At 52.8% G+C, this 53,714-nt stretch carries 51 protein-coding genes and 1 pseudogene; 21 read left to right on the forward strand and 31 right to left on the reverse strand.

Annotated features, from left to right (window positions below; translation table 11 throughout):
• The 5 genes and pseudogenes from DI44_RS01150 to DI44_RS01130 all read right to left on the reverse strand — a co-directional run.
• Window positions 1–426: pseudogene (locus DI44_RS01150) on the reverse strand (EAL domain-containing protein); the annotation flags it as partial.
• A 381-nt stretch (window positions 427–807) separates the two neighbouring features.
• Window positions 808–3,714, reverse strand: a complete 2,907-nt coding sequence (locus DI44_RS01145) for an Ig-like domain-containing protein (RefSeq protein WP_033026394.1) — start codon at window positions 3,712–3,714, stop codon at window positions 808–810.
• A gap of 372 nt (window positions 3,715–4,086) precedes the next feature.
• Window positions 4,087–4,866: a hypothetical protein gene (locus DI44_RS01140; protein WP_015375897.1), complete on the reverse strand. Its 780-nt coding sequence runs from the start codon at window positions 4,864–4,866 to the stop codon at window positions 4,087–4,089.
• A 284-nt stretch (window positions 4,867–5,150) separates the two neighbouring features.
• On the reverse strand, window positions 5,151–6,506 hold the full coding sequence (locus tag DI44_RS01135) for a peptidoglycan-binding protein (protein ID WP_033026397.1): 1,356 nt from the start codon (window positions 6,504–6,506) through the stop codon (window positions 5,151–5,153).
• Between the two features lie 182 nt (window positions 6,507–6,688).
• Complete coding sequence (locus DI44_RS01130; protein WP_011232659.1) at window positions 6,689–7,198, reverse strand: hypothetical protein; 510 nt, start codon at window positions 7,196–7,198, stop codon at window positions 6,689–6,691.
• Window positions 7,199–7,406: 208 nt separating this feature from the next.
• Here DI44_RS01130 and DI44_RS01125 point away from each other — a divergent pair, with 208 nt between their 5' ends.
• Window positions 7,407–7,814 (forward strand): helix-turn-helix transcriptional regulator, encoded by a 408-nt coding sequence (locus DI44_RS01125; RefSeq protein WP_033026399.1) that lies wholly within the window; start codon window positions 7,407–7,409, stop codon window positions 7,812–7,814.
• Window positions 7,815–7,931: 117 nt separating this feature from the next.
• Here DI44_RS01125 and ssb read toward each other — a convergent pair whose 3' ends face one another.
• Window positions 7,932–8,291 (reverse strand): single-stranded DNA-binding protein, encoded by a 360-nt coding sequence (gene ssb / locus DI44_RS01120; protein ID WP_011232661.1) that lies wholly within the window; start codon window positions 8,289–8,291, stop codon window positions 7,932–7,934.
• A gap of 269 nt (window positions 8,292–8,560) precedes the next feature.
• Between ssb and DI44_RS01115 the strand changes: the two genes are divergently transcribed.
• On the forward strand, window positions 8,561–9,001 hold the full coding sequence (locus tag DI44_RS01115) for a YwpF-like family protein (RefSeq protein WP_013146485.1): 441 nt from the start codon (window positions 8,561–8,563) through the stop codon (window positions 8,999–9,001).
• A gap of 56 nt (window positions 9,002–9,057) precedes the next feature.
• On the opposite strand, the gene DI44_RS01110 is transcribed toward DI44_RS01115, so the two are convergent.
• The 5 genes from DI44_RS01110 to DI44_RS01095 all read right to left on the reverse strand — a co-directional run bounded on the left by DI44_RS01110 (window position 9,058) and on the right by DI44_RS01095 (window position 13,063).
• On the reverse strand, window positions 9,058–9,687 hold the full coding sequence (locus DI44_RS01110; RefSeq protein ID WP_033026402.1) for a class D sortase: 630 nt from the start codon (window positions 9,685–9,687) through the stop codon (window positions 9,058–9,060).
• Window positions 9,688–9,693: 6 nt separating this feature from the next.
• Window positions 9,694–10,593, reverse strand: a complete 900-nt coding sequence (locus tag DI44_RS01105) for a processed acidic surface protein (protein WP_033026405.1) — start codon at window positions 10,591–10,593, stop codon at window positions 9,694–9,696.
• A 380-nt stretch (window positions 10,594–10,973) separates the two neighbouring features.
• Window positions 10,974–12,350, reverse strand: a complete 1,377-nt coding sequence (locus DI44_RS01100) for an aspartate kinase (protein ID WP_033026408.1) — start codon at window positions 12,348–12,350, stop codon at window positions 10,974–10,976.
• A gap of 133 nt (window positions 12,351–12,483) precedes the next feature.
• Entirely contained in the window at window positions 12,484–12,645 is a 162-nt protein-coding gene (locus DI44_RS19035) for a hypothetical protein (RefSeq protein WP_157832563.1), read from the reverse strand.
• Window positions 12,629–13,063 carry a DUF1284 domain-containing protein gene (locus DI44_RS01095; RefSeq protein WP_033026410.1) on the reverse strand — a complete coding sequence of 145 codons (435 nt, stop codon included), beginning with the start codon at window positions 13,061–13,063 and terminating at the stop codon, window positions 12,629–12,631. Before DI44_RS01095 ends, DI44_RS19035 begins: the two co-directional genes overlap by 17 nt.
• A 431-nt stretch (window positions 13,064–13,494) precedes the next feature.
• Here DI44_RS01095 and DI44_RS01090 point away from each other — a divergent pair, with 431 nt between their 5' ends.
• From DI44_RS01090 to DI44_RS01080, 3 genes are all read left to right on the forward strand, one after another.
• A complete protein-coding gene (locus tag DI44_RS01090) occupies window positions 13,495–14,082 on the forward strand; it encodes a hypothetical protein (RefSeq protein ID WP_033026411.1) in 588 nt (195 codons plus the stop codon).
• A gap of 214 nt (window positions 14,083–14,296) precedes the next feature.
• Window positions 14,297–15,817 (forward strand): aldehyde dehydrogenase, encoded by a 1,521-nt coding sequence (gene adh, locus DI44_RS01085; protein WP_033026413.1) that lies wholly within the window; start codon window positions 14,297–14,299, stop codon window positions 15,815–15,817.
• Window positions 15,818–15,888: 71 nt separating this feature from the next.
• Window positions 15,889–16,248, forward strand: a complete 360-nt coding sequence (locus tag DI44_RS01080; RefSeq protein ID WP_033026416.1) for a DUF779 domain-containing protein — start codon at window positions 15,889–15,891, stop codon at window positions 16,246–16,248.
• A 202-nt stretch (window positions 16,249–16,450) separates the two neighbouring features.
• Here DI44_RS01080 and DI44_RS01075 read toward each other — a convergent pair whose 3' ends face one another.
• The 4 genes from DI44_RS01075 to DI44_RS01060 all read right to left on the reverse strand — a co-directional run bounded on the left by DI44_RS01075 (window position 16,451) and on the right by DI44_RS01060 (window position 20,183).
• Complete coding sequence (locus tag DI44_RS01075) at window positions 16,451–18,067, reverse strand: MDR family MFS transporter (RefSeq protein WP_033026418.1); 1,617 nt, start codon at window positions 18,065–18,067, stop codon at window positions 16,451–16,453.
• On the reverse strand, window positions 18,052–18,975 hold the full coding sequence (locus DI44_RS01070; RefSeq protein ID WP_033026420.1) for a TetR/AcrR family transcriptional regulator: 924 nt from the start codon (window positions 18,973–18,975) through the stop codon (window positions 18,052–18,054). Before DI44_RS01070 ends, DI44_RS01075 begins: the two co-directional genes overlap by 16 nt.
• Complete coding sequence (locus DI44_RS19255; protein ID WP_013146496.1) at window positions 18,968–19,108, reverse strand: hypothetical protein; 141 nt, start codon at window positions 19,106–19,108, stop codon at window positions 18,968–18,970. Before DI44_RS19255 ends, DI44_RS01070 begins: the two co-directional genes overlap by 8 nt.
• Before the next feature lie 205 nt (window positions 19,109–19,313).
• Window positions 19,314–20,183: an ROK family protein gene (locus tag DI44_RS01060; protein ID WP_033026423.1), complete on the reverse strand. Its 870-nt coding sequence runs from the start codon at window positions 20,181–20,183 to the stop codon at window positions 19,314–19,316.
• Between the two features lie 263 nt (window positions 20,184–20,446).
• Between DI44_RS01060 and ssuE the strand changes: the two genes are divergently transcribed.
• The 12 genes from ssuE (at window position 20,447) to DI44_RS01010 (ending at window position 31,383) form a co-directional block, all read left to right on the forward strand.
• Entirely contained in the window at window positions 20,447–20,995 is a 549-nt protein-coding gene (gene ssuE, locus DI44_RS01055; RefSeq protein ID WP_015375912.1) for an NADPH-dependent FMN reductase, read from the forward strand.
• A gap of 105 nt (window positions 20,996–21,100) precedes the next feature.
• Complete coding sequence (locus DI44_RS01050) at window positions 21,101–22,009, forward strand: LysR family transcriptional regulator (RefSeq protein WP_015375913.1); 909 nt, start codon at window positions 21,101–21,103, stop codon at window positions 22,007–22,009.
• 100 nt (window positions 22,010–22,109) lie between these two features.
• A complete protein-coding gene (locus DI44_RS01045; protein ID WP_015375914.1) occupies window positions 22,110–22,469 on the forward strand; it encodes a hypothetical protein in 360 nt (119 codons plus the stop codon).
• Between the two features lie 78 nt (window positions 22,470–22,547).
• A complete protein-coding gene (locus DI44_RS01040; protein ID WP_015375915.1) occupies window positions 22,548–23,669 on the forward strand; it encodes an LLM class flavin-dependent oxidoreductase in 1,122 nt (373 codons plus the stop codon).
• 15 nt (window positions 23,670–23,684) lie between these two features.
• Complete coding sequence (locus DI44_RS18415; RefSeq protein WP_033026462.1) at window positions 23,685–24,302, forward strand: ABC transporter substrate-binding protein; 618 nt, start codon at window positions 23,685–23,687, stop codon at window positions 24,300–24,302.
• Window positions 24,303–24,476: 174 nt separating this feature from the next.
• Window positions 24,477–24,767: a hypothetical protein gene (locus tag DI44_RS18420; protein WP_033026426.1), complete on the forward strand. Its 291-nt coding sequence runs from the start codon at window positions 24,477–24,479 to the stop codon at window positions 24,765–24,767.
• A 14-nt stretch (window positions 24,768–24,781) separates the two neighbouring features.
• On the forward strand, window positions 24,782–26,095 hold the full coding sequence (locus DI44_RS01035) for an LLM class flavin-dependent oxidoreductase (protein ID WP_015375917.1): 1,314 nt from the start codon (window positions 24,782–24,784) through the stop codon (window positions 26,093–26,095).
• A 12-nt stretch (window positions 26,096–26,107) separates the two neighbouring features.
• Window positions 26,108–27,355, forward strand: coding sequence for an acyl-CoA dehydrogenase family protein (locus tag DI44_RS01030; RefSeq protein WP_015375918.1), 1,248 nt, complete (start codon window positions 26,108–26,110; stop codon window positions 27,353–27,355).
• 13 nt (window positions 27,356–27,368) lie between these two features.
• Complete coding sequence (locus DI44_RS01025; RefSeq protein WP_015375919.1) at window positions 27,369–28,382, forward strand: methionine ABC transporter ATP-binding protein; 1,014 nt, start codon at window positions 27,369–27,371, stop codon at window positions 28,380–28,382.
• On the forward strand, window positions 28,372–29,028 hold the full coding sequence (locus DI44_RS01020; protein ID WP_033026428.1) for a methionine ABC transporter permease: 657 nt from the start codon (window positions 28,372–28,374) through the stop codon (window positions 29,026–29,028). The genes DI44_RS01025 and DI44_RS01020 overlap by 11 nt, the downstream gene beginning before the upstream one ends.
• Window positions 29,029–29,094: 66 nt before the next feature.
• The gene (locus DI44_RS01015; RefSeq protein WP_033026430.1) at window positions 29,095–29,928 is read left to right on the forward strand and encodes a MetQ/NlpA family ABC transporter substrate-binding protein; all 834 of its coding nucleotides are present in this window, start codon (window positions 29,095–29,097) and stop codon (window positions 29,926–29,928) included.
• Window positions 29,929–29,988: 60 nt separating this feature from the next.
• Window positions 29,989–31,383: an LLM class flavin-dependent oxidoreductase gene (locus DI44_RS01010; protein WP_033026434.1), complete on the forward strand. Its 1,395-nt coding sequence runs from the start codon at window positions 29,989–29,991 to the stop codon at window positions 31,381–31,383.
• Between the two features lie 78 nt (window positions 31,384–31,461).
• Here DI44_RS01010 and DI44_RS01005 read toward each other — a convergent pair whose 3' ends face one another.
• From DI44_RS01005 to DI44_RS00975, 7 genes are all read right to left on the reverse strand, one after another.
• Window positions 31,462–32,313, reverse strand: a complete 852-nt coding sequence (locus DI44_RS01005) for an alpha/beta fold hydrolase (protein ID WP_015375923.1) — start codon at window positions 32,311–32,313, stop codon at window positions 31,462–31,464.
• A 287-nt stretch (window positions 32,314–32,600) separates the two neighbouring features.
• Entirely contained in the window at window positions 32,601–33,422 is an 822-nt protein-coding gene (locus DI44_RS01000; RefSeq protein ID WP_015375924.1) for a carbohydrate ABC transporter permease, read from the reverse strand.
• On the reverse strand, window positions 33,422–34,393 hold the full coding sequence (locus tag DI44_RS00995; RefSeq protein WP_033026436.1) for a sugar ABC transporter permease: 972 nt from the start codon (window positions 34,391–34,393) through the stop codon (window positions 33,422–33,424). The genes DI44_RS01000 and DI44_RS00995 overlap by 1 nt, the downstream gene beginning before the upstream one ends.
• Window positions 34,394–34,454: 61 nt before the next feature.
• Window positions 34,455–35,753 carry an ABC transporter substrate-binding protein gene (locus DI44_RS00990; protein WP_033026441.1) on the reverse strand — a complete coding sequence of 433 codons (1,299 nt, stop codon included), beginning with the start codon at window positions 35,751–35,753 and terminating at the stop codon, window positions 34,455–34,457.
• Between the two features lie 312 nt (window positions 35,754–36,065).
• Window positions 36,066–37,607: a response regulator transcription factor gene (locus tag DI44_RS00985; protein WP_033026442.1), complete on the reverse strand. Its 1,542-nt coding sequence runs from the start codon at window positions 37,605–37,607 to the stop codon at window positions 36,066–36,068.
• Window positions 37,585–39,054, reverse strand: a complete 1,470-nt coding sequence (locus DI44_RS00980) for a sensor histidine kinase (RefSeq protein WP_011232679.1) — start codon at window positions 39,052–39,054, stop codon at window positions 37,585–37,587. The genes DI44_RS00985 and DI44_RS00980 overlap by 23 nt, the downstream gene beginning before the upstream one ends.
• Window positions 39,055–39,216: 162 nt before the next feature.
• Window positions 39,217–40,230 (reverse strand): sugar-binding protein, encoded by a 1,014-nt coding sequence (locus DI44_RS00975; protein WP_033026444.1) that lies wholly within the window; start codon window positions 40,228–40,230, stop codon window positions 39,217–39,219.
• A gap of 455 nt (window positions 40,231–40,685) precedes the next feature.
• On the opposite strand from DI44_RS00975, the gene DI44_RS00970 reads away from it, so the two are divergent.
• Window positions 40,686–41,087 carry a hypothetical protein gene (locus tag DI44_RS00970; RefSeq protein WP_033026446.1) on the forward strand — a complete coding sequence of 134 codons (402 nt, stop codon included), beginning with the start codon at window positions 40,686–40,688 and terminating at the stop codon, window positions 41,085–41,087.
• A gap of 289 nt (window positions 41,088–41,376) precedes the next feature.
• Here DI44_RS00970 and DI44_RS00965 read toward each other — a convergent pair whose 3' ends face one another.
• Window positions 41,377–42,720: a 6-phospho-beta-glucosidase gene (locus DI44_RS00965; protein ID WP_033006173.1), complete on the reverse strand. Its 1,344-nt coding sequence runs from the start codon at window positions 42,718–42,720 to the stop codon at window positions 41,377–41,379.
• Window positions 42,721–42,844: 124 nt separating this feature from the next.
• On the opposite strand from DI44_RS00965, the gene DI44_RS00960 reads away from it, so the two are divergent.
• Entirely contained in the window at window positions 42,845–43,612 is a 768-nt protein-coding gene (locus DI44_RS00960; RefSeq protein WP_015375932.1) for a MurR/RpiR family transcriptional regulator, read from the forward strand.
• Window positions 43,613–44,078: 466 nt separating this feature from the next.
• Here the strand turns inward: DI44_RS00960 and DI44_RS00955 are convergent, their stop codons facing one another.
• The 4 genes from DI44_RS00955 to DI44_RS00940 all read right to left on the reverse strand — a co-directional run bounded on the left by DI44_RS00955 (window position 44,079) and on the right by DI44_RS00940 (window position 48,936).
• Window positions 44,079–45,440 carry an FAD-linked oxidase C-terminal domain-containing protein gene (locus DI44_RS00955; RefSeq protein ID WP_033026448.1) on the reverse strand — a complete coding sequence of 454 codons (1,362 nt, stop codon included), beginning with the start codon at window positions 45,438–45,440 and terminating at the stop codon, window positions 44,079–44,081.
• 50 nt (window positions 45,441–45,490) lie between these two features.
• Window positions 45,491–46,468, reverse strand: a complete 978-nt coding sequence (locus tag DI44_RS00950; RefSeq protein ID WP_033026450.1) for an alpha-ketoacid dehydrogenase subunit beta — start codon at window positions 46,466–46,468, stop codon at window positions 45,491–45,493.
• Window positions 46,469–47,548 (reverse strand): pyruvate dehydrogenase (acetyl-transferring) E1 component subunit alpha, encoded by a 1,080-nt coding sequence (gene pdhA, locus DI44_RS00945; RefSeq protein ID WP_033026453.1) that lies wholly within the window; start codon window positions 47,546–47,548, stop codon window positions 46,469–46,471.
• Between the two features lie 86 nt (window positions 47,549–47,634).
• A complete protein-coding gene (locus tag DI44_RS00940; RefSeq protein WP_033026454.1) occupies window positions 47,635–48,936 on the reverse strand; it encodes a dihydrolipoamide acetyltransferase family protein in 1,302 nt (433 codons plus the stop codon).
• A 516-nt stretch (window positions 48,937–49,452) separates the two neighbouring features.
• Here DI44_RS00940 and DI44_RS00935 point away from each other — a divergent pair.
• Both DI44_RS00935 and DI44_RS00930 read left to right on the forward strand, forming a co-directional pair.
• Window positions 49,453–49,839: a VOC family protein gene (locus tag DI44_RS00935; RefSeq protein ID WP_011232689.1), complete on the forward strand. Its 387-nt coding sequence runs from the start codon at window positions 49,453–49,455 to the stop codon at window positions 49,837–49,839.
• Window positions 49,840–49,937: 98 nt separating this feature from the next.
• Entirely contained in the window at window positions 49,938–50,924 is a 987-nt protein-coding gene (locus DI44_RS00930; RefSeq protein ID WP_020755923.1) for a Gfo/Idh/MocA family oxidoreductase, read from the forward strand.
• A 95-nt stretch (window positions 50,925–51,019) separates the two neighbouring features.
• Here DI44_RS00930 and DI44_RS00925 read toward each other — a convergent pair whose 3' ends face one another.
• The 4 genes from DI44_RS00925 to DI44_RS00910 all read right to left on the reverse strand — a co-directional run bounded on the left by DI44_RS00925 (window position 51,020) and on the right by DI44_RS00910 (window position 53,122).
• A complete protein-coding gene (locus tag DI44_RS00925; RefSeq protein WP_014196879.1) occupies window positions 51,020–51,457 on the reverse strand; it encodes a DUF4275 family protein in 438 nt (145 codons plus the stop codon).
• 228 nt (window positions 51,458–51,685) lie between these two features.
• Window positions 51,686–52,105 (reverse strand): arsenate reductase (thioredoxin), encoded by a 420-nt coding sequence (arsC, locus tag DI44_RS00920; protein WP_011232692.1) that lies wholly within the window; start codon window positions 52,103–52,105, stop codon window positions 51,686–51,688.
• Window positions 52,106–52,193: 88 nt separating this feature from the next.
• Window positions 52,194–52,541: a metalloregulator ArsR/SmtB family transcription factor gene (locus DI44_RS00915; protein WP_033026457.1), complete on the reverse strand. Its 348-nt coding sequence runs from the start codon at window positions 52,539–52,541 to the stop codon at window positions 52,194–52,196.
• A 197-nt stretch (window positions 52,542–52,738) separates the two neighbouring features.
• Window positions 52,739–53,122, reverse strand: coding sequence for a DUF1360 domain-containing protein (locus DI44_RS00910; RefSeq protein ID WP_033026459.1), 384 nt, complete (start codon window positions 53,120–53,122; stop codon window positions 52,739–52,741).
• Window positions 53,123–53,714 lie beyond the last annotated feature (592 nt).

Genomic DNA, 53,714 nt, shown 5'->3' on the forward strand with positions numbered 1-53,714 from the left:
TGGATAATCAACACGCCTGACTTTGACGAGATCTATGTATGGAAACAGTGGAAGATAAGAGCCATCTAACACAAAATCATCGAGCGCGATCGTGTATCCACGGGACTTCAACTTACGGCACACAGACAAAAGCCAGTTTGACATCGAGATCGTCTCCAAAATTTCCACCACGATCGCAGCAGGCGGAAACTGCAAGGGCACTTCATATTTCAACAAATTCTCTGTAAAATTAACAAAACATGGCTTTCCATTGGTCAACTTCTCAATCCCAATGTTCATAAAACTGTTAATCAGCACTTCCAAGGTAGCTTGGTCCTCATTCAACCCATCATAAAAATTGCCCTTACCGCTTCGGTAAAACAGCTCGTACCCCACCACATTCCGTTCAACATCGAATATCGGCTGCCTCGCCACGTATATCTCCATAGCTGCCCATCCCTCTCCCTACCGCAATTGATGGAGACGAAACTATTCGTTCCCTTAGTTCCACCATTAAAGCCAGCGCGGACTTGTCTCTCTTTTTATTGTACCATTTTTCCCTTTTTTCGGAATTAGGAGGACAGTACTAATTCAAACCAAAATCAGATTGTCTCGATTTTTAACGTCCTTAAAACAATGAGGCTCCTTGATGTTTTTCTGACAGTTAAGGAGGAGAGTATGATGATCGCTTTTATTCATCAATCTGCCCTCCGACTTTCACATTGCAACTCATCAAGGTGACCATCATATCCTCAGCCGATCAGCAAGGGGAAAACACATTCGGAATGCAAAAAAGAGGGTCCAGGGTGGACCCTCTTTCCGCCAACATCACTTAACTGTAATTGTCGTTCCAACTTGAATCGGATTTTGAAGGGTGCTTTGATCTTTAACAGCAGCGTTGTTCACGACTTTTACTTTCAAAGCAGACAGCAAGTTAACATCAAGCGTTGCATCACCAACCGCTCTGGTCGTTCCCGTTTGAACGAGAATATCTCCGGAATCAAACGCATTATTTCCGTTTACATCCAAGTACAAGCGGTTATCTGCAGTAGTTGCTTCATTATTGTCAGCACCTTTATCTACTTTTGCTTTAAAGGTGACGACATATTTGCCAGCGTCAGTTCCAGTACCATTGTCAAATTGAACGATGTTAGCGTTGTACGTAGTTGCGACTTCTACACCATTGATGACAAACTGGAAGTCAGAAGGCGTACTAGCTCCCACTTGATTTACAGATTCCGAGAATCCAAGGACGAGTAATCCATTGCTGGAAATAGTTGCTGTTTTCAATTCAGGCGAAACATCGTCTTTCAAACGCACGTTTGCCACTTTCGGATCAGCGATGTTTCCAGCCTTGTCTTTAATGTTATTAATATTCAATGCATACGTGTCGTCTTTCGTGATCGATTTCGCCGGAATATTGAGCGTAACAGTAATGTTTGTTGCTGCACTGCTTGAGCTTCCGCCGTTATGCGCAATCGTTACATAACTTCCAGACGGCAACGGCTTGCCGTTTAACAAGTAGTTGTTGACATCTTGAACTGTGGCCAAATCCAAGCCGACGTTGTCCGTCATCGTCAGCGAGATTGTCGTGCCGGACGTTTGGTTTGTTGCAGCTACAGCCGATACAGATGTTTCATTCACCACTGGCTTGGAGCTGTCCGACGAAGCGCCGACCGTAAAGGTTGTAACAGCTGCTGCGTTCCGGTTTTCCTGCGTGGACAAGTCTTTTACTACATCATTGCCGACACGCAATGTATACGTCCCAGCGCTCAAAGAGCTGTTAAGCGGAATAATGACTTCTGTGTTATCACCATTGTTTACTGCAGCACCGCCAGCATTCAAACGGCTCGTGAAATCTTCGCCTCCAGCTGTGATCAATCTGAAGTCGGAGCCAATTTTCGCTACGTCCTCATTGAATTTCAAAACAATGGCACCGTTCGTATACGTATTGCCTGCATATTGGCCGCCAGCAGCAACATAAGAAGCACCAGCCACTGTTGGACGAGCAGTATCTTTTGTCAAGGTGATGCTGTGCGTTGTAGCGGATTTCGCGTTACCGTTAACATCTTTGATACCGTTCCCAAGCACGAGAGTACCAGAGAACACCCCGCTGTCGTTAAACGGAACTGCGCTTCCCAACGCTAAGCGAACCGTTTTGCCTGCCGTGCCCGATTTAATAGTCGCCGTGATCACTCCACCTTGTGGATTGCCGTTCAAATCGAGCACCCGTGTATAACCTGCGAATGTCGATGCGTCCATCGCTTTGTCGAATGTCACTTCAATGAGGTTGTCACGGACAACTTTGACATCCTGCACAGTCGGCGCCACTGCATCACTGGATACAGTAAACGATTTCGTCGTCGGATTCGGCTGTAAGAAATTGTTTGCGTAATCTTTAAAATTGAGCAATGTCAAGTCATATGTTTTTCCAGCTTCAAGCGCCTGAGCTGTTGTCAAAATCACTTCGTTTACATTTGAACCTGGTTGAACTGAAGCAGCTTGGCCGCCCACATAGGCAATTGCCCCGTTAGTTTGAACCGGCTCGCTAAATACAAGCGTCACTCTTGTCGTTGTAGATTTCGCAGTAGCTTTCACATCTTTCAATGTCGGCGCCACTGTATCTTTCACAACTAAATTAGTCGAGTATGAATCTAACGTTTTGCCATATTTATCTTTCAAATTCTCGACGATAAACTTGAACGGAGCATCATTGGCAACGCTGAACTGTGAAATGATTCCATTAGTTGTTGTAATCGTTACAGTTTTACCATCATCAGATATCGAAATGTCAGCAGAGCCATCCAACGTTGCAAGTGCTGTAGCGCTGCTATCAGAGCTTTTTTGAACTTTATAGTTGTTTTTATTGCTTGCTGTTGAAGTGTCGACTGCTTTATTCAGTTTAATTTCAATTTGTTTAGCATTTACGACGGCCACGCTCTCAACTTTGAAAGGAAGCGCCGCTTCATACGCCGCATTGGCGTCTTGTGCTGCTTTTTGCAGTTCAGCTTTGAACGCATCGGTTACTTTCGATACATATTGGTTGACTTGGTCAAGCGCGGCTTTCGCTTTGTCCAAGTTGCCGGCTTTGACGGCGTCTTGCGCTTCACGCGCTTTCATGGCAACAGTGATGTCGTAGATCAAGCTGTCGCGCAGTTTTTGCGCTTCGGCTTTGAATTGCGAGCGAAGCAGTTCGCGCGTCGTTTGGCCGTAGACGCGATCCAGGATGACCGTGCGCGTTCTGAGCTCGTACGAAATTTTGTGGTAGAGCTCTTCTGCCTTTTTCAAGTCTTTTGCTTCGACAGCTTTCGCCAGATCTTGACGCAGACCGTCAAGCTTGACTGCGTAGTTGTAAGCGTCGATGTACGTAGCCACGCGCGCTTCGCCCGATTTCGGGTTGGCTTTGAATACATACGTTTCGTATGTAGCTTGCAAATCAGCCAAATACGCGTCTTTTTTCGCGCCGCCGGCTTTGTTCACGACAGCAACCGCGTTTGCATACGCTTGTTTCGCTTTGTTGTAGGCGGCATATACGTCGCTGATGTTCGGGAGTTTGCCCGTTTCCGTTACCGTGTGGCTGTACGTATAGTACGCTTGCTTCATTTGCGCTTTCGCTTGGCTGACGACCGTCGCAACGTCCGTGGCTGCTTGGGAAGCATGCGGGTTGGCTGCGACGAAAGCGCTCGCTGCTACAGCGCTGGCTGTGGCGAGTTTGACTGCTTTCTTTTTGTCCATAAAGCCCAAAATCCCCCTTCGTTTTTATGAAACTTTAAGACAATGATCCTAAACGGCTGCCGTTTAGTAGATTCATTGCCTAAAAGGTGCTAACATCAACCAATATCATCCTTGACGGCTAGATGCTGGGCTGATTAGAAAGCCTAGCATCTGTTGCTAGCACTTGAGCATAATTCCTCAATGCTCCACGTCTCCTATAATAATACATTTTTCTTCTAAATTCTAGTCCTAAATACAAATTTTTTAGAGAATATGCCTTTGAAATTATTGCCATCGATGGCGACATTGATATGAATATGCCTGTAACAGAAATTTAGAACGATATTTTGGCAGTTTGATGGTTTTGGTTGGCAAATATTTTGCGCAAAAACATCAATCGTTTTTCTTCACCGTGACGTCCATCGGTTGGCCAAGCGTCATTTTGACGACGTCATAGCGGTCATTCAAGTACAAATCGAGAAAGCGGAACTGTCCTGCGAATTGTTCCGGGCTGTTCGTGATGGAAAATTGCAGCTGCATTGCGTAATCGCCGCTGTTGGCGAGCTGTTCGGCGATTTTTTCGATCTCTTCCTTCGGCACGTTGTACGCTTTTAAGTAAGAGATCGAGTCGGCGATCGCTTCGGCGTTGTCGTTGAAATAAATGGAGAGTGTCACCGCGGCGCCGTCGATGCGGCCTTCAAGCGGCAATGACATATTTTGGCCGTATAAATACCAGCCGAACAGACGATTTCCTTTTTGCCGCTCAATGACGAACGGGACGGATTCATTTCCTGCCTGAAGAATGTATTGCCCTTTCAATGAGCGGGCGACAAGGGCGAGAAGTTCGTCTTTGGTGAACGGCACGTATTGGATGGCATCCCCTTGTTTGGCATACAGTCCGCCGCCTAGGCTGTAATAGACGGCGCCGCCTGCCCGTTTTTGGCTGTAGGCGCGATACTCGCGCCCTTGTTTCGCCGTCATGGCGGACTGCCATGCTGCTCCGTTCAAGCGGTATAGGGGCGTGTCGCGCAAAATGACGACTTTGCCGATCATGCCTTGTTTCCATTGGACTTGCCCCCATTGGACGGCGGCGTCAACCGTTTGCCCATTTCCTCCGAGGGCGATGGCGGCGGCGAGGCAGATGGCGGCTGCCATTTGGAATGCATGTTTCATCTTCGTTTTCCTCCTCATTTTGGTCATCGGTGTCGTTCTATATAGATGCAATTTGAAGCTTTACCATTTGCAGCTTTTAGCGGGCGTTTGATCGACTGTCGGGCGACCGAACAACGCCGCTTCACAGACACATATATGAGTCTGTGAAGCAGGCGGTTGTTCGGTCCTCCGTCACGCCAAGGCGTGACGGAGAAGCCTGTGGCTTGCCTGCGACAGTCGAAAAGGGATAAACCGCTTTTCCGTCAAGGATATGGTAAACTTCTTCGTTGCATCTATATAGCATGCTAAAAGAACCGCTTCGCCCCCAAGTACCGCTGTTTCCAATACGGTTGGTCGAGGCGGCTCGTCGTCACGCCGGTCGAAGCGCCGCTATGAATGAACTGGCCGTTGCCGATATAGATGCCGGCGTGCGACGGGCTATTCGTGGTCGTGGCGAAAAAGACGATGTCGCCGACTTCCGGGGCGGAAACCGATGCGCCTGCATTCCACATCAAGGCGACGGTGCGCGGCACGGCGATGCCTTGTTGCTGGAAAAGGTAAAAAATGAACCCGCTGCAGTCAAATCCCTCTTCCGGCGTCTCGCCGCCCCAAACGTACGGGACGCCGAGCAGCTCAGCCGCATCGGCGACGAGTTCGATGACGTCCAGCTTCGCCGCAGGGGCTTGTCCGATCAGGCGCTCGTATGTTTCGCCGTCCACAACGCCGGTTGCGGGGAGTTGGGCCGCTTGTTGAAAACGGCGGACGGCATCGGCGGTGGCGGTGCCGTAGTAGCCGGTGATGTCCGTCCAGAAGTAGCCGAGCTCTTTGAGCTTCGTCTGAATGCGCTTGACGTCGTCGCCGAGCGCGCCGATTGAGAGGCGAACCGCTTGACGCTCGCGTTCGATCGGTGCAGGGGAGGTCGTTTTCGCTTTTACTGCGCTCGCGAGGCGGGCAACGGTTTGGTTGTCGACCGCGCCGGTCACTGGCAGGCCGTTGTCGCGTTGAAAGCGGCGGATGGCGTCGGCGGTCAGCACCCCATAGTAGCCGGTGATGTCCGAATAGGTAAAGTAGCCGAGTTGTTTAAGCTGCTGCTGCAGCTTGCGGACGTCGTCGCCGCGATCACCGATTGTCAACACGTCAGACGACTCCACTGGCTGGCTTGTTGCTTTTTGCTTCAGCCGTTCAAGCGTCCCACGATCCGCCCGGCCGGTGGCGGGAAGCCCGTTCGCCCGTTGAAACTGCTTCACCGCATCGGCGGTCACCGCGCCATAGTAGCCGGTGATTTGCGGATAGCGAAAATAGCCGAGCTGTTTCAGCCGGCGTTGCAAATCGCGGACGGCCGCGCCGCGGGAACCGATGGCGAGCGTGTCGTTTGACGCAGGCGCGCTTTTGAGCTTCGCGTAGGTGGCGTCATCGACGATGCCGGTGGCTGGCAAGTTCATCGCCCGTTGGAACGCCTTGACCGCTTCTTCGGTAATGGCGCCAAAGTAGCCGGTCGCTTGCGGATACGTGAAAAAGCCTTTTTCTTTCAAGCGCTGCTGGAGCTGTTTGATTTCAGGAGAACTCATGCCTTTTTTCCATTCCGCCGCTTGGCTCTCGTCCGGCGCGAGAAAAAAGGCAGAAGCCATGGCAGCGGCGAAAACAACGTGATTCGGTTTCACGGATGCGCCCTCTCCCTTCGCCGTCTGTTTCGTTTTTCATCTTTCATCGAGGCCTCATGCGGGATAGTTCCTCAGGCCGGCTTGACATCCCGCAGCCAAAAATAGTAATGTTCTATATTTTCAGTATAACGGACGAAAGCCATGAAAGGAAACGATTTTTTTTATTGGAAGAAGGAAGAAGTTTATGCGCCGGAACGGGGCATGCTTCGCTTCGGAGGCGACGGATACGTGAACAAATACGACACGCATCGATCGTCGACAAGGTAAATCGACTGCAGCACTTCATAAATGAGCTGTTTTTCCATCGCCAGCCATTCATCTGCGCGGATCGGGATGTATTTTTGCCTCGGTTCGTTCCATTCATAAAGGGCGACGGTAAACTTTTTTTGGCGAAGATCGAGCTTGACGATAAACATGTAAAGCTGGCTCGTGCATTTAAATACAAAATAGAGCTGGGCTTCCTTTGAGCAGGTGATCGTGCGGAACAGCGCCTCGCCTTCCGATGCAAAACGCATCCGTCCACCTTCGTTTTTCAGCGAGCGCAGCGAATCGGTGAAACTGGCCGGGGCGATCGTTTTCAGCCGCACGGAAAACGGATTTTTCATTTCCTTAATATAGATGTGGTACATTTTTTGGGCGTGTTTCTCCCCGTTTCGTTCACAAATGACAAAATCGGCAAGATAGATGTTCACCTTGACCCCCTCTTTTTGGTTCGTAATTTACCATTTTTAACTAATTGTACTATGTCCTTCCTGGACAAAAAAGATGCCGAACGACGAAATCACGGACAAATCCGTTCTGATTTAGAAACAAAGATAGAAATGAGCGAAAAAGGAACAACCATTGACTCCATGCTTTTCTATCTTTAAAGAGTAATGATGAAAAGCGTGGTGACGAACGATGACAAACTTGGGGGAGACGCTCAAACAACTGCGAAAACAACGGCGCTGGACACAGGAACAGCTGGCCGAGCAGCTGAACGTGTCGCGTTCGCAAATCAGCAAATGGGAAAACGGCAGCTTGCTTCCGGATGTGCAGTCGCTTGAGAAGCTCTGCCAGTTGTTTGACGTCAGCGCCGATTTTTTGCTTGGCGGCGAAACGCGCCAGCGCGAGCTGTTGCGCGAAGTGACGGACATGTACGGAACGGCGGACGTGCACGAAACGGTGCTCGCGGCGTTGGACTACTTGCTTCATAACCGGGAGATGAGCGAAGCGGTGTACGCGCTCGCGAAGCTGCCGGATAAAAAGCGAAAACATGTCGAAACGATGATCATGACAATCGTAAAAGAGTGCTCCGAGCTCATGTAGCTCCCCACGTTGAAAAAAGCGCTAACAACGACGTGCTAGCGCCATCCGTTGGGGAGTGTTTGGGGACACGTTCTTTCTCTTGGGGATTCGCTTTGAAAGGCATGGATGGGGAAACGACTATACGTGCTCCGGCCATTCTGGTTTCTTTCCGGAGTGGAGAAATTGGACGGACTCCGCGACGACTTCGGTGACATAGACGCGTTGACCGTCTTTTTTATCGTAGCGGCGCGTTTGGATTCTCCCCGTCACCGCCACCATCGATCCTTTTCGGCAATAATTGGCGGTATGTTCCGCTGTTTTCCGCCATAAAACGCATGGAACGAAATCGGCGTCAATCCCCCCTTCCGCGTTGCGGAAATTTCTCGCCACCGCCAGCGTGACAGTCGCGACGGCAGCCCCTTCGGCCGTGTAGCGAAGCTCGGGATCTTTCGTCAATCGGCCGACCAACACGACTTGGTTGATCATGTGTTGGCGCATCCCCCCTTTCCTCCACCGCACCTTTATGATAACGAATCTCGTTTTGGGTCGTAAAATCGCGATTTTTGCATTTTTTGGCGCACTCTATGGATACAATTCAGCGAAAAAGGCGAAATCTTCGTCGACAATGGCGGGGCAAAATGGCGTTTTTGCCATCCGACGGAAAATATGCAGATCGTTTTTCAGCAGGAGGGGCGGCATCCCGTTTTTCTTCCCTCGTCCGCCTGTGCTATAATCTTGGATAAGACAACAGTAACGAGGTGGACGAGATGAAAACGTTCAAGCTTGTCGGGCTCTCGGTCATCGACGACGACATGCACCGCCAAGACATCCCGTTTATTGACGGGTTGATCATCAACAAAGAAGACGGGCAAAACCGCTGGCTCGTGGAGGCGTATTTGGATGACGACTATGAGCCAATGTTTGTGAGCTTGCAGCGGCGTCCAGAGTTTCAACTGCAAGTGACGATCACCCACACGAGCAACGACCCGGCCAACATGCTCGTCGCCGTCCGTTCGATCACGAAAATGAACGGCCACATTAGCGTCTTGATGGAAGGGCTGATGATCCCGCGGCGCACCCATTTGGCGGAAGTCGTGCTGGCCGGCCTTGTCAAGAAAGGGCTGCAAGGCGAGGCGCTGCTTCAAGAGTTTCGCCAGCAAATGCATGAGCGAATCGATGCCAAGGCGCCGCAGGAACGGAAAAGGTAAAAGGCTGGAGAGCGCACTTTCCAGCCTTTTTGTTTGCCTTCCTGCAGGCAAGTGGATCATCCTCTTGGAAACGCCAGGGCATCAACCCGAACCGGGCGGGCGGTGACGATGCAGCGTTTCGGAGCGCGGCCGATGAGGCGAAACGGGTAGCACGTCGTCACCGTCAGCGTCGGGCGCGCTTTCTCGACCAAAACGGTCCGGTCGTTGTCATCGACGATGCGAATGTTGACGATGCGGTAATGGATGGCGGCGCGATCCGTCCGAATGATAAGCGCATCGCCGATCTCAAGCTCGCCAAAGCGGCGGAACACAGTATCGCGGTGCCCGGATAGCACGACATGCCCTTTTTCCCCTGGCCAATCGCTCGCCGGATAATGGCCGACGCCTCGGCGCAATTCTTGTTCACGAACGCCTTCATACACCGGAATCGCCGCCCCGAGCTTCGGAATGGCAAGTTCGCCAAGGTAGACGCCAAGCGGCACGTCTTTTTGCGCCGAACGTTCCGCTGGAAGGCTTGCGGCCGGCGGTGAGGAAGGCGCAGGGGCATCCCGCTTGACCGCCATCCGACCGACGGTGTACCAATAGCCGTTCCAACCGGCTGTCGCCGCCCCGATGACGATCGCCCAAAGCGCCGCCCATTGGGCGGCCCGGCGCTTCCACGAAACCCGCGCGGGCTTGCCGTTCACGTTCCTTCACCCTTTCAGCCGCCCGACCCGCCGGTAAAGAAAGAACCCGGCGGAAGCGAGCATCAGTCCGGCCAACGTATAGGTCAAATACGGCGACGCCGTCTCCGGCAGTTTTTCCCCATACATCTTTCCTTTCATCTCTACAGCGAGCAGCCCGGCGTCAATGCCTTTCTCCCCCGCGCGGACGATGTAGCCTGATGTGAGCATCTCCCGCGTTATGGCGATATCGGCGACCTCCTCGCCTTGGCGGTTGTACAATCGAACGTGGATCGGCTCCGCTCCGGCCGTCTTGATGTCCGGCACGTCCGCCTCAAGTTCAAGCAAGCGAAGCCCCTCTTCCCACATCGCCCGCAGTTTGTGGCGCTCTTCATCCGTCCACGGCCCTTCCGTCTCCGCAAACGGGCGCAGCCGCTCGCGAAGCACCAAAAGCCGCTCTGCTACCTGCGGGTCGTCAAGCGAGGCGATATGGCGGGTGAAGGCGCGCACTTCTTGTTCCGTCATCCCGAGCACCCCAAGCAAGTCGTTGATTTGCTGCATGGCGGCGTTGTGCTGCGAGTAAAAACGGATGGCCCGGTCCAAGTCTTCGACAAATGTGTAGTCTTGCACCGTTTCGCCAAACTGGCCAAGCAGCGCCTCGAGCTCCTCGACCGTCAGCCCGTGCCGGCGCAGAACGGCATGAAGCCGCTCGTCGGTGATGGGCGTGCCAAGCCATTGTTTCAGTTCATCCATGGTGCGAAAATCGGCGGCTGTCAAGCCGTATCGATCTAAATAGTCCAACAAGTCGCTCACCGTCCAGCCGACACTCTCAGCGTACTGCTCAAGCTCGCTTCGGCTGATGGCCGCCGCCCCAGCCGGAAACGAAGCGAAAACGGCGACAAGCACGGCCATTCCTAGCCATTGCCGCATTCGTTCTTCCTCCCTTCCGCTTTCTTTGACGTACATTGGTAGTATTTTCCGAACATGCCGCTCTTATGTACGCCAACCAGCGAAAAAAGAAGAAAGCTCGGCCTAGAGCGCTTGAACGTTCTCCCACCTACGCAAACGCTTAGAGATGGGAGATTCTCGGGGACACCTGCCATAAGGCAGACTGCCAGCCAGACCATCCCCGTCTGTCCCTGTGACTTGGCTGTTCCAACGAAGTCCTTCTTTCAAGATATTTTGAGCGGCGTTGGGGGACATCCATGATGGAAGACGCTGATTCATTCCCCCCTTCGGCTGATCGCGTGAAAGCGGGGGCTTCTCGGTACATAAGAACAGGCGCCCGAGTTTCGGACGCCTGTTTCGCGTTAGGAAAGGTGGCTTACGGTTGCCTGTTGGAAGTAGGCGTTGTACAAGGCGCGAACCGCCTCGTTGACGACTTCTTCTTTGACGCCGAACATCATGCTCACTTCGGACGAACCTTGGTTGATCATCTCCAAGTTGATGTTGGCGTTGGCGAGCGCAGTCGTGGCTTTCGCCGCCATCCCGATCGTTTTTTCCATTCCTTCGCCGACGACCATAATGAGCGCCAAGCCGTACTCAATCGTCACCTCATCGACGGCAAGCTCCTCGCGGATGCGGGCGAGGATGCGCTCATCTTTTCCATCCACGAGTTGATCTGCCCGCAAAATGATCGACATGTTGTCGATGCCGGACGGCGTATGTTCGTAGGAGATGCCTTCGTCTTCTAAAATTTGCAGCACACGCCGGCCAAAGCCAATCTCACGGTTCATTAAGTATTTGCTGATGTTGATGCTGCAAAAGCCAGTGTCGCTTGCAATGCCGGCGACCGGTTCGTCGATATGGTTGCGCTTGGCGACGATCCACGTGCCTGGAGCGGCCGGGTTGTTTGTGTTTTTTACGCAAACGGGGATGCCGGCGCGATAGACCGGCTCAAGCGCCTCGTCATGAAAGACGGAAAATCCGGAATACGACAGTTCACGCATCTCGCGGTACGTGATTTCTTTCAGCTTGCGGGCATCGGCGACGATCGACGGGTTGACGCAATAAATCGAATCGACGTCGGTAAAGTTTTCGTACACGTCCGCTTTGACGCCCGCGGCGACGATCGAGCCCGTAATATCCGACCCGCCGCGCGGGAACGTGACGATATGGCCCGATCGGGAATAGCCGAAAAATCCCGGGATGACCAAAACGCCGCGACGTTCGCGCAGCTGCTTCAGTTTGTCGTACGACTCCGGCAACACTTGGGCGTTGCCCGGCTCATCGGTGACGATAATGCCGGCTTCAAGCGGGCTGACGTAGCTCGCCTCAAGCCCGCAATCTTGCAGATAGAGCGCCATGAGCCTTGCGTTATGGTCTTCGCCGCTCGCTTTAATGGCGTCAAACAACCGAGGCGGCTCGCTTCGATAGGCGCTGATTTTCGACTGCAAGTCATCGACAAGCTCGGCCAAAAAGCCGTCGGCTTCCAGCCCCAGCTCATTGGCAATGTCAGCATACCGCTTCACGATCGCTTCCATTGTTTCCTCATGCGGCTCGCCAGCCACAATTTGTTCGGCCAGCTGGATGAGCATATCGGTCACTTTCACATCGTCTTTGTACCGTTTCCCCGGCGCCGACACGACGACGATGCGGCGCTCGATATCCGAGCTGATGATATCAGCCACTTTGCGGAATTGTGCAGCGCTCGCCACCGAACTTCCACCGAATTTGGCTACTTTCATCGTTCATGACCCTTTCTGTCGAAAGTCTCTATAATTGTTTATCATATCACATTTTTCCGCCCATGGAACTATTCATTTTTTAGAAATTTCCGCGAACGTCCCAAAACGCCGCCATCGCCGGCCATGACTCTCTTCAAAACAGATGGCGCCGTGCTTCGTCAATGGAAAGACGGTGCTGCAACAGCCCCCCCCCCGCCTTGACAAACGGATGATGGTTCAGCACAGCGCCGTTTTTCCATCGTTCCTCCTCGATTTTTTCCGAAAACGGCCGCTCTGCCTCACGTTTGCGCCACATTGCCGCGGCGGACGTTGGCGATTCCTTCTTTGCAGACGCCGTACGGCAGCCACGAGCAGTCGCGGCATAACTCGTCCAAATCATCCGGCTTGACCCGTTCCGCCGTCCGCCGAATCAGTTCGGACTTCCAATACACGTTGCCTGGCTCCAAGCCTAAATGGCGAATGACGTTTCCGTCAAGTGAACGGACGTGGGCATCGGAATTTGGGCCGGCTTCACACGTTGTCTCCCCATGATGCGGGCAGGCGAGGCACGCCTCATCGAGCGCCGCGACGACTTCAATCGAGAAATCGTCGTGTTCATCGCGAATGCGGGCCACGATCTCCCACATTTTTTCCACGAACGACGGGCTGTAGCCCATGCCGCGAAACCCGTGCACACAAAGCAAATGATGGCCGCGCAAACGAACCGGTTTCATCTTTATCTCCCCCTTCCTTTTTTCCGGATGACCTTTGACCAACCGAACCGTGTCGAAGTGAACATTTGGAGATGGGAGTGTCTGTTGGCAGTACTTGGCTTCCACACACAACAGACAGACCTACGCTCGATGTTTGACGGTTGCAACGTTTCCTGCAACCAACTCCATCCATCGAGCAGCCGTTATTGGAGTGCCTTTATTGAACGGTTTTCTCCACGTCTTTATTCTATCATACACAAAAGAAAGGGGGAACGCGCATTCCTCTCCCACTTACTCCCTTTGGTCGTTGAAGTGGGAGTCTCCTGCGCGAAATAGAGATGAAACGATGGATCCCAATCTTCGCTCAAACCGCCGTTTTCCTCCGTCAATTCGGAAACATAACGGATCTGCTTTATCCAGACAGCCGTCATGATACAATGAGAAAGGGAACGATGTTGCTGGGAAAGGACTGGCTGATCATGACGAAAGAAGAATTGGCACGCTCGCTTTCCGTCTTGCTTCATGAGCTGACGAAATCATGGCGGAAAGAAAAAATTCATTCTGATGTGCTCGAAATCATTATGAAGCTGCGCATTCAAACCGATGACGACGAGCAATACGTTGCCGATCTGCTCAACAACATCGCGTTTGCGAGCGAATCGGCCCATGCGCTCAAGCAAATTTGGGGCTATATGCTGCGCGAGCAAACCTTTCTATCGCCACAGACGATCGAGGCGATGCTCACGGACGCCCAGCGCAAGATCCAGCGCCGGCTGTCCGAGATGACAGCCCGCTATGAGCGTCCGTTTTTGTCCATCGATGACCCGCTCGAGCGGAAACGCCAGCTTGAGCGCTCCTACGGCGCGCTTCTTTTGTTCAACCGGATCGCCACCGACTTTTTGCTTGAGTTCGTCCGCGAAGAAAACGAAACGGCCGCCAGCACCTTTTTTGCAGCTGACCCGAACGAGGCGATCGAAGTGTTCCACCATCTTTGCAGCGTCTACGCAAGCCGCTGGCTGGAAGGCTTGGAAGTCGATTGATGGCCGAACCGTCGATTCAAGTCCTTGAAGCCAACCAAGGGCGCCCCAAACGCAGCGGGGCGCCTCTTCTCATCACCATCTATACGGCTGCATGGACATTTTCGACTTGACAGTATTGTCCAGTCATGATATTGTATTCATTGGAAAGAATTTTTATAATATTCTTTCCTCTGTAAGCGAATACAAAAAAACTCAAATGGAGGAGGAATCGGGGATGATCTACGCACAACCAGGCCAGCCAGGCGCGCTTGTCACATTTAAAAAGCGCTACGAAAACTTCATTGGCGGCAAATGGGTTCCACCGGTCGATGGAGAGTATTTTGAAAATATTTCCCCTGTGACAGGGCAAGCTTACTGCGAAGTGCCGCGCTCCCGAGCAGCTGATATCGAACTTGCGTTGGATGCTGCTCATGCTGCAAAAGATGCATGGGGCCGTACTTCCCCTGCTGAACGCGCGCGAATCCTCAACAAAATTGCTGACCGTATGGAAGAAAACTTGGAAATGCTCGCTGTTGCAGAAACATGGGAAAACGGCAAGCCGATTCGCGAAACGTTGAATGCCGACATTCCGCTTGCGATCGACCATTTCCGCTATTTCGCCGGTTGCATCCGTGCGGAAGAAGGCACTTTATCCGAAATCGATCACGATACGGTCGCCTATCACTTTAAAGAGCCTCTTGGGGTTGTCGGACAAATCATCCCTTGGAACTTCCCGCTTTTAATGGCAGCATGGAAACTCGCTCCAGCGTTAGCAGCTGGAAACTGCGTTGTCTTAAAACCTGCAGAGCAAACACCGACATCGATCCTTGTTTTAATGGAGTTAATTCAAGACATCCTTCCTCCAGGTGTTGTCAACGTTGTGAACGGATTCGGAGTGGAAGCTGGAAAACCGCTTGCTTCAAGCAGCCGCATCGCTAAAATTGCTTTCACTGGCGAAACGACAACAGGACGTCTAATCATGCAATACGCATCGCAAAACATTATTCCAGTCACATTGGAGCTTGGAGGAAAATCGCCAAACATCTTCTTCGAAGACGTGGCGGCAAAAGATGATGAATTTTTCGATAAAGCGATCGAAGGCTTTACGTTGTTCGCTTTAAACCAAGGAGAAATATGTACATGCCCTTCCCGCGCTCTCATTCATGAATCCATTTACGACAAATTTATGGAGCGCGCGTTAGAGCGTGTGAAACAAATTAAACAAGGCAATCCGCTCGATACAGAAACGATGATCGGCGCACAAGCATCTTCGGAACAATTAGAAAAAATATTATCGTACATTGATATCGGCAAACAGGAAGGCGCCGAATTGCTTGCCGGCGGAGAACGGAATATCCTAGAAGGCGACTTAAAAGACGGATATTACGTAAAACCGACCGTCTTTAAAGGCCACAATAAAATGCGCATTTTCCAAGAAGAAATTTTCGGACCAGTCGTTGCAGTCACTACATTTAAAGACATGGACGAAGCATTAGAGATCGCCAATGACACATTGTATGGCTTAGGTGCAGGCGTATGGACGCGCGACATTAATACCGCTTATCGCGTCGGTCGCGGCATTCAAGCAGGACGCGTCTGGACAAACTGCTACCACATGTATCCTGCACACGCAGCATTCGGAGGCTATAAACAATCCGGATTCGGCCGCGAAACACATAAAATGATGCTTGAACATTATCAACAAACGAAAAACTTGCTTGTCAGCTATTCACCGAAAAAACTAGGACTCTTCTAATTTTTAGGCAGCGTGTCATTCACGCTGCCTTTCCTGCCATCCATCTTTTTTATTTTAGGAGGGAGATTGCGATGAGTAATCAGCCAAAAGTAATCGCGACAGAGGCCGCTTTGGAGCTGATTGAAAAGTTAAAAGCAAAACACGGACCGTTAATGTTTCATCAATCCGGCGGGTGTTGCGATGGAAGTTCACCGATGTGCTACCCGCAAGGCGAGCTGATCGTCGGCGATTCCGATGTATTGCTTGGCGAAATCGGCGGCTGTCCGTTTTACATTTCGAAAGCGCAATACGAATATTGGAAACATACGCAGCTCATTATCGACGTCGTTCCGGGGCGCGGCGGCATGTTTTCACTGGAAGGCCCGGAAGGCGTCCGCTTTCTCACCCGCTCGCGCGTCTTCGGCCAAAGCGAGGATGCAGGTGCGCCGTAAGCCGCCCATTGCGGGACGCCGCTGTGAACCCGCCATGTGCGATGCATGAATCGCTTGGCCAATGAAAAGCACGGAGCTCGACCGCTCCCCTTCGCCCCCGTTCCCAGATGCTTTATCCCCTTCGGAGCGGTTTGTTCGTCGCGGCAAAAAAACGGCGGCCCGCCTTCTCGCTGAAAAGGCGCGGTCCGCCATTTCCTTTTCTTCACTCGGTCTCTTTTGCCTGCTTCAACTGCTTCATCGCCTCAGCCCGATCGGACAAGGCGATCCGTTTCAAGCCGAACACTAAAAGCAAGCCCACCGCAATAAACACGAGCCCGAACCAAAAGACCGCCTGCAGGGAATCGACAAGCGACTGCTTCAGCACCGGCACGAACATGTCGCGCAGCAGCGCTGGAATCTTGGCCATCGCTTCCGGACTGAGCAGAACGGAATACAGCCCTTGCGGATCATCATGGATCATGCCGGCAAAGCGGTCGACAAGCCCTTTCGCTTGCGCCGGCAGCGCTTCGAGCTTTGGCATGAGCCGCTCGTCAAGCAAGGCGCTCGACCGGTGGTTCATGATGGCGCCAAGCACCGTCATCCCAAACGTCCCGCCGATCGAGCGGAAAAATTGGCTTGAAGACGTCACGACGCCAAGCTCCGATTTTGGAAAGCTTTCTTGCAGGGCGAGCGTCAAAATCGGCATCACGAGCCCTGTGCCAAGACCGAGAATGATCATATACATCGTCGCCGTCCATTTCGACGTCTCGACATCCATCGTGCCAAGCAGCCCGAATGCGGACGCCATAACGGCCATGCCGATGATCAGCTGCGGCTTCACCCCGATCCGGTATACCAGTCGACCGCCAAGGACGCTGCCGATGATCATCGTGATCATCATCGGCGTCATAATCGTCCCGGATTGGGTGGCGCTCACACCGACAATGCCTTGCATAAAAAACGGCACAAACATAATCGCGCCAAACATGCCGACGCTCATGAAAAAGCCGATGCCATTGAGCAGCGTAAACGTCCGATTGCGGAACAACCGAAGCGGAATGATCGGCTCCTCCGCCCGTTTTTCCGCCCAAACAAACAAAGCGAAAAAGACAACCGCGGCCGCAAACAGCGAAACGATTTGCCACGACCCCCACGGATATCGGTCGCCGCCAAACGTCAACCCCAACAGCAAGCTGACGACGCCCGCCGTCAACGTCGCCATCCCGGCGATGTCAAATTTCACTGGCCCTTCGGCTTTATATTTGCTTATCCCCATCGCAATCAGCACCGTGGCGAGAATGCCGACCGGCAAGTTGATGTAAAACACCCAGCGCCAGTTCAAATGGTCGACGATAAAGCCGCCGATTTGCGGGCCCAGCACTGAAGCGAGACCGTACAAACCGCCGAACACCCCTTGCCATTTCGCCCGCTCCTTGCCGGTGAACACGTCACCGATGACAATCATCGCCATCGGCATCATAATCCCCCCGCCCAGTCCTTGAATGCCGCGGTAAACGATGAGCTCTGTCATATCGTTCGCCATGCCGCAAAGCGCTGAACCAGCCATAAAAATGACCAACCCGCTCACATAGACAATCCGACGGCCCAATAAGTCGGCGAGCTTGCCGGCGATCGGCACGACCGTCGTTGACGTGAGCATGTACGCTGTCGTCAGCCACGTCATAATCCCCAATCCGTGAAGCTCCCCGACGATGCGCGGCATGGCCGTTCCGACAATCGTCCCGTCCAACGCTGCAAAGAGCATCGCAATGATCAGTCCAGCGATGAGCAACGGGCGATGACGAATGGTGCTCGCTGGCACGGTTATCGCTTTTTCCATGGTCCTCTCTCCCATCCATTGAGTCGTTGATACGCTTCCATTTCTTGGCTCAGTGCGTCCAAAGCCGACGCAAGTCGAGGCGCCTGTTGATGCCGCAAATACAAAAGCAGCGCTTCGACGATATAGGCGCGCGGCGGCTCATTGCGCCCAAGCAGCTCCTCCTCCAGCGCCGCTACGGCTTCAAGCACATCGTTCGCCTGCTTCGGATTGAGCCCGTTGGCGGCCTCCCGGACGGCGGCGAACGCTGAAGCCAGCCGCTCCCGCTGACGCTCGCGCTCACGCTCCTCCAGTTTCATCCATGGCGCAAACGACTCCTCGGTCAAAAGCGGGCGCTCATCAGCCGTGAAGCTGGCGACAATCGCATCAATGCGCCGCACGAGAAAACGAGCCGCCTCGTCCGCGTCAAACGCCTCCTCGCAAAAAAAGAAGTAAAACAAATATTGTCGGATGATGCCGTTGGTCATCATGGCGACATCATACACATACGGACCGACTTCCTCTCCGTACACCTCCGCCAGACGGGTGCAATACCATAAAAAAAGGCGCCCATGCTGGCGGAACATATACCGTTCCACTTCCGGATTGACTTTCGGCAATTGCTCCGACATCATCATACGCAAAAAGTCTTTGTACTCGCGAATGTGAGAAAAATGGGCAGCCAGCTGGCGAGTAAACCGTTCTTTTTCCGTCCCTTCCCCGCCGTCCGCCATGAAATCAGCGACCATTTTTTCGCTGTAGTAGCGGAGCACCGAAAGCAACAACTCCTCCTTTGAGGCGAAATGGTGATAAAACGCTCCTTTGGAAATCCCCCATGCCTCGACCAAATCTTGAATCGACGTCTCATGATACCCTTTTTCGGCAAACAATTTCATTGCCGCCTCAATAAATTGGGCGCGCCGTTCATCCATGGCAACGACTCATTCCTTTCCCATTCGCTGTCATCCATTGCCGATACGACGGCAACACCGCGCGCGGTTTCACGAAATCAACCCGTACGCCGCGCTGTTGCAGCCATTCAACCAACCGTCGAACATCGGTCATTGTCCTCGCCTCCATATCCCATATGACCATTTGGTCAAAACGATTATAAACTACTGTTATAAAGGTATGCAACTCAAAAACGATATTTTTTGACCAAATAGTCATTTTCCCAGACTAAATTTGTTGAACAATCAGTCAACATCCCTGCCTTCAAACAAAAAAACGGCCCCACCGCCTGATTGAAGACGGTGGACGGCCGTTCTTGCTATTCATTTGCCGCCGCTGCGAGCGCCAACGCGCCCGCGATGCCGGCGTTGTCGCCAAGCCCTGGGAGGACGATGTACTCATCGATCTTCTCGAGAATCGCTTCGTGCTGAATATAGCCGCCAAGCAATTCCTGCACATGACGGCGCACAAGCGGCAGCACGTGCGTCTGCTTCATGACGCCCCCGCCCGTGATCACCTTTTTCGGCGATAAAATGAGGATGTAGTTGGCGATCGCTTGGGCAAGATAAAAGGCTTCTAGCTCCCATACTTCATGGCGGTCAGCCAATTCCGCCCCCTTTTTCCCCCAACGCTGCTCAATCGCAGGGCCAGACGCCATGCCTTCCAAGCAGTCGCCATGATACGGGCAAATGCCGGCAAACGCGTCATCCGGATGGCGGCGGACCAATATGTGGCCCATCTCCGGGTGAAGCAGCCCATGCAGCAAGCGGCCTTCGATGATCGCCCCAACGCCGATGCCGGTGCCAACCGTCATGTACAGGCAGCTGTCAAGTCCTCGCGCCGCCCCCCAGCGCTGCTCGCCGAGCGCCGCCGCGTTGACATCCGTGTCAAAGCCGATCGGCACGGGAAAATGCTGCTTCATTGTGCCGACAAAATCAAACTGCGCCCACACCTGTTTCGGCGTGCTCGTAATGTACCCGTACGTTGGACTGTCCGGACGCAAATCGACCGGGCCAAACGACCCGATGCCAATCGCCTCGATGCGGTGCGGACGGAAAAAGTCGATGACGTGCGCCATCGTCTCTTCCGGCGCCGTCGTCGGAAACACCGCTCGTTCATGGATGTTCCCCTGTTCATCGCCGATGGCGCAGACAAATTTCGTGCCTCCAGCTTCAATGGCTCCAAGCATCCTATGCGTCCCCTTCCTTTTTGATCATTCCTTTTTTAGTTTACCTTGAAGCATGACTATTTGGAATCCCTTTCACAGCAAAGTCGCCGCACGCCAAACGGAAGGGGAAAAACGGGTGCCGCATTCTAGCGAACAGATGTCCATCACCGTTTTGCACACAAGATGGAGAAATTTGCAAAAAGGCGATTGACACATCATCTGTTGCGTGATACGATATCGAAAAACCAAGTATTCCTATATGAATTATAGAGGAGTGTGTTGCCATGCCTGATATCGTTATTCTCAACGGAAACCCATCGTCCACGTCCCGCCTCAATGGACTCATTGAGTATGCCGAACAGGCTTTGCGGCAGAAGGGATTCGCCATCGAACAAATTCGCGTAGCCGACTTGCCGGCCGATGATTTGGTGCGGGCTCGCTTTGACAGCCCCGCCATTGCAGCCGCCAACCAAAAAGTAGAGAAGTCTCATGGCATCATCATTGCCAGTCCCGTTTTCAAAGCCTCCTACACAGGAATATTGAAAGCGTACTTGGATTTGCTGCCGCAAAAGGGATTGCAGCACAAAGTCGTCCTTCCGTTGTTCATCGGCGGCTCCCTTGCCCATTTGCTCGCGATAGACTACGGATTGAAACCTGTTCTGTCCGCCTTGGGAGCGCGCTACTTGTTGGGCGGCGTCTACGCTGTCGATCAATGGGTTACCCGTCTTCCGGAAGGGGGCTACTCGCTGCCTGAAGAATTGAAGCGCCGGCTTGATGAAAGCTTATCAGAATTGGGCTCCGCCCTTCATCTGTCTGTTTCTAGCTCGTTGTAAGAAGCGATTTCACCCACTCACCCTTATCGTGCAAGCAGATTGCCCCTGTCGGACAATCTGCCTTTTTTATAAGGGAAAAAGAGAACGTCGAGGGGAGGAAACAAGATGGATTTGCGAACCATCCGAACATTTCAAGCGGTCGTGAAACACCGTAGTTTCCAACGAGCAGCTGAAGAATTGAACTATGCACAATCAACCGTTACCACCCATATCAAAAATTTGGAATCCGAGCTCGGCGTCACCCTCATCGAACGGGGCAAATCGTTTCAGTTGACTGAAGCAGGCCGATTGCTCAGCGAAAAAGGAGCGTTTTTGCTAAAAAGCTTCGAGCACTTGCAAAAAACCTTGAAAGAGTGCATCGAGGGCGAAGGAGGCGTCATCCGCATCGGAGCAATGGAACCGACAGCCAGCTATCGTCTGCCTGCCTGGCTGAGCGCTTTCCGGAACAAGCACCCTGCTATTTCGTTCAATATCCAAATTCATAGCAACCAAACGCTTATCGACATGGCCGAGCGTGGAGACATTGACATCGCCATTTGCGCAACTCCGGAATCGTTAACAGGGACAAGCTTCGAACCATTGTTTTCCGAGGATGTCGTGCTTCTTGTTCCTTCTTCCCACCCGTTGGCCAAACGTTCATCGATCGATCTTCACGACTTAGCCTATGAGCGCCTCCTTGTGACAAGCGCTGCTTGCCCATTTCGGCGCCATTTGGAAAAAAAGTTGATTGAACTCGATATTCAACCATTGTATGAAACCGAAGTGAGCAATATGTTGGCGCTAAAATACTACGTTCATGCGGCGCTTGGTGTCGCGGTGGTTCCAAAAATCTCCGTCACCCCTCCTCCCGAAGGAACAGTGGCGCTGCCAATTGTCGATTTTCGCCATGGACTGACCGTCGGCATCTTGCGACGATTTGCGAGTGGAGCATGCCATCCGGCAACGGAAACATGGATTCGTTTTTTGCTGGACCACTATGCGGGAGAACGTTGTACAGATCTTCATATTTTTTGAACCATCGCTTCTATTTTTTCAATTTTACAAACGGAAGTTGCTCCTTTATATTTTTATTAAACCTATTGAATTACTATGAAATTATATGGAGGGAGCAAGGATGATCATAGCTCTTGTGATCGACGAACAGGAGAACGTTGTCTCCATCATGGAAGGAGCAATCATTCGCCTTTATGACACGGATTCACAAACGTACGAAGACTATCCGAATATCGCCAAGCAACAGCAAGAGGGGCGCCGCAGTGCAGTTCTCCGTTTCGCCAAAGAAAAAGGGGCCGATGCCTTCGCTGCTCCGCCGAATACGTTTTGTGAACGGTCCTACGCTCAAGCTGTCGAGCAGCACGTCCAATTTTATTTGTTGGGACATCCGATTTCGTTCCGAGAGTTCGAAAAGCGGTGGCAAAATGGTTCACTTTCATCAAGCGATCGGCTGCCAGCGGAAACAATTGTTCCTAGCTGACAAGGACGGTGCGCAATCAAAGCGAGAACGCTCTACTCTCTTTTCCCTTTCTGAAGACGATCCAAAGGAGGAGAAAAAATGGTCGAATTTATTACGATGGCCCCGACATCCGGAGACAGTACGTTCGTCGGTCTTGGCAACAATTCGACAAACGTAAACAGCTGGACCGGGACAGACGAGAATCCGGAGCGTCCGCCGACGGTAGAGTACATTGAAGCGATTGCCAAAGCAGCAGAAACCCATGGTTTTTCTACATTGCTGTTGCCGACAGGTGCAGGCTGCCTTGATTCGTTGGCTGTCGCAGCTTATCTCGCAGCGCGAACGACCAAATTGCGCCTTCTGTTCGCCGCCCGTCCTGGCGCCACTTCACCTGCTATTTTTGCCAAACAGTTGGCGACGATCCATGTTTGGACAAATGGACGGGCGTTGCCCAATATCGTGACAGGCGGTTCACCGGTCGAATTAGCGGCTGAGGGGGATTTTCTTGACCATGACACGCGGTATGAACGGACGAGGGAATACATCCATCTGTTGAAGCAACTGTTCACCCTCCCTTCCGTCACGTATGAAGGACGATTTTACCGTCTCGAAAACGCCTCGCTGTTCCCCAAACCCGCACAGCGCCCGCCGATTTATTTCGGAGGAGCCTCAGACATTGCCAAGGAAGTAGCGGCGCAAGTGGCGGATGTGTACATGATGTGGGGAGAGACATTCGAACGAATGAAAGAGCGAATCGAAGAAATGAAACAAAAAGCAGCTGGTTACGGGCGAACGCTCCAATACAGCATCTCCTTTCAAGTCGTGCTGGGTGAAACCGAACGAGAAGCATGGGAACGAGCGGATGCGTTAGTCAGCCATCTATCCGAGTCAGCGAAGCAAAAAAAAGATGAACTGATTGAAAAAGGTGATTCGGTTGGCGCAAGGCGATTACACGAATTGATGAAAACAAGCGCAAAACGGCGTTTCCAAATCGGTCCAAACTTATGGACCGGGCTCACACAAGTGTTGTCGGGCAATTCCATCGCTCTTGTCGGCACCGCTGATCAAATTGCCGACCGGCTTATTGAATTCATCGATCTTGGCTTTGATTATGTATTGTTGCGTGGGTTCCCACATTTGGAAACGATTGAGCAAGTGGGAGCCTCTGTGATTCCGCTTGTTCGGGAGAAGCTTCAGCAGGCGAAGTTGTTTCATCATTGACAGGGGGGACGGAAGTTGAGAGGCAACCGTCGACTGGCAACATTGTTGCTTTTCCTATTCTTATGGGTTTTGTTGAGCTGCAGCCATGAAAAACAGCAAACACACAATAGTTCATTGACCGAGATTCGCATCGGCTACCAAAAAGGCGGAACCATCTTGTTGATGAAACATGAACATAAGCTACAAAAACAGCTCGAACAGGAAGGATATCACGTAACTTGGTCGGAATTCAACACCGGCAGCTCGATTCTGGAAGCACTCAACACTGGAAGCATTGATTTCGCTGTAGCCGGAGATATTCCTTCCATCTTCGCCCTCGCTAAAGGGGCACAATTTCGCTATATCGCTGGAGAGCCGTCATCTCCAGCCTCTGAAGGGATCATCGTACGCAAAGGACTCGACCTTTCTTCGCTAGCTGACTTAAAAGGGAGAAAAATTGCCCTCAATAAGGCATCTATCGCCGAATATCTGTTGGTCAAAGCCCTGCATTCTGTCGGTCTGTCGCTTCGGGATGTACAACCTGTATATTTGAATCCACCAGACGCCAGCTTGGCTTTAGAAAAAGGAGAAGTCGACGCATGGGTTGTCTGGGATCCTTTTTTATCCGTAGCTGAAAGCAAAGGACATATATAAGTTGCAATAAAGATTTTCCGATTGTTCGATTCTGTTTTCCTTCATAACAAGTCATTTTGATAGAATGCAGCGGGCGCTCTACTGGATGTAAAACAAAGTTTCAACTTATATACATTATTAAAAGATGGAACGGGCATCGTTCCCTATCGCACCTTTTATTTCAGCTCACCTGCTATGACGGACAGCCATCCGGATATTGTTCGTCAATTCGTCCAAGCATTGCAGAAGTCAGGAGAACAAATCCGCCGCGATCCGACAGAAGCTGCACAGCTGCTTCATGAAGCCACGAATTTGCCTGTCGACACATGGATTCACGTGTTGAAAAAACGACAATCTACTGTCCACTGGATCGACCCTCAAGCGGTTCGCGACTTGCAGCAAGAAGCAGACGACTTGCGCGCGATCGGTTTCATTGAAAAACACGTGTCCATAGAAGACGTTGTCTGGAAACCAACAAACAAGTAAAGGGGCTGAGCCACATGAAACGACGACACATCAAGCTTGGACTGTTTCTTATGGGCGTCGGCCATCATATCGCCGCATGGCGACACCCCGATGTGCGGCCGGAATGGTGCGAAGATTTCGCGTTTTTTCGCCGTCTTGCGGAAATCGCGGAACAAGGGAAGCTGGACATGCTGTTTGTCAGCGACGGACTCGCCATTGAGCCGTTGTCTCACCCTGCCGAGATCGTCCGGCTCGAGCCGTTCACATTGCTCGCCGCTTTAGCAGCCGTGACCAGCCGCATCGGGTTGGCCGGCACAGCTTCGACCACATACAACGAACCATTTCACATCGCGCGGAAATTTTCCTCGCTCGACCATATTAGCCGCGGGCGAGCCGCTTGGAACATCGTTACGTCCTACTATGAGGAAGAAGCGTACAATTTCAGCCGAACGGCTCATTTGGAACATCAGCTGCGCTATGAGCGGGCGCGCGAATTTGTCGATGTCGTCAACGGTCTGTGGGAAAGTTGGGATGAAGAGGCGCTGATTCGCGATCCATCATCTGGAATCTACTTTCATCCAGAGAAGTGGCGGCCGTTGAACCATCATGGAACCCACTTCTCGGTGTGCGGGCCGCTGAACTCTTCCCGTCCGCCGCAGGGAAAACCCGTCTTGATTCAAGCCGGCTCATCACAAGACGGCATCCGTTTCGCCGTCCATGTTGCGGAAGTCGTGTTCACCGCCCAATCGACATTAGCGGACGCCCAACGTTTTTACCAAACGGTGAAACAAGAAGCCGCACGGATCGGACGCGATCCTGATCATCTATTGATCATGCCAGGCGTAGCGCCTTACATCGGGCGAACGGAACGAGAAGCGCAAGAGCAATATGAACAATTGCAAAAGTTAATCGTTCCGGAGGTCGGGTTGGCATTTTTATCTGACTACTTAGGGGGCATCGACTTTTCAGGCTATTCACTCGATGATCCGCTTCCCGACGACATTCCTGAAACAAACGGGAATCAAAGCCGGCGCCAGCTTATCATTGATTTAGCGCGCCGCGAACGCTTGACCATCCGCCAACTGTACGAGCGAATCGCTGGAGCGCGAGGGCACTTTACCATCATCGGAACGCCTGAACAAGTCGCTGATCAACTTGAACAGTGGTTTCGCCAAGGAGCGGCGGACGGGTTTAATCTTATGTTTCCGTACTATCCGCATGGACTGTCGCTGTTTGTCGAGCATGTGATCCCGATTTTGCAAAAGCGCGAGTTATTCCGTCGCGACTATGAAGGAACCACATTGCGCGACCATCTAGAACTGCCCATGCCCAATCCGATCCGTGTATAAGGAGTGATTTTATTGGTGCTTCCTGATCTGATTCCCTACTTAGCGAATGATTTGTCCCGATTGTTTGTCAAAACGGAGCGCCACGAACAACTGTTGCAACAAGCCTCTATGCTTGCGGAACAATTCCGTCCGAACATGCGGCGCATTGATGAGGAAGGAGCGTTTCCATTTGAACATTTCCAACTTTTGAAAGAGACCAACTATTTAGCCCTGACCGTTCCAGAAGAATACGGGGGTCAATCATTGTCTTTATACGAATTGATCCTCGTGCAAGAGCGCCTAAGCCAAGGCGATGCTTCCACCGGGTTGTGCGCAGGCTGGCATTTAGGTCTTGTGTACGATATTCGGGAACGCCGCACATGGAATGCGCGCACGTTTGCGTGGCTTTGCAGGGAAATCGTGAATCGAAAAGCCGTCATCAATCGGCTGGCCACCGAAGAAGCAACAGGAAGCCCGACTCGAGGAGGAAAACCGATTACAACCGCAGTGAAACGCGATGGAAAATGGATTCTGACGGGGAGAAAATCATTTGCCTCCATGGCGGAAGCGTTGGACTACTCATTGGTCACAGCCGTCATCGCCGATACGGGGAAAGTCGGGTTTTTCCTCGTCGATCATCGAAGCGACGGGATTCGCATTGAAAAAACGTGGGATATGATCGCCATGCGGGGGACAAGAAGCGATGACGTCATTTTCGATCATGTCGAACTGCCCACCGATGCGTTAGTCGAACTCGATCAATTAGAGTTCGTCAAAGGCGGGGGGAGCCGTGCTTGGCTTTTGCACATTCCCGCTTGCTACTTAGGGGCTGCCATCGCTGCCCGAAATTACGCCATTTCGTTTGCTTCGCACTATCAGCCGAACAGCGTATCCGAACCGATCATTCATCTGCCGCATGTTCGACAGAAAATAGCGGAAATGGATATGGAACTGTGGAAAGCCCGTCACGTTCTTTATTTTACCGCCGAAAGATGGGACGCCATTCCAGAAAAACGTTCAGCAATGGACCGAGAATTAGCATTAGCCAAGTACATTGCGTTAAACAGCGCCAACCGTGTCGTCGATTTGGCCATGCGCATCGCCGGGGCGAAAAGTTTGCACCGCTCCAATCCGTTGCAACAATACTATCGTGATGTGCGGGCGGGGTTGCACAATCCACCCATGGAAGATGCGGTCGTAGAATTGTTTGCATCGCATGCCATTCCGAATGGCGCTGCAATCGTTCACAACACCGGCATCCATCCGTCACCCATCCGTTGAAAGGAGGAAAGGCATGATTGACATTCAACAAGTGACCAAAATCTACACCCTCCATCGTACGAAAGTGGTCGGCGTCGACCATGTGTCCTTGCAGATCGAAAGTGGGGAAATCTTCGGCATCATCGGCCATAGCGGAGCGGGAAAAAGCACCTTGCTCCGGTGCATCAATTTGTTGGAACGCCCCACATCCGGCCGCATCATCGTAGAGGGCACGGACATCACTTCCTTGTCCGGAGAAGCGTTGCGTGAAGCGCGGTTGAAAATCGGAATGATTTTTCAGCAATTTTGCTTAATCCGATCCAAAACGGTGTTTGAAAACATTGCCTTCGCCTTGAAAGCAGCAGGCAAAACAAGAGCTGAAATCGAGGCTCGTGTCCATGAATTGCTCGAGCTGGTCGGATTGTCTGATAAACGGGACGCTTATCCGTCTCAATTAAGCGGGGGGCAAAAACAACGCGTCGGCATCGCCCGCGCCTTGGCCAACAATCCGTCTGTTCTATTGTGCGATGAAGCCACATCAGCTCTCGATCCAGCCACAACCTCTTCCATTTTGCAGCTTCTCAAGCAAATCAACCGGGAGCTCGGCATTACCGTCGTCGTGATTACACATGAGATGGAAGTCATTAAAGAGATTTGCGATCGCGTCGCCGTCATGCAAAACGGCCAAATTGTCGAAATCGGGCGCGTGTACGATTTGTTCACCCAGCCGCGGCATCCATTAACACGGTCATTTGTCGAACATATATTGCGCTTAGACGTGCCTGAACGGTTGTGGCAAGCGCGAAGCGGTACATTGGTGAGAGTCTTGTTTCAGGGTCCCGCCGCTGAACAAGCCATTTTATCCGACACTCTTCAAACATTTCGCGTGCGCGCCAATATTTTGCACGGAAAAATCGAATATATCAATGACACACCGCTCGGCGTACTGCTGTTGGAACTGACCGGAGAGAAAGAAGAAGTGGAGCGCGCCATCCGCTATGTGGCCGAGCGGACGAAAGGAGTCGAGGTGATCGATCGTGCCGCTTGAAACCTTGATTCCGGAACTACTCAAAGCGTTTTGGGATACGTTGTACATGGTAGGCATTTCTTTGCTGGCTGCCATCATCGCAGGGCTGCCGCTTGGTGTGCTCTTATTCGTCACCGACCGCGGCCTGTTTTGGGAAAATAAGCCGTTGCAAACCATTTTAGGATTTCTTGTCAATATGGTGCGTTCGATTCCCTTTATCATTTTGCTAGTCGCCTTGCTGCCGCTGACAAAACTGCTGGTCGGCACAACGATTGGGCCAACAGCGGCGGCCGTCTCGCTGTCCGTGGCCGCCACCCCATTTTTTGCCCGCATCGTCGAAACTGCTTTGCGGGAAGTGGATAAGGGGGTGATTGAAGCAGCCACGGCTGTCGGAGCCACTCCATGGATGATCATCAAAGACGTCCTTTTATCCGATGCGCTTCCTGGCATCATCCACGGACTGACGATTACAGCCATCAGCTTGATCAGCTACTCCGCGATGGCCGGCATCGTCGGAGGCGGAGGTGTGAGAGATCTAGCCATTCGCTTTGGCTATTATCGATACGACAACACGGTCATGATCACAACGATTATCGTACTTCTCTGCTTAGTGCAAATCGTCCAATTGGCCGGCGATTCCGTCGCCCGCTGGATGGATAAGCGGTAAGCGCCGTCTGGGCGTCGCCCGCGATAACCATGCTTCAAACCTGATTTCCAAAGGAGGATTGGTCTTATGAAGCGTTTTTCATTTTTATTCACCCTTTTCATATTGCTGCTCGCCGGCACAGCAGGATGCTCGTCATCCTCTTCCTCGGCGCAGGAGGGAAAGAAAACCATTACGATTGGCGCCACCGCCGGCCCCTACAGCGATCAAATTCGGGAAGCCATTCAACCGTATTTAGAGAAAAAAGGATACAACGTGAAACTGGTAGAATTCAATGACTATGTACAGCCCAATATCGCACTTCATCAAAAGTCCATTGATGTGAATGTATTCCAAAACTCGATGTATTTAAAAAATTTTGCTCGCACCCATCATATGCAGTTGCATCCATTAATTTCCATTCCCACTGTTCCGATAGGTTTGTATTCTAAAAAACATTCTTCTTTAGATGAAATCAAAGATGGCACAACGATCGCATTGCCGAATGAACCCGTCAATGAAGCGCGGGCATTAACGATGCTAGAGCAGCTGGGCATTCTCAAACTAAAACCGGGCGTCGAGCCTACGAAAGCGTCGGAGAATGACATCGCCCAGTTTTATAAAAAAGTCATCCTCAAGCCGCTCGATCCAGCCCAGCTTCCAAGAGCGCTGGGGGACGTCGACTACGCGCTCATCAATGGCAACTATGCCCTGTCATCCGGCTTGAAGTTAACCGAAGCCGTCGCCTTGGAAAAAACGCCGGATTACTATTTAATCGTCGTCACCATCCGTCCCGAAGACAAAGACAAACCATTCGTCAACGATTTGATCGCCGCCTACCGATCGAAAGAATTTGCAAAATTGATCAAAAAGGATCCAAAATACAAAGGATACGTATGGCCCGATTGGTTCAAAAAACAGTAACCATCCCATCGGCGGCTCTCATCGCAGCGAGCCGCCGATCTGGAAAGGAGGAAACAAGCCATGGATCGTCCTTTACTATTCAATGCCTTTGAGATGGCAAGTGCGATGCACAACGCCCATGGCCTATGGAAACATCCCGACAGCGAACGTCACCGCCGCTACAAAGAACTTCCCTACTGGGTGGAAATGGCGAAGCGGTTGGAAGCAGGGCTGTTTGACGCCGTTTTTTTCGCTGACGTTCTCGGGGTATACGATACTTATCGCCAAAGCCCATCCCCATCGATTCGTGATGGAATGCAGTTTCCATTAAACGATGCTTCATTGATCATTCCTGTTATGGCAAGCGTCACCACTCATCTTTCGTTCGTGTTAACGGCAAGCACGACTTATGAACATCCGTTTCATATCGCCAGAAGGTTTTCCACTTTGGACCATCTGACAAGCGGACGAATTGCATGGAATATCGTGACTTCTTACTTGCCAAACGCAGCCGCCAACTTCGGACTGGAGAAGATGATTGCCCACGACCAGCGATATGAAATCGCCGATGAGTTTTTGGAAGTGGTCTATCAGTTGTGGGAAGGAAGCTGGGAAGATGGCGCATTTGTCGAAGATCGGACAGCAGAAGTACTGATTGATCCAGACAAAATTCATCCGATCCGCCATCGGGGGCCTTTCTTTGCCGTCAAAGGTCCGCATTTATGCGAACCTTCTCCACAGCGAACACCTGTGTTATACCAAGCTGGTTCCTCAGAGAGGGGAAGAGCGTTTGCGGCCAAACATGCAGAATGCGTTTTCGTCGGTGCACCTTCTGCTGAGCGGCTGCGAGCCTACATCGGGGACATTCGCCGCCAAGCGGAACAATGCGGGCGTGATCCCGAGCAGCTCAAATTTTTCACCTTTCTGACCGTCATTGTGGGTAAAACGTCAGAGCAGGCGGAAGCCAAATTCGAACAATTGCGCCGCCTTTGGAGCGCCGATGCCGCCAAGGCTCAGTTCAGCGGAGCGAGCGGCTATGATTTGGCTGAATATGAAGGAAAGCCAGCCCATGAACCATTTTTGTTCCGTCCCACCGACCACGGACATTACAAAGCGGCTTCGCTAACCAAAGACGCTACAAAACCGCTGACAATCGGTGAGGCGTTGCAAAAAGCCGGAACGCTGACGAGAGAGTCGGTCATCATCGGAAACCCGACACAAGTCGCGGATGCGATTGAAGAGCGGGCCCGCCGCTCTGGAGTGGACGGGTTCAACCTCGTCCATCTTGTCACCCCCAAGGATTTGGATGACTTTATCGAATATGTCGTTCCCATCTTGCAACGGCGTGGACTGTACAAAACCGCCTACACAGACGGCACTTTGCGGGAGAAGCTGTTCGGGGGCGAAGCGCGGCTGCCGAGTCACCATCCCGCTGCCGCCTTTCGCTCCATTGGAGTTCATGCAAAGAGCTCATGATACGATCCATCAGTTCATGAAAGAAGGGGTGATCGAAAACCACATGCTCGTTTTCGGTCAACCCCTTCGCCACTTTTGCTATATGTTTGTCTTATGAAAAACGGCTTGTTTCGCCTGGCTTTTCACCTCTCTCATCTTGTTCTCTCCTCCCCGCTCTGGGCGTTGGGAAAGCCAAGCAGCCGTAATGTCGAATAGTTGGCGCCTTGCCGAAATCGCGGAAAACGTATGGTCGGCTTCTGCAATCACATGGCTCCAAAATCGTGAATCAAGCCGTTTTCCAAACGCCTCCCGGTACACATCCGCATATGCAACGGGAATATCGTGATCAGCCGTGCCATGAACCAAAAGAACATCACCAGAAAACTGTTCTGCTGCCTTCAGCGGATTCGCATGAGCAAGCGATGCAAAAAAGGAAGGGGGCAATACATATCCACGGTGCTCCACCGTTTCTGCATCGACTTGTCCTCGCCCTTGTGTGGCAATGCGGACGATATCTTGATAGGGATAGGCCACAGGCGCCCACAGCACCAATCGGTCGACACGCCGATCCAATGCAGCTGTGGCCGTCGCCACCGCCCCTCCCAAACTATGGCCGAGAAGCACAAGCGGTCGACGTTCAAATGACGGAATGCGTTCCACTGCACAAATAACATCTCTCGTTTGTCGAATGAAATCATCAAATCGGTTGTTTCCGTACTCTCCGCTGCTCTCCCCGCAACCAGCATAATCAAAACGGACGACTCCGGCTCCGGCCGACGCAAATCGTTCCGCTGCTTGGACAAACAACCGATCCACACCAATCCGCGTACCGATAAACCCATGACAAATGACAACAACAGGCGCATCATCATGATCAACCGACACGGGTGGATCATGAATCGAAACCGCCAAACGTTCCCCTCCGCTCTCAATATATTGGAATTGAATCAACTGCTCTCTCCCCTTTCACCTACCTTTAATTCATAGTAAATAAATAAGAATACTATGTTTATGTTATTTTACTACGCTTTTGCATAGCCGTCAACCGTCTCTGATCCTAGCCACAGGCAACCATCGGCTGACACACTAAAGGTTGCCAACAAAAGCACTATCTTCTTTACCTGAAAAGAAGATGCCCCTAAAAGCGGAGGGCACCTTTCATCACACTTGTATACATTTCCAAAAAGCAACAGCCTCCGTAAGTAAAATCGACGCAACGGGTGCACCTTCTTTTTTGCTCACCCCTTCACCGATCCGGCAAGCAAGCCGCGGACGAAGTATTTGCCGAGGAAGATGTACACAAGCAAGGTCGGCAGTGCGGCAAGCAAGGCTCCTGCCATTTGCACGTTCCATTGGACGATTTGGCTGCCGGATAAATTTTGCAAGGCGACCATGATCGGCTGTTTGTCCGATGTCGTGATCGTCACCGCGAACAAAAACTCGTTCCAAATGTTTGTAAACTGCCAAATCGCCACGACGACAAATCCAGTGATGGACAAGGGGAGCATAATATAACGAAAAATACGGACAAACCCAGCGCCGTCGATTTTCGCCGACTCAATCATTTCATCGGGGATCGCCGCGTAGAAATTCCGAAACATCAGTGTGGTGATCGGAATGCCGTAGACGACATGGACGAACACAAGCCCCGGAATCGTGTTGTACAGCCCGATTTCGCGCAAAAATTGGATGAGCGGAATGAGAATGCTTTGATACGGAATGAACATCCCGAACAAAATGAGCGTAAAGAGCGTATCCGCTCCTTTAAACTTCCATTTCGACAGCACGTAGCCGTTGAGCGCCCCAAGCAGCGCGGAGAGCAGCGTCGCCGGCACGACGAGCAAAATCGAATTCCAAAAGTTCGGGGCGAGCTTGTCAAAGGCTGTGGCGTAGCTGCTCCAATCGATCGTTGACGGCAGTTTCCACATGTCGGCCAGTGTCACTTCATCAAGCGGCTTCAAGCTCGTGGCGACCATGACATACACCGGCATGAGGAAAAACACGCTCATGGCGATGGCCAATGCGTACAAAAACGGCCGCGCCCACACGGATCTCGCCATCACGATCCCCCCTTCCGGCTTGAGATAAGATACGGAACGATAAAGATGGCGACCGACAGCAGCATCACGATCGCAATCGCCGCGCCGTTGGCGTAATAGTTGCCGCGGAACGTCGTTTCAAACATGTATACGCCCGGCACATCGGTGACAAAGTTCGCCCCCGGCCCGGTCATGGCGTAAATCAAATCGAAAATTTTCAGCGAAATATGGGCCATAATGATGATGACGCTGACGGTGATCGGCCGCAGCAGCGGCAAAATGATTTTCCAATACAATTGAAACTCGGTCGCTCCGTCCATCCGCGCCGCTTCCCGCACTTCATCTGGAATGGCGCGCAGGCCGGCGAGATACATCGCCACCGCAAATCCGGTCATTTGCCAGACGGCCGCCACGACAACAGCAACGATGGCGACAGGAACGCCAAATTCGATTTTCCCCCAATGGAATCCGCCAAGGATGTTCGTATCCGTATACCATTTTCCATCAAGGCCAAGCGGTTTCAAAAATAGATTCACACCCGTTGACGGGTTGAACAGCCATTGCCACACGACTCCGGTGACGACAAAGGACAAAGCCATCGGGAAAAAGAAAATGTTGCGGAACAGCGACTCGCCGCGCAGTTTTTGGTCAAGCAAAATGGCAAGCAGTTGGCCGAGCACAATGACGGCGGCGATAAACAACACCGTAAACACAAGTGTATTGCGCAAGTCGGCCTGGAAGCGGAAATCATGAAACAAATACAGATAGTTTTTCAACCCGGCAAACGACCAATCCGGCACGAGCGAATTCCAGTTGCTCAAGGACACATACCCCGTCCAGCCGATAAACCCGTACACAAATAAGAAAATCAGTACGACCGACGGTGCCAAAAACGCCGCTGCCAGCCAATGATCGGCCGTCCATTTCCGCTTTTTCCGCACCGCGGGGACAGCCGCTGTCTTCTCGGCTGGCGTGATGTTGACCGTTTCCACTAAGATCCCTCCTCATGATGACGAAAAGGGGAAGAGAATGGCTCCCGTCCCCTTTTCCCGATTACTTCTTCAGTTCTGCGGCGGCCGATGCCAACGTGTCGATGAACGTCTTCACATCTTTTTGCGTCACGAAAATGTTGACGGCCTGATTGACCTTCGTGACAAACCCTTCCGGCGCTGCTGAACCGTGCGCTAAGCTCGGCGCCAGCTCCGCCGTCTTGAAGTCTTGCATCGTTTGTTTGCCGTATTCATCGTACTTGGACGGATCCGCGTCGATGCGGGCCGGGATGGAGCCTTTCAGCGGGTTAAACGCATCTTGCCCTTCCACCGAACCAAGCACCGATAAGAACTTCTTCACATCGTCCGGGTTTTTCACGCCTTTCGGCAGGCCGAACGTATCGGTAATGACCATAAACTTGCCTTCCGTATTCGGCACCGGCACATAGCCGAAGTCTTGGTTCACCTTCAATTTCAAATCGTTGACAAAATAGCCCTTCACCCAGTCGCCCATCACGTACATGGCCGCCTTTCCTTCGGCGACGAGCTGGGCGGCGTCTTGCCAGTTGCGCGAGCTATGATCTTCGTTAATATAGCCAAGCATTTTCTTAAACGTCTCAACGGCTTGTTTCACTTGTGGGTCGTTAAACGATAATTCTCCCGTCCAAAGTTTCTTGTAGTTTTCCGTTCCGAGCGTGCCAAGCAGCACGTTTTCAAACAGGTGCGTCGCTGCCCACGGCTCTTTGTCGCCTAAGGCGAGCGGCGTAATGCCCTTTGCTTTCAGCTTGTCGGCCACTTGGAAAAACTCGTCGAATGTTTTCGGCGGCTGAAGCCCGTTGTCGGCAAATACTTTTTTGTTGTACCAAAGCACGTTGCCGCGGTGAATGTTGACAGGCACGGAGTAAATGTTGCCGTCTTTGCTCACCATGTCAATCAACGCTTTCGGGAATTTGTCCATCCAGCCTTCTTTTTCATATAAATCGTTGAGCGGCTCCATTTTGCCGGCGGCCACCCAGCCTTCATTCAGCTCCGCTCCGCCGTGTACTTGGAACGTCGATGGCGGATCGTTTCCTTGCATGCGGCTCGCCAACACCGCCTTGGCGTTCGTTCCCGCCCCGCCGGCCACCGCCGCGTTTTCGACTTCAATATCCGGATATTTTTCTTGGAACAGTTTGATGAGCGCTTTTAAGCCGTCTTCCTCACCAGCTCCCGTCCACCAGCTGAAAATCTCGAGCTTCTCTCCCGCTTTTTGGCTGCCTTGTTTGGCGTCATCGGACGAAGAAGAGTTCGAGCTGCTGCAGCCTGAGAGCGCCATCCCAATTCCAAGCGCCAACGCCAGCCATGCGGATGCTTTCTTTCTCATGGTTCTCCCCCTTTGTCTTTTGTTTTTGAAACCCCTTTCAACATCGAGTGTACCATGCGCTGTCCAGCAAACGGCGGCTTGATTTCTTCACTTTTTTGCGTTTTTCTTCACTTTTTTGTTTTCCGTTCTCCTGTCAGGCAAGCGGTGCAGCGGACAGCCATTTCGCTTTTATGGCGCGAAAAAAGCCCGTCTCCCCATCCAGGGGGCGGGCTTCGCTTCGGACGCCGGAAGAAGGGCGGAGCCTGCTTTGTCCGCGGGACTTACCTTTTGACTTGCCATGCACCTTCCTTGTTGGAGACAGCACTCCCCTTGTCAGCGCGCCTGTACTTTTTTCCGGTATTCGCTCGGCGACAGGCCGGTTTGCTTTTTAAAGACACGGCTGAAATAGTTGGGGTCGTTGTAGCCGACTGAAAAACAAATTTCTTTTAAGCTTTGATCCGTCTCAGCCAGCGCTTCTTTCGCCCGTTCGATGCGCACGTTCGTCACATAGTCGATAAAGGTGATGCCAAACTGCTCTTTGAACAGTTTGCTGAAGTAGTATGGGCTCATCCCGGCTTGTTCCGCCACCTCCTCAAGCGTCAGCGGCTCGGCGTAGTGGCGGTCAATGTAGTCTTTCGCCTTGCCGAGTTTGCCATACGCTTGCTGCTGGCGCCAAACCTCGAGATCAGCGGCGATGCGGTCCAGTTCATCAAGCGCCGCTCGCTTCAATTCTGCCGCCGACCGGCAGGAAGCAAAGGAAGCGAGCCGCTCATAACGAATGCCCAGCTCCGATAGAAGACGCCCGAGCCACACAAAGGTCTCTTCCGCTTTGCGGCCGGCGGCCGGCAGTGAATGAGAAGAGGCCAGTTCCTCTATATACGTCAGACAAATCATCCGGGCTTGCTCGATGTCGCCAAGGCGCAGCGCTTCAAACAGCTGCTTATCCCGTTCCGCTTCCCCGCCGGCGCGCGTCGCTTCCGCCGGCAGAAACCCCACTTGTGCTTTTTGCCGGTCGGCGTAATAATGAGCGGCCGACAGCGCCTCATAGTACGAGGAACGAAGTTGGTCAAGGCGGGAAAACGGGGAGCCGAGCCCGATATACAGCGCGGCGCCGTACCGGGCCGAAAACTGCCGCGCCAAATCGAGCGCCAATGCCTGGATGACGGGCTTCCAGGCTGGCTCGCCATCGTTTGGGCTGCGGAAAAACAAGACCGGCAGGCGCCGGTTCACCATCCGCCCGATCCAATAGCGCGTTGGCGCCTTCCCGCTAAGCTGCTTGTCCAGCCATGATTTCCATTCGTCAGCCACCCCTGCATCCGGGAACTGAATGACGAGGAACATCCCCGACGCAATCGAAAACGGCAGCAGTTCCTTCCACCGCTCCCACTCATCAGCCGATACGTCTTCTGTCATGAGGACGGACAGCCATTCGCTTTCCACAAGCGTCTGCAACCGGCGAATCTGCTCCTCGAGCTGGCGGCTGCTCTCCTCGTGTCGCCGCTTGGCCGCCACTTCTTGGCTGACCCGTTCCAAAGCCGAAATGACCTCCTCCTTCCGGCTCGGTTTCAATAAATATTCCTTGACGCCAAACCGCATCGCTTGTTTCGCATAGTCGAACAAATCAAACGCCGACACAATAATGAACTCCAGATCGAGGCCGTCTTGGCGAATCGCTTCGATCGCTTGCAGCCCGTCAAGGCCGGGCATTTTGATGTCAATCAGCATGATATCCGGACGATAACGCTTGGCGATCTCGACCGCCTCGCGCCCGTTGGCGCCCTCGGCGACCACCTCGATATCCGGAAGGTGGTCGCTAATCATTTTGCAAAGCGCTCTTCGCTCCAACGCCTCATCATCGACGATCACCACTTTCACCGTTCATCCCCCCTTGCCATCTTGGCAGCCATAACCGCACCGTCGTTCCTTTTCCTAGTGCAGACTCGATTTCGGCCACATCCATCACTCCGTAAAACAGCTGCAGTCGGCGAATGACATTGTGCAAGCCGATGCCGGTTGAATGGCCGCGCCCTTGCTCACGGCGCGTCCGCGGTTCTTCGCCGCGGATCAACGCTTCAAGCTCCGCTTTCACCTGCTCATCCATGCCAACGCCATTGTCGCGCACTTCCACAACGACCCGCCCGTTTTCGGCGAAAACGGACACGGACAGCTCGGCTCCCTGCTCGTACGTCTCAATGCCATGGATGAACGCATTTTCAATCAGCGGCTGCAACGTGAGCGGCGGAATCGGTTGATCGAGGCAAGATGGTTCCGCCTCTAACGAAAACTTGATCCGATCAAAAAACCGCGTCTGCTGGATGAAGAAATATTCACGGGCGATGCGCACCTCATCGGCAAGCGTCACCGTCCGCTGCAAATCACCCAAGTTGTAGCGCAAAATGGCCGCCACCGCTTCAATCAGCCGCGACGTTTGCTGGGCGTCCTCCAAGTACGCCATCTTCGCAACCGTGTTCAGCGTATTGAATAAAAAATGCGGATTGATTTGGCTTTGCAAGCTTTTGAGTTCCAGCTCCTTCACCAGCCGGTCGAGCTCAGCCTTTTGTTTCATCTCCGCAATCAGCTGCTTTAAATTGCGGCGCATGTCATTAAACGTGATCGTCAACAGCCGCAGCTCATCGTTGGTCATCGGCTCAATATCCGGCCCGTCCAGCCGCCCGTCAGCGATGGATCGGGCAGCGCGCGAGAGAAGAATGATCGGCTTCGTTAAGTGGCCGGAAAAGAACACCGCCAGCAAGGCGCCAAGCAACAACGTCGTGACAAACAATCCCATTCCCATATAGCGGAAATAGCGGTTGCGCCGCTCCACTTCATCGTACCGCCGTTGGTAGGCCGTCAGCTCATCGTCAATCAAGTTTAACGTTTCCTCTTGCAAAAAGGACGCAATGTTCATCGTTTCATGCAAGTGGGATGAGTACAAGCCAATATTTCCAGCTTGAAAATGATAGACCGTCAGCGCCGCCTCCTCCAGCAAACTTTCAATCATATGTTCATAGTTTTCCGCCGCCAGCCGGTCGGACAGCACTGGCAAGATGGCGCCGAGCTGCCGGCGGCGTTGCTGCAGCCAGCGGAACTCCCGCTCATAAGCGCGTGCATACCGTCCTTCTTTTTCCGAGACGTACGCATTGAGCTGTTCCATCATTCGGTTTGCCCGTTGCGACACCTCATTCAGCAACAACAATCGGCGCATCCGTTGATCATAATCGCTCATCATCTCTTCGCTCGTCTGATACAAAAGAAACACCGCTCCGTTCAGCAAAAGCAAAAAAACGGTAAAGCAAAGCAGCATCTTCGTCCGAATGTTCATCTGAATTCCACCCCGCTGTCACCGGCGCTTTGTTGCCTGCATCGTCCTGCCGCTTCAAGTCGAACGTGTTCGAACGTCAAGGACGGCCATCTCTCATGCTTTAGCGCTCGCCAACCCTTCTCCGCTTTCAGCCCCCTCCCTACGGAGGCCTGGCAGGCCCCTTCATGGCGTGTTGACCTCATAATTGCGCGCCGGGCGCAGCGGCAAGTCTTTTTTCCGAATGACTTTCGTCTCCGTATTCGTCACCACCGGCACGTCTTTCCCGGCGACGATCTCGGCCATCATGTTGACAGCCTTGTATCCCATTTCATACGGCTCCTGCACCACCGTCGCCGCAATCGTTCCTTTTTGCAAATAGCGGATCGTCTCCGGCAGCGTGTCAAAGCCAATAATATACGTCTTTTGCTCCCGATGAAACTGCTCGACCACCTTGGCAACGCCAATCGCATCAAGCGCGCTCGTGCCGTAAAACGCATTCACATCCGGGTGCTTTTTCAAAATCGTATACGCCTTTTCCGCGGCTTGCACACGCGTAATGTGCGACTCTTCGATGGCGACGATGCGGATGCCTTTTTCCTGTCTCACCGCATCCTCAAATCCGCGCACTCGCAGCTGTTGGTGCGCCGCCGTCAAACTGCCGGTAATAATCGCGACCGTCGCCTTGCCCTTTGTATCCTCAGCCAACGCCCGTCCCGCGAGAAAACCGGCATAATAATTATCCGTTCCCACATAGGCGACGCGTCGGCTCGTTGGAGCATCCGTATCGATCGTCACCACAGGAATATTCTTGTCCGTAATTTCGTTAATCACGGGGACAAATTCCGCTTCCGTCAACCCTTGGGTGATGATCCCATCGACTTTCGCTGCCGCGGCTTTTTTCAAAATGCGCAAATGCTCATCAATATTCGCCTGCCGCGGGCCGATATACTCGAGGTCAACCCCCAGTTCTTTCGCCGCCGCTTTCGCTCCTTTTTCCACGAGCCGCCAGTAATCATTATCGAGTTCCTCCGGCACAAGCACGAAATGATAGGCCTCTTTTGTTGTTTCCGGAACCCGTTCCTTTTCTGATTTCGGATACGCATACACGTTCCAAGCGCAATAGGCGGTGAAGGAAGCGCTTCCAATCAGCGCGGCGATGCCGCCCCCGTAAAACAGCCGTTTCCACCAATCGCGCATCTTGATCCCTCCTACCGCCATTGTACACGAACGTCGGGGCGCTAGCCTAGACAAAAGAAAATGGATGCCGTGTCTCTCCCTTCTTCCCGCCTGCCGCGGCCTCACATCGCCCTCCTCTTCTTTTCGACGTATATAAATGATGCCCTTTTATGCAAAAAATTCATTTACCTACCTTTTTTGGCTCTTCACCACAACATGTACTTGACAAGCAATACAGTTTCCTGCACAAAGATGTGCCAAAATCGCGGATTTGTTGATTTTCCCTCACAAGCATAAATAAGGTATGTTCAGAAAAAATCAAGTACAACTTTTGGTGAAGAGCCCCTTTTTTACATGGACAATATATGTACCTTAAGAAAAAATTCAAAAAATTTTTGATCATATTTTCCTTTCGATCCTGCTTCTTTTTGTCGAATAATGATATAATAGAAACGGAAAAAAAGGAGGTGAAGATGATGGAGCAGTTGTTAGAACGTATTTTTGATGAGCTGGCTTTTTTGCGGGCGAATATGGCAACGAAAGACGATGTGGCTGCGTTGAAAGATGATATTCGAGCATTAGAAAGTCGCGCCAGTCATATTGAGCAGACAATGGCGACAAAAGACGATATTGCCAGCATCGAACAGCGGATGGCGACGAAAGATGATGTGGCAGATATTCCGTTTATTAAACAAGCGGTGATGGAAACGTTAGAAACCATCAATGAAATCCCAGCAATAAAACAAACCCTCTCTGAAGCGCTACGAAAACTAGACAATGTTATCGCCAGTCAAGCGCGGCAAGAGCTCGTTCTCCAATCACTTGCATTTCGCTCGCTTGAACAAGAAAATGAGATTCGCGCATTAAAAGCGAAATAATCTAGCCACGCAACAACACTTCTTACCGTAGCAATCAATCCTATACTAAGCGCAAAAAGCAACCGCATGCACGGTTGCTTTTCTCCATTTATGGAATGATGGATCAGGCGCGCGTAATGCTTCTGCCAACAACGATAAAACATAAATTGACAACCAAACAAAAACATCCGACACTGGCCAATCCGCAGCAGATCAAAAATGTCCCGTAACAATCGGAAGAATGCTTCTGTCGTATTTCATGACCAAGCCGCCTGTCGCCGGCGGCTTGGTCAATCCGTTCCTAAGCGGCTTAGTTCCCAGCCGTTGCTTTTGCCTGTTTGAAAAACTGCGGCAAGTATTCTTTATGCGCTTCCAACATTTCGTCCAAAATTTGTTTGGCGATGGTGTCAGACGGGACAAGCGGGTTGATCGTCATGGCGACCAACGCCGTTTGGTAGTCGCCGGTGACCGCAGCCTCGGCAGCGACGCGCTCGAACGACTTGATTTGCTGGACGAGCCCACGCACCGCGACCGGCAAATCGCCGACGGCGATCGGTTTCGGTCCATCTTTCGTGATGACGCAGTTTACCTCCACCGCCGATTCCGGAGGGATGCTCGCAATGGCGCCGTTGTTTCTCGTGTTGACCGGCTGAATGTCGCGCTTGTCGTTGTAAATGGAGCTGATCAAGCTGCACGCGGCGTCGCTGTAGTACGCCCCGCCGCGCTGCTCGAGCTGCGGCGGCTTGATGGCCAAGTTCGGGTCTTTGTACAGCTCAAACAGCTCTTTTTCGAGCTGCTGCACAACTTCGGCGCGCGTCCCTTTCGTTTTCGCCGCCTCGAGCTCTTCAGCCAGCATTTTGTCCGTTTGGAAGTAATATCGATGGTACGGGCACGGCAATACTTTCAACCCTTTCAAAAAGTCCGGCTCCCAGCCAAGGTCAACGATGTTTTTCATCGTCACACCGGAGCGGTCTGGATGGGCGACGAGGTCAATCACCTTTTCAGTCACTTCGACTCCGTCCAGATAGACGTGCAAGCCAAACACCATATGGTTCAAGCCGGCAAAATCAATGTGCACGCGGTCGGCATCAACGCCAAGCAGCTTGGCGACGCCCATGCGCATGCCGATCGGCACGTTGCACAAGCCGACCACTTTCTCCTGTTTCGTATAGCGCAAGACGGCTTCCGTCACCATCCCAGCCGGGTTCGTGAAGTTGATAAGCCATGCATCGGGGCAAAGCTCTTCCATATCGCGAATGATGTCCAAAATGACCGGGATCGTCCGCAATCCCTTAAACAATCCGCCCGGGCCGTTCGTCTCTTGGCCGATCACCCCGTATTTGAGCGGGATGCGCTCGTCTTTCGCCCGCGCCTCAAGACCCCCGACGCGAAACTGCGTCGTCACAAAATCCGCCCCGTCAAGCGCCCGACGGCGATCCAAAGTCAAATGAATCTCGATCGGCACGCCGGCTTTTTCGACCATCCGTTTGGCCAGTGCGCCAACGATTTCGAGTTTTTCTTTGCCTTCCGGAATATCGACAAGCCACAATTCCCCGACCGGCAATTCATGATAACGCTTGATCAACCCTTCGACCAATTCCGGCGTGTAGCTCGACCCGCCGCCAATCGTCGCAATTTTCAATCGTTTATCCATATTCCTCTTCCCCTTTCGCCCTGTTGGGCATGGTATAATCAATGTAGGAATCAACCAGTGGGCTTGAAAGCGCCATCCTTTCCCAGCTATCGCACGTTCCGTCCCATGAAAGCGAGGTGTCCCGATGTTCACTCCTGAACAAATCGCCCAGTTCTCCGAGCTCGACTACGCCATTTACGACTATGTGATGAAACATCCGCATGAAGTCGCGTACATGCGCATCCGCGAGCTCGCCGAAGCCGTCCATGTCTCGCCGCCGACCGTGCTCCGCTTTTGTAAAAAGGTCGGATGCGAAGGGTTCAGTGAATTTAAAACGAAATGGAAGCTGTATTTGCGCGAGACAAAGCGAACCGCGATCATCAGCAGTCAAGAGGCGCTTAAGGAATTTTTCGAACGGACGCTGACCGCCGATTACGAGCGGACCATTCTGGATGCGGCAGCCGCGATCGCCCGGGCGGATCACGTCATTTTCGTCGGATCGGGCAGCTCCGGTATTTTGGCCGAATACGGCTCGCGCTATTTTTCTGCCTTTCAAAAGTTTTCTGTCTACATCAAGGATCCGTTTTTTCCGATTTACGGCCATTATTTCCACAACTGCGCCGTCATCGCCTTGTCGGTGTCTGGAGAGACGTCCTATACGCTCGCCCAAGTGCACCGGTTCAAGGAAAACGGCAGCACGATCATCAGCATCACCAACCGGAAACATTGCACACTCGCGAACATCTCGGACTACAACTTGACGTACTACACCACACCGGAGCGGATCGGGCAGACCGATGTCACAACCCAGCTTCCGGTCGTCTACTTGCTCGAACGGTTAGCGAAAGAAATGTATCGACTGCTGGGACGGAAGACGGAAACGATCGGAAAGGACAGCAGCCCAACCGTTTGAGCCCAACTCTGCTGATTGCAGCAACGCCATCGCCTTGTTGTTGGCTCCATCTACTATTACTAAACCGCGCCGGATGGCAAAAGTAAAGGGCATGGCGCCTTGTTGTAACAAAAGGAAAACGAAAAACAACTGTTTCTATGTTGTAACACTATGTTACAAAGGCAAGAACGGGCTGTGCATATAAGTTTTAGAAGGAAGGGGGGAACTGGGGCGTCCCGTTTCCTAGCAACCCTTCTCAAATGAAGAAATCTTGAAACACCCGTTTCTCTTTTTCCATGATGGTCGATCCAAGGGAACCGGCTGTTTTTCACCAACCTTTTCGCGGACAATGCGTTTGTTTTTGTAAACTCAGCCTTGACACTGTGGTGTTGTTTGAGGCACGCTTAGCGGATTTCTCCTTTGCGCCGCCCGCCGATCAAAAGAAACATCCCCGCCAACAGGCAGGGATGCAGAGCGTCCGCTATGATCAAAAAATTTTCCCCGGATTGAGAATGCCGTTTGGGTCAAACAATTGTTTCAGCCGTTTCATCCACAAGACGGCGTCTCCTTTCTCCTCGCGCAAAAACGCCCGTTTGCCAAGGCCGATGCCGTGCTCTCCCGTGCACGTGCCGCCGCGCGATAAAGCGTAGCGGACGATATGGGTGTGCACGCGTTCGATCCGCGCCATCTCATCTGCATCGTTCGGGTCAAAGGCAAGCACCGTATGGTAATTGCCGTCGCCGACGTGGCCGAAAATCGCGGCGGTCATCTTCTGCTCGTCAACGAGCCGACGTGTATCGGCGATAGCGTCGGGCAGCTCGGACAGCGGCACGCACACATCGGTGGAGAGCATCGCCTTGCCTGGATAGGCGGCTTGAATGGCGAACGCCGCATGGTGGCGCGCTTCCCACAGCTTCGCGCGGGCGAGCGAGTCGGTCTCGACCACAAACGAAACCGCCCCCTCCACTTCGCACAATTCGTTGACCAGCTTTGTCCCTTCCTCGACACTTGACGGGCTGCCGCTCAGCTCGATAAACAACGTCGGTTTCACCGGATAATCGGTTTTTTTGTACGCATTGACCGCGGCGATCGTCGCCTCGTCCACGAGCTCGATTTTGCCGGGGCCGACGCCGGACCGCAAAATGGCAAACGCAGCCCCTGCCGCTGTCTCGAGAGACGGGAAGCACACTTTGATGGCGTTCGTCGCCTCCGGAATGCCGTGCAGGCGGACGACGAGGCGGGTGAATACGCCAAGCGTCCCTTCCGATCCGACGAACAAGCCGGTCAAGTCATAGCCGGCGGACGATTTCACCGCCAAACTTCCCGTCTGAATGACTGAACCGTCCGCGAGCACCACCTCTAATCCGAGCACTTGATCGCGCATGACGCCGTATTTCACGCAGTTCGTGCCGCTCGCGTTCGTCGCCGCCATGCCGCCGATCGTCGCGTCCGCTCCCGGATCGACCGGGAAAAACAACCCGTATCGCTTCAGCGCCTCATTCAGCTGCAGCCGCGTCACCCCGGGCTCGACGATCGCCAAAAAATCATCGGGACGAATGTCAATGATGTGGTTCATCAACGTCAAATCGAGGCTAATCCCGCCTTGGACCGGAATGACGTGCCCTTCCAAGCTCGTGCCGGCGCCAAACGGCGTAACAGGAATGCGGTGCTCGTTGGCAAACGCCATCACCCGGCTCACTTCCTCCGCCGTTTTCGGAAACACGACGACATCTGGCTTGTGCGGCGCATGGTAGGCGATGCCTTTGCTGTGGTGTTCGAGCACCGTTTCATTGATGCTCACCCGCTCGCGGTCGCCGATCAACGCAAGCAATGATTCATATAGATTCATCGTTCTCCCCCTTATCGCTGGGATGAAGCGGACGCACCATCCGCTCCGGCCTAGTATCGCAGCAGCGTTTCGATCCCTTCCACGATGCGTTCGGCGTTCGGCAGCCAATCATCCTCGACCGACGGCACCGGATACGGCGTGTCGTAGCCGGCGATGCGCACGATCGGGGCAGATAGAGAAAAGAGCGCCCGCTCGCTGATCAAGGCCGCCACTTCCGCGCCAAACCCTCCTGTTTTCACCGCTTCATGGACGATCATCACCCGTCCTGTTTTTTCCACCGAAGTGATGATGGTGTCGATATCAAGCGGCTGCAGGCAGCGAAGGTCGATGACCTCCGCATGGATTCCTTTCGCTTCCATCTCGGCGGCGACTTTGGCGGCAAGCGGCACCGTCGCCCCCCAAGAGATGATCGTCACATCATCGCCCTCTTTCACGACGCGCGCCTGGCCGAGCGGAATCGTGTACGGTTCTTCCGGCACCTCCATGCGAAACGCCCGATACAGCTTCATCGGCTCCAAAAACAAAACCGGGTCTTCATCGCGAATGGCGGAAATCAACAGCCCTTTCGCATCGTACGGATTGGACGGCATGACGACTTTTAAGCCCGGCGAATGGGTAAACAGCGCCTCCAACGCATCGGAGTGCAATTCCGGCGTCCGCACCCCGCCGCCGTACGGGCTGCGCACGACGATCGGGCACGAAAACCGTCCGGCCGAGCGGAAGCGGATGCGCGCCGCCTGGGCCGCCAACTGGTCCATCGCCTGGTACACAAACCCGAGAAACTGAATCTCGGCAATCGGCCGCATGCCGTTGATCGCCAGTCCAATGGACGTGCCGATAATGCCCGATTCCGCAAGCGGCGTATCAAACACACGCCCCTCGCCAAACTGCTCAAGCAGCCCGTCCGTCGCCCGGAAGACGCCGCCGTTTTCGCCGACATCTTCGCCCAGCACGATGATGCGCGGATCGCGCTCCATCTCTTGGCGCATCGCTTCATTGATCGCTTCAATCATCGTCAATTCCGCCATTTATCTCACCCCGCTCCGTTGTTTGCGCCGCATCACTTCGTCTTTTTGCTCGGCAAGCAATGTTGGCGCCTCGCTGTACACACAATCGAATGCATCGACAATCGAACCGGACTTGCTGGCGATGGCCGCCTCGTACGCCGCGGTCACTTCATCATTCACTTGGGCGACAAGCGCGTCTTCCTGCGCTTCCGTCCATAATCCGCGCCGTTCCAAAAGCAGGCGCAGACGGCGGAGCGGATCTTTCGCCCGCCATGTCTCGACTTCTTCCGGCCGGCGGTATTTCGTCGGGTCATCCGCCGTCGTGTGCGGCCCGAGCCGATAGGTGAGCGCCTCGATCAACATCGGCCCCTCGCCGCGGCGAGCGGCTTCGACGGCCTGCTTCATCGTTTCGTACACCGCCAGCACGTCATTGCCGTCAACGAGCACCCCTTTCATCCCGTACGCAAGCGCCTTTTGCGCGATCGTGCGGCTGGCCGTCTGCTTCCGGTACGGGACGCTGATGGCGTATTGGTTGTTTTGGCAGAAAAAGATGACCGGCACGTTGTACACCGCGGCAAAATTCATCGCTTCATGAAAATCGCCCTCCGACGTCGCCCCGTCGCCGAAATACGCCACCGATACGTGCGGTTCGCCCTTCAATTTCGACGCCCACGCGCAGCCGACCGCATGAAGCGTCTGAGCAGCGATGATGATTTGCGTCGGGAAAATGTTCACTCCCTCCGGCATCCGTTTCCCTGACAAGCGGCCCTGCACGTAATGGAAAAACTGCTCAAGCGGCATGCCATGCATCAAGCAGACCGCCACTTCGCGATAGCTCGGGAAAATCCAATCGTCTTTTTGAAGCGCAAGGGCGCTGCCGATTTGCGCCGCCTCTTGGCCGCTGAACGGGGCGTAGGTCCCGATCCGCCCCTGCCGCTGCATGCGCAACAGCCGCTCATCAATGACGCGCGCCCGCCGCATTTCCCGATAGGCGCGAAGCAGCCATTCATCAGAAAACGCCGCCAGCTGCCTCTCGTCGCCGTTTCCGTTTTCGTCCAAAATTTGCACGACCTCGACCGACAATTGGTCCGGATCAAACATGGGCTTCCCTCCCATTTGTATTTTCATAGGCGGCTCGTTCCTTTTCCCATCTCGCCCTTTTCCAACATGGGGCAAAGGCCCGCCCTTCACCGCGCATCCAAAAGCAGCACTTCCGGATGTTCCAAATAGTAGGCCACCGTCCGCATAAACCGCCCGGCCGGCTCGCCGTCAATGACGCGGTGGTCAAAGGTGAGCGACATTCCCATCATATCGCGGATGACAATTTCATCGCCGACGACAACCGGGCGCCGTTTGATCGCATGCGCCCCGAAAATCGCCACTTCCGGATAGTTGATGATCGGCGTCGCAAACCACCCTCCGCCCGCGCCGGTGCTCGTGATCGTAAACGTGCTTCCTTGCAGCTCGTCAAGGCGAAGCGCCTGGCGGTGCGCTTTTTCCGACAGCTCGGCGATCTCAACGGCGAGCTCGCGGATCGATTTTTGATCGGCGTCGCGGATGACAGGGACGACAAGCCCCGCTTTCGTCGCCGTCGCGATGCCGATGTGATAGCGCTTTTTCAAGACGATTTCATTCGTCTCTTCATCGAGCGAAGCGTTAAACATCGGATATTGCTTCAGCGCCCTTGTCACCGCTTTAATAATAAACGGCAAATACGTCAGCTTGATCTGCTCCTTGGCCAGCTCGCTGGCCAGGTTTTTGCGGATCTCGACGAGCTTCGTCACGTCCACCTCGTCCATCCCGGTCACATGCGGCGCCGTGTACGCCGATTTCACCATTTTTTCGGCGATTTTTTTGCGCAAGCCGCGAAGCGGGATGCGCTCTTCTTCTGGAACCACAAGCTCCGTGCTGGCGATGGACGTCCATGCGGCTTTGTCCGCCTTTTGCTCTATCGCCGCGCCCCCAACTGGCAAAACCGCGGCCCCGCTCCTTTCACGTTGCTCTGCCACCGCCACGGCTGCTTCCCGCTCGCGGACATATCGCTCCAAGTCGGCGAGCGTCACCCGGCCGCCTTCGCCCGTTCCTTCCACTTCATCGATCGGAACGCCCAACTCCCGCGCCCGCTTGCGCACCGAGGGCGCGGCAATCGCCCGCTTGCGCCCCACCGTTGGGCGCGGGGCTTCTATATGAACAGCAGACGCAGGCTCCTGAGCCAAATGGTCAGTCGGCGCCGCTTCGGCCGCCACCGCCGCCTCGGTTTCCACGACAATCAACGGCTCTCCAACCTTCACCGTCGCCCCTTCCGGCCCGGCAAGCGCCACCACTTTGCCAGCGACCGGCGTCGTCATTTCCACCATCGCCTTATCCGTTTGAATTTCAGCGATCGGCTGATCGGCCTTGACCACATCCCCTTCGCGAATGAGCCAGCGGATGATTTCCGCTTCATGCAGCCCTTCGCCGATGTCAGGCAATTTAAATTCATAGATCATGCCATATCCCCTTCCCCTTGTTCTCATGCTGTGATGGGAAACAAACACAATGGTGCAGCATCCATGGTGCGGCGATCATGAGGAAACATAGAAGTTAAGCGCTTACAAAAAACGTGGTGACCATTCGTTTTTTCTACCAAAATATCAAATGAATATTTTAAATTTTCCAACCTACAAGATTTATGATAGTCTATAGATTGTCAAACTGTCAATATAAGGAGAGCAGACATTTTTCGCCCGCTTCGACAAGCATCGACAACCCCTTCTATTATCGCAAAATAACAATTCTTGGTTCGATTTGACCGAAACACCGAGAACGGGCTCAACCGCTGCTGATTTCAGTGATGGGTAGGCAGTTTTCCGAAAAACATGGAAGGACGTGAAACATGGCTGTCTCGTACCAATGAGCGGAAATGGTTCAAAAAAAGTTAATTGTACGAGGTTTCTCTAAGAAGAATGAATAAGTTCAATGGTATTTTGCAATACATCACTCGTCTTATAAGAGGAGGAAGCAATATGCGTCTTGCCACGATTCACCATATCGCTTTGATTTGCTCGGACTATGAACGATCAAAACGATTTTATACAGAAATTCTCGGATTTCGCCCCATCCGGGAGCAATACCGCGCTGAGCGCCGTTCGTACAAACTCGATTTGGAGGCTGATGGCGGCATTCAGCTTGAGCTATTTTCCTTTGAAAACCCGCCGAAGCGCCCAAGCTACCCGGAAGCGTGCGGACTGCGCCATCTTGCTTTGGCGGTGGACAACCTCGATGAAGCCATTGCCTACTTGCGCCAACACGGCATCGATCCCGAACCCGTCCGCGTTGATGAAGCGACCGGCAAACGATTCACCTTCTTCCAAGACCCAGATGAACTGCCGATCGAGCTGTATGAAAACTAAAGAGAAAAGCACGCTTGCTCCATGACGATGACAAAACGAAGCCTCTCCGTTGATTTGTGGTACAATGGGGTCGATACAAATGAAGGAGGCCAAACAACATGATTCGATTCGCAACCATCGGCACAAACTGGATCACCGAAGCATTTCTTGACGCCGCGCGCCTCGTCGATTCCTTCGAACTCGCCGCCGTCTACTCGCGAACCGAGGAGACCGCAAAGCAGTTTGCCGACAAAGTCGGGGCGCCGCGGACGTTCACGGACTTGCAAAAGCTGGCCGAAAGCGACGGCATTGATGCCGTCTATATCGCCAGCCCGAACGCACTTCATGCCGAGCAGGCGATTTTGCTCATGAATCACGGCAAGCACGTCTTATGCGAAAAACCGCTCGCCTCCAATGCGAGAGAAGTCAAAGCGATGATCGAAGCGGCGGAGCGAAACGGCGTCGTATTGATGGAAGCGATGAAAGCGACGCTGCTTCCCACATTCCGGTCCATCCGCGAGCACTTGCCGAAACTCGGCCGCATCCGCCGCTACGTGGCGAACTATTGCCAATACTCATCGCGCTATGACGCCTATAAGCAAGGAACGGTGCTCAACGCCTTCAACCCAGCTTTCTCCAACGGGGCGTTGATGGACCTTGGCGTCTATTGCCTGTACCCGATGGTCGTTTTGTTTGGCCAGCCCCGTGGCGTGAAGGCGCAAAGCGTGAAGCTCGAATCCGGCGTTGATGGCGAGGGTTCGATCGTGCTCGATTACGGCGACATGGACGCGGTCGTCTTTTATTCGAAAATCACGAACTCGCACTTGCCTTCGGAGATTCAAGGGGAAGACGGAAACATGATCATCGACGCCATCCACACACCAACCAAAGCGGAAATCCGCTACCGCGACGGGCGCGTCGAGGACATCACCGCGCCGCAGGACAAGCCGCCGATGTATTATGAAGCACAAGAGTTTATCCGTTTGATCGAAAACGGAGAACGCGAATCGGCCGTCAACTCGCACCGCCATTCGCTTTGGACGATGGAAATCATGGACGAAGCGCGAAAACAAACCGGCATCGTGTTCCCGGCCGACGAGCGATAATAAAAAGGTTCCAACCTAGTCTTCCTGGGGCTCGGTTGGAACTCTTTTTCTTTCTGTCTCATTGGATTTCCTTGGCCGCCGATAAGCCATGGCTGTTACCTTCTGCTAAAATACGGGCCAAGCCATCCGCTTTCATGCGTCATGACAAACGTCCAGTTGAACTCGCTGTCCACCACATATAGATCGATTTTGTCGTTTTCCGCTGCCAGATCGGCGGCTTTCAATCCGGACGCATCCTCCACGGTGAATGCATCGTCGCCATGTTGAAAGAAAAGATAGCAGCACGTTTTCTCTTCTTGATCAAACGCCATTTCCGCTTCTTCTCCTGTGAAACAGCCTCTCATCCCATAGCTGAACACATGCCATAAGTAGCCGTTGACTCCATTCCGATTATGAAGGTGGATGTGTTGTTTTTCTTCCACAGTCAAATGGCCAGCAAACACCTTTTCCCACTGTTGTCGCCATTGCGCTCCGAAACCGGACTGTTTGCGGATTTTGATGTTTCGGCGAGCTAACTGATGAAATAACTCCATTTCGTTTCTCCCCCAGTGACCTGACGTGGCACCGCCTTCATCGATGTGCTCATTTCGTCTGTCAAAACGTTCGATGGATCGACAAGATGGCTTCTCACCATCTTTGTCACGCCGAGCGGTTTTCGTCCGCCCAGCCACTTCCCCGTTTCCGGCCGCACTTCGACGAGCAGCTGCTGCGCACCCTATGCAAGACAGTTTCCCCGCTCTTTGCGCCTTGCTGCACCGTCCCTATTCACCCGTCTCGGCAAACCGGCGGATGCGCGCGCCAATTTCATCGCGGACGCGGCGGAACACCGCCAGCTTCTCCTCTTCCGTCCCTTCCGCTTTCGCCGGGTCGTCAAAGCCCCAATGGACGCGCTTCACGTGCGGCGGGGTGACGGGGCAATGGTCGGCCGCATGGCCGCACAGCGTCACGACCAAATCAGCGCGGTTGAGGAGATCCGGGTCGATGACGTCAGACGTTTGGTTCGAAATGTCGATGCCGACTTCCTTCATCACTTTCACCGCATTCGGATTGAGGCCATGCGCTTCAATGCCGGCGCTGTGCACTTCCCATTCCTCACCAAGAAGTTGTTTCGCCCAGCCTTCCGCCATTTGACTGCGGCACGAGTTGCCGGTGCATAAAAAGTATATGACTTTTTTCTTCATCGCTGGTTCCCACCTTTAAAAAACGGTCTAAAAACGACAACCGCTTCGGTTCACAACAATCCACCATCATTCACCTCGTCATTTAACATCAGCACCCGCAGCGGGCTGCAGGATTCGCTGTCTCGATTTTGCGAATGTTTTCCTCTTGATCCGGAACGTACGACAACACCGCTTGCAGCAGGGAGTAGTATTCGCTTTGCGGCCGGAGCGAATAATACACCCATTGCCCTCTCCGCTCCTCTTGGATCAGCCCGGCATCTTTTAACTTGCGCAAATGCTGGCTGATCGCCGGCTGGCTGGTCGAAAACACCTCCAGCAGCTCGCACACACAGCACTCCCGCTGATTCAAAATCACCAAAATCGTCAGCCGCGTCGGATCGCCGAGCAGCTTCAACACCCGAGCGGCTGCTCCTATCTCCATTGCGAGTTGCGGCATATCACCCCTCCATTCATCATCATATCATGATTTGCTTATATAAAAACGAACATCCATCATGAAACGGCCACGCCGACCAATGAAATGGTTTCTGTCAATCAGTATATAATTAAATAATTATATAATTAAACCATGATGTATCGACAAAAGCAAGAAAAGCGAGCGTGCCGCATGTTTCCACCGCACGCCCGCCAATGTCACTCCATCCGCTTTTTCGCCGCTGACAAAAGGTCGATCGCCTTCGTCCCGACCCCGACAAACGTCTCGAGAATCGCCTGCGCCCCGGCGATCGAAAAGATAAAAATCAACAGCATGGCGATCTTTGGGATGAATAAATACCCAAGCGCGAGAAACATCGCGCTCCATACGCCCGCGCACCAGTAACAGTTCAACAAATAGCCGAATTTCGATTTCGGCACTTTCTTGATTTCCGTACTCCCGTCTTCGTGTTGGATTGTCTCTTTTTTCATAAACGGATTGCGAATAAACTCCGTGATCTTATCAAAGACGATCAAGTGGGTGAACCGATAGCTGGCCAAAATGATCATGATGTACGTCATCCAGTCGAGTTCACGAAGCATGGCGAGTCCCTTTCTTTTGCGAGCTTTTCCTTTAGTATGAACCAAGAAGCGCTTCGTTATGAACCTATATATAGATGCAACGAAGAAGTCTAACACATCCTTGACGGAAAAGCGGTTTGTCCATTTTCGACTGTCGAAGGCAAGCCACAGGCTTGCCTCCGTCACACCAAGGCGTGACGGAAGACCGAACAACCGCCTGTTTCACAGACCTATATATGGGTCTGGAAGCGGCGTTGTTCGGTCGCCCGACAGTCGATCAAATACTCGGTAAAAGCTGCAAATGGTAAAGCTTCAAATTGCATCTATATAGCACCATGGGTTCTAAAAATAAAAAATCTTTTTTTTGACCCTGTTAAGGTGCGAAATGTGAAGTATAATATTGACAGGATGCTCATCGAACGATGCATCTATATAAATGTACCTTGAAAAGTTAACCTTTGCATCATGCTGCATACCCTTGAGTCAGTCAAGACTTTGTGGAGAACATTTTTTCGGTTCACTACGGGCGTTGTCAATCACCGGTTAGCGAACCATTTTCAGGAATTAATATCGTAAGCGCTTTCGGACTCTCGTCCCTCATCTTGAGGCGATG

Origin of the sequence: Geobacillus sp. CAMR5420 (assembly GCF_000691465.1) — a bacterium.
Classification (GTDB): Bacteria; Bacillota; Bacilli; order Bacillales; family Anoxybacillaceae; genus Geobacillus; species Geobacillus thermoleovorans.

Bases quoted from the DNA above. Each gene is read 5' to 3' on its own strand.
- DI44_RS01145 (WP_033026394.1), bottom strand. From the start codon at position 3,714: ATGGACAAAAAGAAAGCAGTCAAACTCGCCACAGCCAGCGCTGTAGCA.
- DI44_RS01140 (WP_015375897.1), bottom strand. From the start codon at position 4,866: ATGAAACATGCATTCCAAATGGCAGCCGCCATCTGCCTCGCCGCCGCC.
- DI44_RS01125 (WP_033026399.1), top strand. From the start codon at position 7,407: ATGACAAACTTGGGGGAGACGCTCAAACAACTGCGAAAACAACGGCGC.
- ssb (WP_011232661.1), bottom strand. From the start codon at position 8,291: ATGCGCCAACACATGATCAACCAAGTCGTGTTGGTCGGCCGATTGACG.
- DI44_RS01115 (WP_013146485.1), top strand. From the start codon at position 8,561: ATGAAAACGTTCAAGCTTGTCGGGCTCTCGGTCATCGACGACGACATG.
- DI44_RS01105 (WP_033026405.1), bottom strand. From the start codon at position 10,593: ATGCGGCAATGGCTAGGAATGGCCGTGCTTGTCGCCGTTTTCGCTTCG.
- DI44_RS01100 (WP_033026408.1), bottom strand. From the start codon at position 12,350: ATGAAAGTAGCCAAATTCGGTGGAAGTTCGGTGGCGAGCGCTGCACAA.
- DI44_RS19035 (WP_157832563.1), bottom strand. From the start codon at position 12,645: ATGTGGCGCAAACGTGAGGCAGAGCGGCCGTTTTCGGAAAAAATCGAG.
- DI44_RS01095 (WP_033026410.1), bottom strand. From the start codon at position 13,063: ATGAAACCGGTTCGTTTGCGCGGCCATCATTTGCTTTGTGTGCACGGG.
- DI44_RS01090 (WP_033026411.1), top strand. From the start codon at position 13,495: ATGTTGCTGGGAAAGGACTGGCTGATCATGACGAAAGAAGAATTGGCA.
- adh (WP_033026413.1), top strand. From the start codon at position 14,297: ATGATCTACGCACAACCAGGCCAGCCAGGCGCGCTTGTCACATTTAAA.
- DI44_RS01080 (WP_033026416.1), top strand. From the start codon at position 15,889: ATGAGTAATCAGCCAAAAGTAATCGCGACAGAGGCCGCTTTGGAGCTG.
- DI44_RS01075 (WP_033026418.1), bottom strand. From the start codon at position 18,067: ATGGAAAAAGCGATAACCGTGCCAGCGAGCACCATTCGTCATCGCCCG.
- DI44_RS01070 (WP_033026420.1), bottom strand. From the start codon at position 18,975: ATGGATGAACGGCGCGCCCAATTTATTGAGGCGGCAATGAAATTGTTT.
- DI44_RS19255 (WP_013146496.1), bottom strand. From the start codon at position 19,108: ATGACCGATGTTCGACGGTTGGTTGAATGGCTGCAACAGCGCGGCGTA.
- DI44_RS01060 (WP_033026423.1), bottom strand. From the start codon at position 20,183: ATGCTTGGAGCCATTGAAGCTGGAGGCACGAAATTTGTCTGCGCCATC.
- ssuE (WP_015375912.1), top strand. From the start codon at position 20,447: ATGCCTGATATCGTTATTCTCAACGGAAACCCATCGTCCACGTCCCGC.
- DI44_RS01050 (WP_015375913.1), top strand. From the start codon at position 21,101: ATGGATTTGCGAACCATCCGAACATTTCAAGCGGTCGTGAAACACCGT.
- DI44_RS01045 (WP_015375914.1), top strand. From the start codon at position 22,110: ATGATCATAGCTCTTGTGATCGACGAACAGGAGAACGTTGTCTCCATC.
- DI44_RS01040 (WP_015375915.1), top strand. From the start codon at position 22,548: ATGGTCGAATTTATTACGATGGCCCCGACATCCGGAGACAGTACGTTC.
- DI44_RS18420 (WP_033026426.1), top strand. From the start codon at position 24,477: ATGACGGACAGCCATCCGGATATTGTTCGTCAATTCGTCCAAGCATTG.
- DI44_RS01035 (WP_015375917.1), top strand. From the start codon at position 24,782: ATGAAACGACGACACATCAAGCTTGGACTGTTTCTTATGGGCGTCGGC.
- DI44_RS01025 (WP_015375919.1), top strand. From the start codon at position 27,369: ATGATTGACATTCAACAAGTGACCAAAATCTACACCCTCCATCGTACG.
- DI44_RS01015 (WP_033026430.1), top strand. From the start codon at position 29,095: ATGAAGCGTTTTTCATTTTTATTCACCCTTTTCATATTGCTGCTCGCC.
- DI44_RS01010 (WP_033026434.1), top strand. From the start codon at position 29,989: ATGGATCGTCCTTTACTATTCAATGCCTTTGAGATGGCAAGTGCGATG.
- DI44_RS01000 (WP_015375924.1), bottom strand. From the start codon at position 33,422: ATGGCGAGATCCGTGTGGGCGCGGCCGTTTTTGTACGCATTGGCCATC.
- DI44_RS00990 (WP_033026441.1), bottom strand. From the start codon at position 35,753: ATGAGAAAGAAAGCATCCGCATGGCTGGCGTTGGCGCTTGGAATTGGG.
- DI44_RS00980 (WP_011232679.1), bottom strand. From the start codon at position 39,054: ATGAACATTCGGACGAAGATGCTGCTTTGCTTTACCGTTTTTTTGCTT.
- DI44_RS00975 (WP_033026444.1), bottom strand. From the start codon at position 40,230: ATGCGCGATTGGTGGAAACGGCTGTTTTACGGGGGCGGCATCGCCGCG.
- DI44_RS00970 (WP_033026446.1), top strand. From the start codon at position 40,686: ATGGAGCAGTTGTTAGAACGTATTTTTGATGAGCTGGCTTTTTTGCGG.
- DI44_RS00965 (WP_033006173.1), bottom strand. From the start codon at position 42,720: ATGGATAAACGATTGAAAATTGCGACGATTGGCGGCGGGTCGAGCTAC.
- DI44_RS00960 (WP_015375932.1), top strand. From the start codon at position 42,845: ATGTTCACTCCTGAACAAATCGCCCAGTTCTCCGAGCTCGACTACGCC.
- DI44_RS00955 (WP_033026448.1), bottom strand. From the start codon at position 45,440: ATGAATCTATATGAATCATTGCTTGCGTTGATCGGCGACCGCGAGCGG.
- DI44_RS00950 (WP_033026450.1), bottom strand. From the start codon at position 46,468: ATGGCGGAATTGACGATGATTGAAGCGATCAATGAAGCGATGCGCCAA.
- pdhA (WP_033026453.1), bottom strand. From the start codon at position 47,548: ATGTTTGATCCGGACCAATTGTCGGTCGAGGTCGTGCAAATTTTGGAC.
- DI44_RS00940 (WP_033026454.1), bottom strand. From the start codon at position 48,936: ATGATCTATGAATTTAAATTGCCTGACATCGGCGAAGGGCTGCATGAA.
- DI44_RS00935 (WP_011232689.1), top strand. From the start codon at position 49,453: ATGCGTCTTGCCACGATTCACCATATCGCTTTGATTTGCTCGGACTAT.
- DI44_RS00930 (WP_020755923.1), top strand. From the start codon at position 49,938: ATGATTCGATTCGCAACCATCGGCACAAACTGGATCACCGAAGCATTT.
- DI44_RS00925 (WP_014196879.1), bottom strand. From the start codon at position 51,457: ATGGAGTTATTTCATCAGTTAGCTCGCCGAAACATCAAAATCCGCAAA.
- arsC (WP_011232692.1), bottom strand. From the start codon at position 52,105: ATGAAGAAAAAAGTCATATACTTTTTATGCACCGGCAACTCGTGCCGC.
- DI44_RS00915 (WP_033026457.1), bottom strand. From the start codon at position 52,541: ATGCCGCAACTCGCAATGGAGATAGGAGCAGCCGCTCGGGTGTTGAAG.
- DI44_RS00910 (WP_033026459.1), bottom strand. From the start codon at position 53,122: ATGCTTCGTGAACTCGACTGGATGACGTACATCATGATCATTTTGGCC.